The sequence below is a fragment of the Streptomyces durhamensis genome, assembly GCF_000725475.1.
GTDB classification, from domain to species: domain Bacteria; phylum Actinomycetota; class Actinomycetes; order Streptomycetales; family Streptomycetaceae; genus Streptomyces; species Streptomyces filipinensis.
Window position 1 is genome coordinate 395,109 of the sequence record NZ_JNXR01000015.1, and the last position, 57,047, is coordinate 452,155.

The 57,047-nt window shown below is 72.2% G+C and carries 48 protein-coding genes and 5 pseudogenes (1 of these 53 only partly in view); 15 read left to right on the forward strand and 38 right to left on the reverse strand.

The features are described 5' to 3' along the window. Positions 1-12: 12 nt before the first annotated feature. The 5 genes from IO33_RS0123650 to IO33_RS0123670 form a co-directional block, all read right to left on the reverse strand. Positions 13-1,605, reverse strand: a complete 1,593-nt coding sequence (locus IO33_RS0123650; RefSeq protein WP_063765775.1) for a serine/threonine-protein kinase — start codon at positions 1,603-1,605, stop codon at positions 13-15. After that, positions 1,602-3,359 carry an FHA domain-containing protein gene (locus IO33_RS46020; RefSeq protein ID WP_051926913.1) on the reverse strand — a complete coding sequence of 586 codons (1,758 nt, stop codon included), beginning with the start codon at positions 3,357-3,359 and terminating at the stop codon, positions 1,602-1,604. Before IO33_RS46020 ends, IO33_RS0123650 begins: the two co-directional genes overlap by 4 nt. A gap of 8 nt (positions 3,360-3,367) precedes the next feature. Continuing rightward, complete coding sequence (locus IO33_RS53575; RefSeq protein ID WP_051926914.1) at positions 3,368-3,661, reverse strand: hypothetical protein; 294 nt, start codon at positions 3,659-3,661, stop codon at positions 3,368-3,370. Positions 3,662-3,689: 28 nt separating this feature from the next. Further along, complete coding sequence (locus IO33_RS50500; protein ID WP_031168264.1) at positions 3,690-4,796, reverse strand: hypothetical protein; 1,107 nt, start codon at positions 4,794-4,796, stop codon at positions 3,690-3,692. 175 nt (positions 4,797-4,971) lie between these two features. Then, on the reverse strand, positions 4,972-5,868 hold the full coding sequence (locus IO33_RS0123670; RefSeq protein WP_051926915.1) for a methylenetetrahydrofolate reductase: 897 nt from the start codon (positions 5,866-5,868) through the stop codon (positions 4,972-4,974). A 132-nt stretch (positions 5,869-6,000) separates the two neighbouring features. On the opposite strand from IO33_RS0123670, the pseudogene IO33_RS0123675 reads away from it, so the two are divergent. The 4 genes and pseudogenes from IO33_RS0123675 to IO33_RS0123685 all read left to right on the forward strand — a co-directional run. Beyond that, positions 6,001-6,429: pseudogene (locus IO33_RS0123675) on the forward strand (respiratory nitrate reductase subunit gamma); the annotation flags it as partial. A 91-nt stretch (positions 6,430-6,520) separates the two neighbouring features. Beyond that, a complete protein-coding gene (locus tag IO33_RS0123680; RefSeq protein ID WP_031168268.1) occupies positions 6,521-7,222 on the forward strand; it encodes a B3/B4 domain-containing protein in 702 nt (233 codons plus the stop codon). Between the two features lie 36 nt (positions 7,223-7,258). Next, positions 7,259-7,534: pseudogene (locus IO33_RS47690) on the forward strand (GntR family transcriptional regulator); the annotation flags it as partial. Positions 7,535-8,134: 600 nt separating this feature from the next. Beyond that, positions 8,135-9,349, forward strand: a pseudogene (locus tag IO33_RS0123685) (aminotransferase-like domain-containing protein); the annotation flags it as partial. Between the two features lie 56 nt (positions 9,350-9,405). Here IO33_RS0123685 and IO33_RS0123690 read toward each other — a convergent pair. From IO33_RS0123690 to IO33_RS0123705, 4 genes are all read right to left on the reverse strand, one after another. Then, positions 9,406-9,915: an O-acetyl-ADP-ribose deacetylase gene (locus tag IO33_RS0123690; RefSeq protein ID WP_031168272.1), complete on the reverse strand. Its 510-nt coding sequence runs from the start codon at positions 9,913-9,915 to the stop codon at positions 9,406-9,408. Continuing rightward, on the reverse strand, positions 9,912-11,330 hold the full coding sequence (locus tag IO33_RS0123695) for a phytoene desaturase family protein (protein ID WP_209438901.1): 1,419 nt from the start codon (positions 11,328-11,330) through the stop codon (positions 9,912-9,914). The genes IO33_RS0123690 and IO33_RS0123695 overlap by 4 nt, the downstream gene beginning before the upstream one ends. A 286-nt stretch (positions 11,331-11,616) precedes the next feature. Then, a complete protein-coding gene (locus IO33_RS0123700; RefSeq protein ID WP_031168276.1) occupies positions 11,617-12,462 on the reverse strand; it encodes an inositol monophosphatase family protein in 846 nt (281 codons plus the stop codon). 93 nt (positions 12,463-12,555) lie between these two features. Beyond that, positions 12,556-14,370, reverse strand: a complete 1,815-nt coding sequence (locus IO33_RS0123705) for a gamma-glutamyltransferase family protein (RefSeq protein ID WP_031168278.1) — start codon at positions 14,368-14,370, stop codon at positions 12,556-12,558. A gap of 163 nt (positions 14,371-14,533) precedes the next feature. On the opposite strand from IO33_RS0123705, the gene lplAB reads away from it, so the two are divergent. Together lplAB and IO33_RS0123715 are read left to right on the forward strand one after the other, a co-directional pair. Then, on the forward strand, positions 14,534-15,598 hold the full coding sequence (gene lplAB / locus IO33_RS0123710) for a lipoate-protein ligase LplAB (protein ID WP_031168280.1): 1,065 nt from the start codon (positions 14,534-14,536) through the stop codon (positions 15,596-15,598). Positions 15,599-15,811: 213 nt separating this feature from the next. Next, positions 15,812-16,528 carry a hypothetical protein gene (locus tag IO33_RS0123715; RefSeq protein WP_031168282.1) on the forward strand — a complete coding sequence of 239 codons (717 nt, stop codon included), beginning with the start codon at positions 15,812-15,814 and terminating at the stop codon, positions 16,526-16,528. Between the two features lie 21 nt (positions 16,529-16,549). On the opposite strand, the gene IO33_RS0123720 is transcribed toward IO33_RS0123715, so the two are convergent. The 9 genes from IO33_RS0123720 to IO33_RS0123760 form a co-directional block, all read right to left on the reverse strand. Continuing rightward, positions 16,550-18,076: an NCS1 family nucleobase:cation symporter-1 gene (locus tag IO33_RS0123720; protein WP_031168284.1), complete on the reverse strand. Its 1,527-nt coding sequence runs from the start codon at positions 18,074-18,076 to the stop codon at positions 16,550-16,552. A gap of 115 nt (positions 18,077-18,191) precedes the next feature. Continuing rightward, positions 18,192-19,211, reverse strand: a complete 1,020-nt coding sequence (locus IO33_RS0123725; protein ID WP_031168286.1) for a TIGR03842 family LLM class F420-dependent oxidoreductase — start codon at positions 19,209-19,211, stop codon at positions 18,192-18,194. Between the two features lie 11 nt (positions 19,212-19,222). Then, positions 19,223-20,626, reverse strand: coding sequence for a dihydropyrimidinase (gene hydA, locus IO33_RS0123730; protein WP_031168288.1), 1,404 nt, complete (start codon positions 20,624-20,626; stop codon positions 19,223-19,225). 105 nt (positions 20,627-20,731) lie between these two features. Further along, positions 20,732-21,574, reverse strand: coding sequence for a nitrilase-related carbon-nitrogen hydrolase (locus tag IO33_RS0123735; protein ID WP_031168290.1), 843 nt, complete (start codon positions 21,572-21,574; stop codon positions 20,732-20,734). A gap of 155 nt (positions 21,575-21,729) precedes the next feature. Further along, entirely contained in the window at positions 21,730-23,301 is a 1,572-nt protein-coding gene (locus tag IO33_RS0123740; RefSeq protein WP_031168292.1) for a PucR family transcriptional regulator, read from the reverse strand. Positions 23,302-23,334: 33 nt separating this feature from the next. Further along, a complete protein-coding gene (locus IO33_RS0123745; RefSeq protein ID WP_031168294.1) occupies positions 23,335-24,618 on the reverse strand; it encodes an aspartate aminotransferase family protein in 1,284 nt (427 codons plus the stop codon). Further along, positions 24,615-25,457: a nitrilase-related carbon-nitrogen hydrolase gene (locus IO33_RS0123750; RefSeq protein ID WP_031168296.1), complete on the reverse strand. Its 843-nt coding sequence runs from the start codon at positions 25,455-25,457 to the stop codon at positions 24,615-24,617. The genes IO33_RS0123745 and IO33_RS0123750 overlap by 4 nt, the downstream gene beginning before the upstream one ends. Positions 25,458-25,664: 207 nt before the next feature. Then, positions 25,665-27,575 (reverse strand): hypothetical protein, encoded by a 1,911-nt coding sequence (locus IO33_RS0123755; RefSeq protein WP_031168298.1) that lies wholly within the window; start codon positions 27,573-27,575, stop codon positions 25,665-25,667. Positions 27,576-27,713: 138 nt separating this feature from the next. Continuing rightward, positions 27,714-27,965, reverse strand: a complete 252-nt coding sequence (locus tag IO33_RS0123760) for a helix-turn-helix domain-containing protein (RefSeq protein WP_031168300.1) — start codon at positions 27,963-27,965, stop codon at positions 27,714-27,716. Between the two features lie 62 nt (positions 27,966-28,027). Between IO33_RS0123760 and map the strand changes: the two genes are divergently transcribed. Then, on the forward strand, positions 28,028-28,831 hold the full coding sequence (gene map / locus IO33_RS0123765; protein ID WP_031168302.1) for a type I methionyl aminopeptidase: 804 nt from the start codon (positions 28,028-28,030) through the stop codon (positions 28,829-28,831). 101 nt (positions 28,832-28,932) lie between these two features. Further along, a complete protein-coding gene (locus tag IO33_RS0123770; RefSeq protein WP_031168304.1) occupies positions 28,933-31,473 on the forward strand; it encodes an ATP-dependent Clp protease ATP-binding subunit in 2,541 nt (846 codons plus the stop codon). A 17-nt stretch (positions 31,474-31,490) separates the two neighbouring features. On the opposite strand, the gene ggt is transcribed toward IO33_RS0123770, so the two are convergent. Continuing rightward, complete coding sequence (gene ggt, locus IO33_RS0123775; protein WP_031168306.1) at positions 31,491-33,293, reverse strand: gamma-glutamyltransferase; 1,803 nt, start codon at positions 33,291-33,293, stop codon at positions 31,491-31,493. Between the two features lie 142 nt (positions 33,294-33,435). On the opposite strand from ggt, the gene IO33_RS0123780 reads away from it, so the two are divergent. Beyond that, the gene (locus IO33_RS0123780; protein ID WP_031168308.1) at positions 33,436-34,182 is read left to right on the forward strand and encodes a hypothetical protein; all 747 of its coding nucleotides are present in this window, start codon (positions 33,436-33,438) and stop codon (positions 34,180-34,182) included. 109 nt (positions 34,183-34,291) lie between these two features. Beyond that, the gene (locus tag IO33_RS0123785; protein ID WP_031168310.1) at positions 34,292-35,860 is read left to right on the forward strand and encodes a CocE/NonD family hydrolase; all 1,569 of its coding nucleotides are present in this window, start codon (positions 34,292-34,294) and stop codon (positions 35,858-35,860) included. 46 nt (positions 35,861-35,906) lie between these two features. On the opposite strand, the gene IO33_RS0123790 is transcribed toward IO33_RS0123785, so the two are convergent. From IO33_RS0123790 to IO33_RS0123825, 8 genes are all read right to left on the reverse strand, one after another. After that, on the reverse strand, positions 35,907-36,785 hold the full coding sequence (locus IO33_RS0123790; protein ID WP_031168311.1) for an amino acid ABC transporter permease: 879 nt from the start codon (positions 36,783-36,785) through the stop codon (positions 35,907-35,909). Beyond that, positions 36,782-37,426, reverse strand: coding sequence for an amino acid ABC transporter permease (locus tag IO33_RS0123795; protein ID WP_031168313.1), 645 nt, complete (start codon positions 37,424-37,426; stop codon positions 36,782-36,784). Before IO33_RS0123795 ends, IO33_RS0123790 begins: the two co-directional genes overlap by 4 nt. A gap of 20 nt (positions 37,427-37,446) precedes the next feature. Continuing rightward, the gene (locus tag IO33_RS0123800) at positions 37,447-38,388 is read right to left on the reverse strand and encodes a glutamate ABC transporter substrate-binding protein (protein ID WP_031168315.1); all 942 of its coding nucleotides are present in this window, start codon (positions 38,386-38,388) and stop codon (positions 37,447-37,449) included. A 123-nt stretch (positions 38,389-38,511) separates the two neighbouring features. Then, positions 38,512-38,967, reverse strand: a complete 456-nt coding sequence (locus IO33_RS0123805) for a DUF6278 family protein (RefSeq protein WP_031168318.1) — start codon at positions 38,965-38,967, stop codon at positions 38,512-38,514. A gap of 15 nt (positions 38,968-38,982) precedes the next feature. Beyond that, the gene (locus IO33_RS0123810; RefSeq protein WP_031168320.1) at positions 38,983-39,762 is read right to left on the reverse strand and encodes an exodeoxyribonuclease III; all 780 of its coding nucleotides are present in this window, start codon (positions 39,760-39,762) and stop codon (positions 38,983-38,985) included. A gap of 35 nt (positions 39,763-39,797) precedes the next feature. Continuing rightward, positions 39,798-40,433, reverse strand: coding sequence for an MBL fold metallo-hydrolase (locus IO33_RS0123815; RefSeq protein WP_031168322.1), 636 nt, complete (start codon positions 40,431-40,433; stop codon positions 39,798-39,800). Positions 40,434-40,485: 52 nt separating this feature from the next. After that, complete coding sequence (gene pcaDC / locus IO33_RS0123820) at positions 40,486-41,775, reverse strand: bifunctional 3-oxoadipate enol-lactonase/4-carboxymuconolactone decarboxylase PcaDC (protein WP_031168324.1); 1,290 nt, start codon at positions 41,773-41,775, stop codon at positions 40,486-40,488. Between the two features lie 32 nt (positions 41,776-41,807). After that, positions 41,808-42,476: an IS110 family transposase gene (locus tag IO33_RS0123825; protein WP_037685861.1), complete on the reverse strand. Its 669-nt coding sequence runs from the start codon at positions 42,474-42,476 to the stop codon at positions 41,808-41,810. A gap of 42 nt (positions 42,477-42,518) precedes the next feature. Here IO33_RS0123825 and IO33_RS52625 point away from each other — a divergent pair, with 42 nt between their 5' ends. The 3 genes and pseudogenes from IO33_RS52625 to IO33_RS52635 all read left to right on the forward strand — a co-directional run. Next, positions 42,519-43,190: an IS110 family transposase gene (locus tag IO33_RS52625; RefSeq protein WP_245235856.1), complete on the forward strand. Its 672-nt coding sequence runs from the start codon at positions 42,519-42,521 to the stop codon at positions 43,188-43,190. Beyond that, positions 43,109-43,366 carry an IS110 family transposase gene (locus IO33_RS52630; RefSeq protein WP_245235869.1) on the forward strand — a complete coding sequence of 86 codons (258 nt, stop codon included), beginning with the start codon at positions 43,109-43,111 and terminating at the stop codon, positions 43,364-43,366. Before IO33_RS52625 ends, IO33_RS52630 begins: the two co-directional genes overlap by 82 nt. A 219-nt stretch (positions 43,367-43,585) precedes the next feature. Continuing rightward, positions 43,586-43,714: pseudogene (locus tag IO33_RS52635) on the forward strand (IS30 family transposase); the annotation flags it as partial. Between the two features lie 73 nt (positions 43,715-43,787). Here IO33_RS52635 and IO33_RS0123835 read toward each other — a convergent pair. The 8 genes and pseudogenes from IO33_RS0123835 to IO33_RS0123870 all read right to left on the reverse strand — a co-directional run bounded on the left by IO33_RS0123835 (position 43,788) and on the right by IO33_RS0123870 (position 52,770). Then, positions 43,788-44,114: an SCO5918 family protein gene (locus IO33_RS0123835; protein ID WP_031168329.1), complete on the reverse strand. Its 327-nt coding sequence runs from the start codon at positions 44,112-44,114 to the stop codon at positions 43,788-43,790. A 48-nt stretch (positions 44,115-44,162) separates the two neighbouring features. Continuing rightward, the gene (locus tag IO33_RS0123840) at positions 44,163-44,564 is read right to left on the reverse strand and encodes a CBS domain-containing protein (protein WP_031168331.1); all 402 of its coding nucleotides are present in this window, start codon (positions 44,562-44,564) and stop codon (positions 44,163-44,165) included. 45 nt (positions 44,565-44,609) lie between these two features. Beyond that, a complete protein-coding gene (locus tag IO33_RS0123845; RefSeq protein WP_031168333.1) occupies positions 44,610-46,106 on the reverse strand; it encodes a DEAD/DEAH box helicase in 1,497 nt (498 codons plus the stop codon). 346 nt (positions 46,107-46,452) lie between these two features. After that, positions 46,453-46,656: a cold-shock protein gene (locus IO33_RS0123850; RefSeq protein ID WP_014145516.1), complete on the reverse strand. Its 204-nt coding sequence runs from the start codon at positions 46,654-46,656 to the stop codon at positions 46,453-46,455. Between the two features lie 839 nt (positions 46,657-47,495). Continuing rightward, positions 47,496-47,684 carry a DUF5302 domain-containing protein gene (locus IO33_RS0123855; protein ID WP_051926926.1) on the reverse strand — a complete coding sequence of 63 codons (189 nt, stop codon included), beginning with the start codon at positions 47,682-47,684 and terminating at the stop codon, positions 47,496-47,498. Between the two features lie 170 nt (positions 47,685-47,854). After that, positions 47,855-48,184: pseudogene (locus tag IO33_RS52640) on the reverse strand (DEAD/DEAH box helicase); the annotation flags it as partial. A 766-nt stretch (positions 48,185-48,950) separates the two neighbouring features. Continuing rightward, positions 48,951-51,413: a SpoIIE family protein phosphatase gene (locus IO33_RS0123865; protein WP_037685818.1), complete on the reverse strand. Its 2,463-nt coding sequence runs from the start codon at positions 51,411-51,413 to the stop codon at positions 48,951-48,953. A 253-nt stretch (positions 51,414-51,666) separates the two neighbouring features. Next, complete coding sequence (locus IO33_RS0123870; protein WP_031168342.1) at positions 51,667-52,770, reverse strand: AI-2E family transporter; 1,104 nt, start codon at positions 52,768-52,770, stop codon at positions 51,667-51,669. A gap of 311 nt (positions 52,771-53,081) precedes the next feature. Here IO33_RS0123870 and IO33_RS53580 point away from each other — a divergent pair, with 311 nt between their 5' ends. Both IO33_RS53580 and IO33_RS0123875 read left to right on the forward strand, forming a co-directional pair. After that, the gene (locus tag IO33_RS53580; RefSeq protein WP_280921808.1) at positions 53,082-53,213 is read left to right on the forward strand and encodes a hypothetical protein; all 132 of its coding nucleotides are present in this window, start codon (positions 53,082-53,084) and stop codon (positions 53,211-53,213) included. Further along, on the forward strand, positions 53,210-54,202 hold the full coding sequence (locus IO33_RS0123875) for a diacylglycerol kinase family protein (RefSeq protein ID WP_078963861.1): 993 nt from the start codon (positions 53,210-53,212) through the stop codon (positions 54,200-54,202). The genes IO33_RS53580 and IO33_RS0123875 overlap by 4 nt, the downstream gene beginning before the upstream one ends. Positions 54,203-54,231: 29 nt before the next feature. On the opposite strand, the gene IO33_RS0123880 is transcribed toward IO33_RS0123875, so the two are convergent. The 3 genes from IO33_RS0123880 to IO33_RS0123890 all read right to left on the reverse strand — a co-directional run. Then, entirely contained in the window at positions 54,232-54,909 is a 678-nt protein-coding gene (locus IO33_RS0123880) for an HdeD family acid-resistance protein (RefSeq protein ID WP_031168346.1), read from the reverse strand. 119 nt (positions 54,910-55,028) lie between these two features. Further along, entirely contained in the window at positions 55,029-56,075 is a 1,047-nt protein-coding gene (locus IO33_RS0123885) for an NAD(P)-dependent alcohol dehydrogenase (protein WP_031168349.1), read from the reverse strand. 23 nt (positions 56,076-56,098) lie between these two features. Further along, positions 56,099-57,047: the 3' portion of a cytochrome P450 gene (locus tag IO33_RS0123890; protein ID WP_031168351.1), read on the reverse strand. The gene runs 320 nt beyond the window's last position; only the last 949 of its 1,269 coding nucleotides appear in the window; the start codon falls outside the window, past its right edge — the gene reads right to left on this strand; the stop codon is at positions 56,099-56,101.

The following is a 57,047-nucleotide window of genomic DNA, read 5'->3' on the forward strand; positions in this document are numbered from 1 at the left end:
TCCGTTCGGGGTTCAGCACGGCGGCGCGTCCAGGGACGCCGTCCGGGGGCCGTTCGCGGCCGGCGGGTCGCTGGTGAGGGTGACGTCCCAGGTGCCACGGCACGGGTGGTTCGAGAAGTCGGCCTCGAACGTCACGGCGTACCGCGTGCTGCCGGACAGGGGCTGCGTCTGCGAGCCGTAGGGGTCGGCGGGGGTGTCGACGTAGTAGTTCGCCGTGACGGTCAGCGGCCCGGTGCCCGTGGTCTCGACCGTCACCGCGGCGGTCAGCGTGCCCGGCCGCTGCCCGCGCTGCCAGGAGCCGATGGTGATCGTGACCGTGCCGGCGCCGTCCGGCCCGGGCGAGGTGGTGCTCGGTGCCACGGTCGGTGCGGTCGTGCCCGTGGACGGGGTGGGCGACGAGGACGAGGGTGCCGTCGAGGGCGAGGACGAGCCGTCCGAGGGTGCCGCGGTGGGCGTCGCGCCGGTCGTCGGCGGGGCGGAGGCCGGGGCGGAGGCCGGCGGGACGGAGGCCGAAGTGCCGGGTGTGGTCGGCGAGTCGAGGGCGGACGGGGTGGAGCCGGCCACGGTCGTCGCCGTCTCGTGCGGGCGGTCCTTCGCGTACGTCGCCCCGCCCGCGACGATCACGAGCGCGGCCGTCGCCCCGGTCGCCACCTTCCAGCCGCCGCGCCTGATCCGGCCCAGCAGGGTCAGGGCCTGGGCCGAGCCGTCGAGGGCCGCGGTCGTGGTCAGCGGGAACAACAGCGCGAGCAGCGCGGCCAGTTCGGCCAGCCGCCGTCGGCCCCGCTCCTCCCAGCCCGCGCCGTAGCCCTCGGTGGCGGAGCGTTCGAGGTCGGCGAGGAGGGCTTCGACGCCCGGCCGGTCCGCCGGGTCCTTCGCCAGGCCGGCGCGCAGCAGTGCGCGCACCGGCCCGGGTACGTCGTCCAGCGGGACGGGGGCGCGCAGGTGCTGCAGGCGCAGGGCGGTGAGGTCGCCGGCGGGGAAGGGCAGCCGGCCGGTCAGGCACTCGAAGAACACCACCGACGCCGCGTACACGTCGGCGGCCGGGCCGCCGGCCACGCCCTGCCACTGCTCGGGCGCCATGTAGGCGGGCGTGCCGGCGGATTCGGTCTCGCGTCCGCTGCGCACGGCGATGCCGAAGTCGGCGAGCGTGCTGCTGCCGTCGGCGCGGACCAGCACGTTCTCCGGCTTGTAGTCACGGTGCACGACTCCGGCGGCGTGCGCCGCGCCGAGCCCCAGCAGGGAGCCCTTGAGCAGGACGAGCGCGGCCTCGGGACCGGTCGTGCCGTGCCGGCGCAGCAGCCCGCGCAGACTGACCCCGTCCACCGCCTCCATGACGATGGCGGCACCGGCGCGTGCCTCGACGTACTCGTACAGCCGGACCACACAGGGGTGCCGCAGCTCGCCGAGCAGCCGGCCCTCGGCGCGGAAGCGGGCGAGGAACTCCCGGTCCGCGAACAGGCGCCCGCTGAGGTACTTGATGGCGACGGGCACGCCGGTCGCGAGGTGCCGGGCCAGGACGACCCGGCCGCCGGACCCCTCGCCGAGGGTGCGGATCGGCTCGTAGCCGGGTACGGTCCAGCCGGTCCCTTCCGGTGGCTGTGTCATGCCGTCCCCTCCACCGGGGCGCCGGGTGCCGTGCCGGGCACCGCCGCGCGCGCCGCCTCCCGGCGGCGGATCAGGCGGGCCAGGGCGCGTACGGGCGCGGACCACACCGGGAAGGCCACCAGGGCGACCACGGCGGTCTCGATCACGGTGGTCCACGGTGCGGGGAGCCTGTCGCCCAGGAGGTCGCCGATCCGGGAGCGCCAGGCCAGCACGGCCAGGGCGAGGAAGCCGTAGGTGCCGGCGACGACGGCCAGGCCGTAGGCGGCCATGCCCGCCTGGCGTGGGCCCGGCCGGTTGCCGGCGCGCAGGTCCCGCCACAGGCCGGTACGGAAGTACGCGCTCGCCTCCTCGCGCAGCCGGGGCACGCGCAGTGCGTCGGTCAGCGCCTGGTAGCCGTCCAGCGGCATCAGGGGGTTGAAGTTGTAGAGGGTGTTCAGGTAGAGGCCGAAGGCCAGGTGGTAGAGGACGGCGGAGGCCGGTCCGGCGGGCAGCAGGGCCGCGCCCGTGGCGCTCCAGCCGGCCAGGGCCGCCGTGGACAGCGGCCCGGACAGGGCCACCACGACCCGGGACCAGCGGGAGCCGAACCACATGTCGCTGGTGTCCACGAACGCGAACGGCATGCCCATCATCAGCAGGAACCCGCCGCGCCGGACCGTGCGGCCGTACGACTTCACGGCGAGCGCGTGGGTCAGTTCGTGGACGAGCAGCGCCGTCACGTATCCGGCGATGAGCAGCACGGGGCCCCACGCGCCCGCTCCGCCGAAGTCCAGCAGGCGGTGGTGTCCCTGCGCGGTGAAGAAGGCGACGAGGCCGCCCACGACGGACAGCCATGCCAGCGTCACCCCGGTGCGGGTGAACAGCCGCCAGCCGAAGGACTGGTAGAGACGGGTCACCAGCCGGTCGAGGCCGGGTACGGAGACCTCCAGTTTCAACAGCGCCCGGTGGACGGCGCGCGCCGCCCGGCGCCAGCCCCGGGGCCGTTCCGCCTCCGGCCGCCCGGGCAGGCCGCGCAGCAGCCCGGCGTCCGCGAACGCGGCGAGCGCGGACTCGATGCGGGGCAGGGCGAGTTCGCCGTAGCGTTCGGCGTACGCGAACAGCAGGTCCCGTACGGTGTTCTCGCCGTCGACCGCGTGCCACAGGAAGACCTGGCGTTCGTCCAGCTCCAGATAGCGCCCGGTGCGGGTGCTGCTGAGCACCCAGCGGGGCTCGGCGCGATCGCCGGGCACCTGCTTGAGGGCCCAGCCGGAGCGGCGGCGGGGGCGCGCGGTGAGCGGGCCGGCCGCCTCCGGGGCCTCCTCCTGGGCGGCGGTGGGGAGTTGGGTCAGCTGGGTGCCGACGACCATCGTGCGCGAGCCGATCCGCGCATCGCGCGGCTGCTCGAACACGAGGCGTACGTCGCCCACGGACAGCTCGGTGCCGTCGGCGAGTCCGGCCACGCCGCCGTGCAGTTCGACGCCCGCGACCGCCGTGCCGTTGAAGGAGTCCAGGTCCTCGATCCGGAAGCCCTCGTCCGTGCGGACGATGCGGCCGTGGCGGCGCGAGACGCTGCCGTCGGCGAGGACGACGTCGTTGTCCGCGCCCCGGCCCAGCGTGGTGATCGGGCCGGTCAGCGGGACCAGCAGGGCGGGGTCGTCGAGGCCGCGCAGCTGGGGTGCGGCGTAGGCCGTCGGTGCCGCGCCGCGCCGGAGGGTGCCGCAGCGCAGGCAGTAGGGGAAGTCGCGCCGCGTGCGGACGCGGCAGACATGGCAGAGCATGCGGTGGCTCAGCCCCCGCCGGAACCGCTGCGGAAGGTTCCGCCGTTGAAGCCGCCGTCCGCCTCGGGGGCGGAGGGCGACAGGCGGGTGGCCGCGTCGCCGGTACCGGGCAGGCCGATGCCGCCGCGCACGGTCGTCCCGGCCCGGCCGAGGGTGCCTTCGCGGCCCCCGCCACCGGGCTCACCACCGCCACCGCCGAAGCGCCGGCCGTTCTCCGAACCCCCTACGCCGTCGCCGGAACCGCCACCGCCTTCGCCGCCGCCGGGATCGCCACCGCCACTGGGACGACGGCCGTTCTCCATCGGGTCCGCGCCACCGCCGTCACCACCCTCACCGCCACCGCCACCGGGATCGCCACCACCGCTCGGACGCACCGCCACCGGGATCGCCACCACCGCTCGGACGACGGCCGTTCTCCGGGTCGCCGGCCCCCTCACCACCGCCGCCCTCGCCACCGCCGCCTTCTCCGCCGCCCCCGGCGCCGCCGCCTTCTCCACCGCCGTCGCCCTCGCCGCGGTCATCGATGCCGCCGTGACCGAAGTGGCCTGTGTCGCCAGCGCCTTCGCCGCCGGTCCCGCCGAAGCCACCATGGCCACCGAAGTCCCCGTGGCCACCGAAGTCCCCGGACCCCGCACCGTCGGGGCCACCGCCGAAGCCGCCGTCACCGAACCCGCCCTCACCGAAACCACCGTCGGCGCCGCCGAAACCGCCGTCGGCCCCGCCGGGTCCGACCTCGCCGAAGTCGCCGCCGGCTCCGCCGAAGCCCCCGTCACCGAACTCTCCGAAGCCCCCTTCGGCGCCCCCGGCATGGCCTCCGAGACCGCCGAGGTCCGCGCCGTCCGCCTCGCCCCCGAAACCGCCGAACTCACCGAACTCACCAGGCTGACCGGACGCACCGAACTGACCGGACTCACCGAATCCGCCGAACTCGCCCGCGCTGTGGCCCGCTACGCCCGGGGGCCCCTCGAACAGCTCACCGCCCAGCAGGCTGTGGGCGCCCGACGGGGAGGCGTCGGCGCCGCCGAGGCCCTCCTGCACGTCGGTGTGCACCAGAGCGTCGGTGTGTGCTGGAACGTCAGTGTCTGCCGGAACGTCGGTGTGCGCCGGAACGTCGTGGTGGGCCAGCGCGTGCGCCGCGCTTCCGAAGAACAGGGAGGACTTGGACAGGCGCGGATCCAGTGCGGCCGGTCCCCCGTCGGCGCCGGCGTCGACGCGCAGGGAGCGCAGTGCGGCGACCTGGGCGGGCGTCAGGCCGAGTCTTCGGGCCACCTCGGCGCTGTCGCCGTCCAGTTCGGCTCTGAAGGCGGGGTCGGCGGCCAGCCGGATCATGGCAGCGCGGTAGGCGTCGTCGGTCATGGCTGGGGTCTCCGTCGGTCTGCGGGCGATGATGCCGATCGCGGCGGAGCCGAGGATCCCCTGGTCGGCGGCAACTGCCATTTCCGGCCATCCCCGCCGATACCTGCTGGAGACGTTATAGAGGTCGTGGCATGAGCAGCGCAAGGGCTTCGACCTGGGCGTCCGAGCCGGTTCGACGCACGACCCGGTGGCGCGGTGGCTGCGAGACGGCTCGCGCCCACCGATCACATACGGCCATCGCGGACGGCCCTGGTGGTCAGCCGCCCCGGTGGTCGCCTGAGCCTCGTGCGTCCCCCTGCCGGAAGGCGGTGACCCACTCCGCCGTGGTCCGCAGTCCGCCGAAGGTGTAGAAGTGCACCTTCACCGTGCCGTGCCGCTCGGGGTCGTAGCGGCGGGCGAGCGCGTGCAGGAAGCGGTCCGGGCCGGTGGTGCCCATGAGGTTGGTCAGCGAGAAGCCGTACTTGCGGGCGACGGAGGTGCTGGTCGCCACGCCGAAGCGGGTGGCGTAGCCGAGCAGCCGGCGGACCCCCGCCGGTCCGGGCACGCCGATGCGCACGGGCAGGTGCACGCCTCGTGCGCGGGCGGCCTCCAGCCAGGTGAGCACCGGGTCGGCGTCGAAGCCGAACTGGGTGATGACGTCGCCGCCGAACCGGTGCTCGCCGATGGCCGCCGCCTTGTCGGTCAGCGCCGACCAGAGCGTGTGGTCGGCTATCGCGGGGTGGCCCTCCGGGTAGCCGCTGATGCCTACGTGACGGACGCCGTGGCTCTGCAGCAGTCCCGTGCGCAGGAGGGCGAGGGCGTCCTCGTACGGGCCCTCGGGGCGGGCGGGGTCGCCGCCGACGACGAAGACGTTCTCGGCGGTGCCGTCCTCCGCCAGCCCGGCCAGGAACTCCTCCAGGGCGGCGCGGGAGGGCAGGCGGCGCGCGGAGATGTGCGGCACGGGAACGAAACCGAGGCGCTTGACCGCGCGGGCGGCCTCGAGTCGCATCCCGAGGTCCTCGCCGGCGAGGAAGGTGATGTTGATCCGGGTTCCCCGCGGGATGCCGTCGCACGCCTCCTCCAGGCGGGACACGTCCTTGCCGGTCATCTCCAGGGAGAAGTCGTCCAGCAGAGCGGCACCGACGACCGGGGGGACGGTGAGAGCGGGGTTCATCGTGCTCCTCGTACGACGGCGGTCCTGGCCTCGGACGATGATGTCACGCACCCGACGGACACCGTGGCCCAGGGCACGCCGCCGGGCGCCGGCGCCTTTGGGGACATGCAGCGCTGCCCCACATGACGGGACGGGCGAACGGTAGCGGTGACGGCCGCCCCGGGGTTCGGCCCGCTGCTGTACCGCCGGCCGCGGGTGCCCGCCGTACGCCGGGCGAGCAGCCGCAGCGACCGCCTGACCCTGCCGCTGCCGGCGCTCGTCCTGCTCGCCGGTCCGACCGCCACCGCCTCCTCGGTGGCCGATCCCTACGACTACCGGCTCGGCGTGGCGGTCTGGTTCCGCGGTCTGTTCGCGCTCGACCCGGACGCCGGCGCGATGGCGCACGCGCCGCTCGTCCACCAGTGCCACGCCCTGCTCGCCCTGGCCCTGTTCGCGCTGTGGCCCTTCGGCCGTCTGGTGCACGCGTTCACCGTCCCGTCCGGCTACGTCGTCCGCCCGTACGTCGTCCACCGCTCCCGGGGCGGCGGCACGGGCGCCCGCGGCGCGGTTATGGACCGGTGAGCCGTACCCGCTTTGGCTCTGGTGACCGGACCACTGCCGCGGCAGGGTGGTGTTCCCGAACCCGCGGAGCGAACCCGAGGAGAGCCTGACCATGCGATTCCGGCACGCGGACACCATCTGGGCCACGTTCCCCGAACTGGCCTCCGGCGCGCTGTACGCCACCGGCATCGGCGCCGCCGCGGACACCGGCCCGCGCGCCGCCGCGTACACCGCCCGTGCCCTGGCCCGGCTGGCCGACACCACCGAGGGCGAGTTCCCCGAAGTGCTGGCCTGGCGGCGGGCGTTCAGCCGGATGGGCATGAAGCCGACGCAGTACCGGTGTGCCTCGGAGTCGCTGCTGCGGCGCCTGCGCAAGGAGGGGGCGCTGCCGCGCATCCATCCGCTGGTCGACCTGTGCAACGCGCTGTCGGTGGCGTACGCCGTCCCCGTGGCGGTCCTGGACGTCGACCGGATCGCCGGGCCGCTGCTGGAGGTGCGGCCGGCCGCCGGCGACGAGACGTACACGGCGTTCGGCGGGGGCGTCGAGCGGCCCGCGCCCGGCGAGGTCACCTTCGTCGACTCCGCGGGGCGGGCGCACGCCCGGCGCTGGACCCACCGGCAGAGCGGCCACTCCGCGGTCGGTGCGCACACCCACCGGGTGCTCGTGGTGGCGGAGGCCATGCACGACGGCGGCGCGGAGGTCGTGCCCGGCCTGCTCAAGACGGTGCAGGAGGAGGTGGCGGCGCACTGGGAGGCGGTCACGGAGTCGGCCGTGCTCACCGGGGCCGCACCGGACTTCGTCTTCGGCGACTGAGCCCGGCGGCATGACAGCATCAGCGGCATGTGCGGCATGAGCGAGGAGGCGGACGCGCCCGCCGTCGTCGAACTCCCGGGCCATGGCTCGGACTTCCTCCAGCTGGCGGCCGGTGAGGTGCCCGCGGGCGGGAAGGCGGAGTGGCTGGCGGGCCGGCTGCGGCAGGCGATAGCGGACGGCAGGCTGGCGGTCGGCAGCAGACTGCCGCCGACCCGGGTGCTGGCCGTCGAACTCGGCGTCTCCCGCGGGGTGATCACGGAGGCGTACCGCCGGCTCGCCGAGGACGGCCACCTGGAGGGCCGCCGCCGCGGAGGCACCGTGGTGGTCGCGGCTCCGTTCGCTCCGGCGCGCGGCGCGCCCGGGGGCGGGGCGCCGGTGCTTCCCCGCCGCGCCGCGCACGGCGGGCCTCTCTCCGGCGTACCCGCAGCGCCGGACACCCCCGCGCCCGGCGTCCCGGACAGGCCGGCCGCGCCCGACGCGCCGCGGACGCGGCCCGCCCGCCTCGCCGGCGAGCGCTTCTCCGCCCCACCCGGCCCGCCGACCCCTCACGCGCCGGGCCCGCAGACCCTTCCCGCCCCCGACCCCCAGGCCCGTCCCGCGCCCGGCGCACAGCCCCCGCACGTACCGGGCCCACAGCCCTCCCGCCCGGCCGGCTCACCACCCGGTCCCGCGCCCGGCGCGCAGCCCCCTCAGGCACCAGTCCCTCAACCTCCTCACCCCTCCGGCCCGACGACCCCCCACGCGCCGGGCCCGCAGACCCTTCCCGCCCCTGCCCCGCAGGCCTCTCACACACCCGGCCCGCCAACCCGTCCCGCACCTGGCGCACAGCCCCCTCACACACCCGGCCCACAGACCTCCCGCCCAACCGGCTCACCAACCCGGCCCGCGCCCGGCCCACAACCCCCTCGTCCAGCCGGCCCACAAGCCCCTCACCCGCCCGGCCCACGAACCCCCGCCCTGCCGGGGTCGCCGTCCCCCGCCCGGCCCGGCTCGCCGTTCTCCCGAGTGCCCGGCGTCGATGTCTTCGACGTGCTGCGGGACGCCCCGGCCGGCGTCGACTTCACGCCGGGCCGGCCGGACCTCAGCACCTTCCCCCGCACCGCCTGGCTGCGTGCCGAGCGTGCCGTCCTGGCGGAGCTGTCCGCCGAGCACCTCGGTTACGGCGACCCCCGGGGCGCCCCCGCGCTGCGGCGGGCCGTCGCCGACTGGCTCGCGCGGATGCGGGGTGTGCGGGTGGAGCCGGAGGAGGTGCTGATCGTCGCGGGTACCGCACAGGCGCTCACCCTGCTCCATCAGGTGCTGCGGGCGGACGGCGTCGACGCCGTCGCGGTGGAGGACCCCGGCTCGCTCGGGGGCCGCCAGCATCTGCGGAACGGGGGCCTGGACACCCCGCCGGTGCCGGTGGACGACCACGGGGTGCGGGTGGACGCGCTGCGCGCGACCGGTGCCCCGGCGGTGCTGCTCACGCCGGCCCACCAGTTCCCGACGGGGGTGGTGACCAGCGGCGAGCGCCGGCGTGAGCTGCTGGGCTGGGCGCGGGAGGGCGGGTTGATCCTGGAGGACGACTACGACGCGGAGCACCGCTACGACCGTCCGCCGGTCCCCGCGCTGCGGGCACTGCTCGCCGACCGGGTGTGCTACATGGGCAGCGTGTCCAAGCTGCTCGCCCCGGCGCTGCGCATCGGCTGGCTGGTGGCCCCGCCCCGCCACCGCGCGGCCCTGGTCGACGCGAAGCGGTACAACGACCTGGGCAACCCGGTGCTGCCGCAACTGGTGCTCGCCCGGCTGATGGAGTCCGGCGGGCTGGAGCGGCGGCTACGGCAGATGCGGCGCCGGCACCGCGACCGGCGCGACGCGATGATCGCCGCCCTCGCCGAGCATCTGCCCGGCGGTACCGTGCACGGCGCCGCGGCCGGTCTGCATCTGACGGTCACCTATCCGGCGGACGTGCCCGACACCGAGGTGGCCGCCGCCGCGCTGGCCCGGGGTGTGAAGTGCCAGCCGCTGTCCTGGCACCGGCAGTTGCCCGGGCCGCCCGGACTCGTCCTCGGCTACGCGGCCACCGCGCCGGGCGTGATCGCCGAGGGCGTGGCCCTGCTCGGCGGCATCCTGCGCGAACTGTCCTGACCGGACGGGCGAGGTGCGGCACCTGTTCCCGGATGCGCCGCGAACGGCGGTGCGGCTCAGCCCGCTTGGCGGGCGAACGCGTCGTAGGCGTGCTGGTCGAAGAGGACGAAGCGCACCTCCTGGACCGCCGTCGCCGTGTTCCGCACCGTCTCCACGGCGATCCGTGCCGCGTCGTCCATCGGCCACCGGTACACGCCGGTGGAGACGGCCGGGAACGCGACCGTGCGCGCGCCGAGTTCGTCGGCGACCTTCAGGGACTCGCGGTAGCAGGAGGCGAGCAGGTCGGAGCGGTCCTCGCTCGCGCTGTGCACCGGGCCGACCGTGTGGATGACCCAACGGGCGTCGAGTGCGCCCGCCGTCGTGGCGACCGCCTCGCCGGTGGGCAGGCCCTTGCCGTACCGGGAGGCGCGCAGGGCGCGGCACTCCTCCAGGATGGCGGGGCCGCCGCGCCGGTGGATCGCGCCGTCGACCCCTCCGCCGCCGAGGAGGGAGGAGTTGGCCGCGTTGACGATCGCGTCGGCGCTCTGCCGGGTGATGTCGCCCTGGACGAGGGTGATGGTGGTCATGTCTGCCTCAGTCTTCGCCATACGGCCTTGGCCGCGTTGTGCCCCGACATGCCGTGCACGCCGGGTCCCGGCGGGGTGGCCGAGGAGCAGATGAAGACGGCCGGATGCGGGGTGTGGTACGGGAACAGGGACAGTCTGGGACGCAGCAGCAGCTGGAGTCCGGAGGCCGCGCCGCAGGCGATGTCGCCGCCGACGTAGTTGGCGTTGTGGGCGGCCAGCTCGGCGGGGCCCGAGACGGCGCGGGCGAGCACGCGGTCGCGGAAGCCGGGGGCGAAGCGCTCCAGTTGGCGTTCCATGGCGTCGGTGAGGTCACCGGACCAGCCGTTCGGGACATGGCCGTACGCCCAGAAGACCTGCTTGCCCTCGGGGGCGCGGGTCGGGTCGACCACACCGGGCTGCACGGTGATCATGAACGGTCTGGTGGGAGCGCGGCCCTCGCGGGAGGCGGCGCGCAGGGCGGTGGAGATCTCGGCCTGGCTCGCGCCGACCTGCACGGTGGTGGCGGCGCGGGCCTCGGGCGCGGTCCAGGGCACCGGGCCGTCCAGCGCGTAGTCGATCTTGAAGACGCTCGGGCCGTAGCGGTAGCCGCGGTAGTGGTCGCCGAAGCCGGCGATACGGGCCAGCGCGGTGGGTGAGGTGTCGAAGACGTACGCCCGCGCGGGCGGCAGGTCGTCCAGACGCTTGACCTCGTAGTCGGTGTGGACGGCGCCGCCCAGGTCCTTGAGGTAGGCCGCGAGGGCGTCGGAGATGGCCTGGGACCCGCCGCGGGGCACCGGCCAGCCGCGGGCGTGGGCGGCCAGGGCGAAGACGAGTCCGATGGCGCCGGTGGCCAGGCCGTTCAGCGGCGCGATCACATGCGCGACCAGGCCCGCGAACAGGGCCTTGGCCCGCTCGTCCTTGAAGCGGCGCAGCAGCCAGGTGGACGGTGGCAGCCCGGCCAGGCCGAAGCGGGCCAGGGTGACGGGGTCGCGCGGGAGCGCGGTGAGCGGCAGGGACATGAAGTCCCGCACGAGGGTGTCCCAGTGGGGGAGGAAGGGCCCGACCAGTCTGCGGTAGGCGCCGGCGTCGCGCGGCCCGAAGGAGGCGGCGGTCTCGGCGACCGAGCGGGACAGCACGGCCGCGGTGCCGTCGGGGAAGGGATGCGCCATCGGCAGCCCGGCGTGCAGCCACTGCAGGCCGTAGCGCTCAAGGGGCAGGGCGCGGAACGCCGGGGAGTTGACGCCGAGGGGGTGGGCGGCCGAGCACGGGTCGTGCCGGAAGCCGGGCAGGGTCAGTTCCTCGGTGCGGGCGCCGCCGCCCACCGTGGACTTCGCCTCGAACAGCGCGACGGAGAAGCCGCGGCGGGCCAGCTCCACGGCAGCGGTCAGTCCGTTCGGTCCCGCACCCACCACGACCGCATCGAGCATCGACGGCACCTTCGGACCCCTTCGTCAGCCGATGGCCACTCGGGGCCAGGATATGCCGGAGGACCGACACCGCCCCGGCCCGGGGGCCGGGCGGCCCGGCGCCGGGTGACCGCGGGCGGTGCCGGGTGGGGGAACCGGGGCACCCGCATCGCGGCGGAGCCGCCCTTCGACGCGGCCCCGCGTCCCTGGCGGGTCGCGGTCGCCGCCCCGCCCGCAGGCCGTGTCCCGCGGGCCGTCGCGCCGCCGGTCCGGTCGCCGGCGGACGGGCGCCGGCCGAGCGGGGCCCGGTGTGGGCTCAGGCCGTCGTCCGCAGCAGTGCGGCCACCCGCTCGGCGGTCGCGGCGTCCCGGGCCGCGGTGAACGGCAGGACGTTGCCGCCGGTCACGCGGAACGGCTCGCCGGCGCGGGTGAGATGCGTGCCGCCCGCCTCCTCGACGAGGAGCAGGCCGGCCGCGTGGTCCCAGGCCGCCTCCCAGGAGAAGGCGACCGCGTCCAACTCGCCCCGGGCGACGGCGAGATACTCCAGGCCCGCCGAACCGCAGGGGCGGGGGGCGAGGCCGTCCGTCCACAGGGCGCACAGCGCGCGCTTCTGCTCGTCGGTCGTGTAGTCCGGGTGGGAGGTGGCGACGACGAGGTCGCGGCCGGGCGCGGGCGGGCCCGCGAACAGCCGCTCGCCGTCGAGGAAGGCGCCCTTGCCGCGGACCGCCGTGGCCAGCTGGTCGCGCGCCGCCGCGTAGGTCCAGGAGGCCAGGACGACGCCGCGGTGGGCGAGCGCGACCAGGGTGCAGAACCCGTCGTCGCCGTGCACGAACTGGCGGGTGCCGTCGACGGGGTCGACGATCCACACCGGTGCGTCGCCCTGCAGCGCCGCGTACGTCGCCGGGTCGGCGTGCACCGCCTCCTCGCCGACCACGACGGAGCCGGGCAGCAGGGCGCCGAGGTCTTCGGTGAGCCGCAGCTCGGCGAGCCGGTCGGCGTCCGTCACCAGGTCGTGGGGGCCGCTCTTCTGGTCCACCTCGTGGTCGGCGAGCCGGCGGAAGCGGGGCAGGATCTCGGCCTCGGCCGCCTTGCGGACCGCTTCCTCCACGTCGACCGAGCACCGGTCGAGAAACTCGTCGATGGTTTCCGTGTCTTCGATCATGCCTCCATGAGAGCACGCCCCGCTGACAAGCCCCCGGCCCGCCCGGTACACACCCGGTGGAATCGGGATGAAGAACAGGTGCCGGACGATCACTCAGCGGCCCACGGCGTACCCCTGCATCCCGCGCGGGTTCGCCGCCGCCGACAGCACGCCGGTCTCCGGATCCCGGGCCACCGCGCTCAGGCGTCCCTCGGACCAGGCCGGGGCGACGGTGACGTCGTGGCCGCGCCGCCGCAGCTCCTCGATCACGTCCGCGCCCAGACGGGACTCCACGGTGACGCTGCCGGGGCGGCGGCCGCGCGGGTAGAAGGAGCTGGGGAAGCTGTCGTTGTGCCAGTTCGGGGCGTCGATGGCGCCCTGGAGGTCGAGGCCGCCGCGCACCGGGGCGCCCAGGGCGACGGCGAGGAAGAAGTGCAGCTGCCACTGGTCCTGCTGGTCGCCGCCGGGCGTGCCGAACGCCATGACCGGCACGCCGTCGCGCAGCGCGAGGGACGGGGTGAGCGTGGTGCGGGGGCGGCGGCCCGGGGTGAGGGAGTTCGGCAGCCCCTCTTCCAGCCAGGTCATCTGCAGCCGGGAGCCGAGCGGGAAGCCCAGCTCGGGCACGACCGGGTTGGACTGCAGCCAGCCACCGCTGGGCGTGGCCGCGACCATGTTGCCCCAGCGGTCGACGACGTCCAGGTGGCAGGTGTCGCCGCGGGTCGTGCCGTCGGCCGCCACGTGCGGCTCGCCGGGGATGCGCGCGACCGTCGGCTCGCCCGCGCCCATCGGGTCGAACTCGGGGGCGCTGCTGTCCACGCGCGCGTACGCCTGCGCCGGCAGCCGCGGGGTGCGTCCGCCGGGGCTGCCGGGCCGCATCTCCCAGGAGGCCTTGGCGCCGACCAGGGTCCGCCGGCCGGCGTTGTAGTCGTCCGAGAGCAGCTCGGCGAGCGGCACCTCGGCCGCGTCCCCGTACCAGGCCTCCCGGTCGGCCATCGCGAGCTTGCAGCCCTCGACCAGCAGGTGGACGTAGTCGGCGGAGCCGGGGGCGGGCAGCTCCGGCGGGAGCAGGGCGAGCTGCTGCAGCAGGGCGGGGCCCTGGCTCCAGGGCCCCGCCTTGCACACGGTCCAGCCGTTCCAGTCGTAGCTCACCGGAGCCTCGTAGGTCGCCGACCACCCGGCGAGGTCGGCCTCGGTGAGGACGCCGGTGTGCCGGGTCCCGCTGGTGTCCATCGTGGGCCGCCGCGACTGCCGTATCAGGGCCTGGGCGATGAAGCCGGAGCGCCACACCTCCCGCGCGGCGTCGATCCGGGCCTCCCGGTCGCCGCTGCCCGCGGTCTCGGCCAGGAGCCGCTTCCAGGTGGCGGCGAGAGCGGGGTTGCGGAAGCGCTCACCGGGCCGGGGCGCCCGGCCGCCCGGGAGGTAGACCTCCGCGGACGAGGTCCACTCGGTCTCGAACAGCTCCCGGACGGTCTCCACGGTCGCGCCGACCTTCTCCACGGGCGCGTGCCCGTGCTCGGCGTATCCGATGGCGTACCGCAGGACGTCGTCCAGGGACTTCGTGCCGTGGTCGCGCAGGAGCAGCAGCCAGGCGTCGAAGGCGCCGGGCACGGCGGTGGCGAGCGGTCCGGTGCCGGGTACGAGATCCAGCCCGAGCCCCCGGAAGTGGGCGCCGCTCGCGCCGGCCGGGGCCACGCCCTGGCCGCACAGCACCTGGACCGCACCGCCCGCCGGAGCGAGCAGAATCGGTACCTCACCGGCCGGCCCGTTCAGATGCGGCTCCACCACGTGCAGCACGAACGCCCCCGCCACAGCGGCGTCGAAGGCGTTGCCGCCGCCCTCCAGCACCGCCATCGCCGACTGGGAGGCCAGCCAGTGGGTGGAGGACGCCATCCCGAAGGTGCCCTGCAGGGTGGGCCGGGTGGTGAACACGGGCATCGTCTCCTCGCTCGGTACGTCTGGCACGGGTACGTCTGGCTCGGCTGCCTCTTCCGGGTGATCGTACGAGCGTGATCGCCGTCCCGGGGAACACGAAGAGGACCCGTCGTGTTCTTCTCAAGCCGGTCTCAAGCGGTGGATGACGGAGGGCCGGGCGGTGCACGGTGAGTACAAGGTGCCGGGCGGCAAGCTCGTCGTCGTGGACGTGGACACCGACGGCGGCGTGCTGCGGCACGTGCGCGTGGCGGGCGACTTCTTCCTGGAACCCGACGAGGCGCTGGACGCGGTGAACGCCGCGCTGGAGGGCGCCCCCGCGGACACGGACGCGGCGGGCCTGGCCGCCCGGATCGAGGCGGCCCTGCCCGCCGGGACGGTGATGTACGGCCTGACCTGCGAAGGCATCGGCATCGCTATGCGCCGGGCCCTCGCGCGCGCCACGGACTGGACCGACTACGACTGGCAGCTGATCCACGAGGGGGCGCAGCCGCCCGCGCTGCACATGGCCCTGGACGAGGTGCTGACCGCCGAGGTCGCCGCGGGCCGGCGACCGCCGACGTTGCGGGTGTGGGAGTGGGGCGCCCCGGCCGTGGTCATCGGCAGCTTCCAGTCCCTGCGCAACGAGGTGGACCCCGAGGGTGCCGCGCGGCACGGCATCGAGGTGGTGCGGCGGATCTCCGGCGGCGGCGCGATGTTCGTGGAACCCGGCAACACGATCACCTACTCCCTGTCGGTGCCCGAGTCCCTGGTCCAGGGCCTGTCCTTCCAGGACAGCTACGCCTATCTGGACGACTGGGTGCTGGGCGCCCTCGGCGACATGGGCGTCCGGGCCTGGTACCAGCCGCTGAACGACATCGCGACCGACCAGGGCAAGATCGCCGGCGCCGCGCAGAAGCGGATCGCCGGGCCCGGCGGGGGCCCGGGTGCCGTGCTGCATCACGTGACGATGGCGTACGACATCGACGCCGGCAAGATGACCGAGGTGCTGCGCATCGGGCGGGAGAAGCTGTCTGACAAGGGGACGCGCAGCGCGAGGAAGCGGGTCGATCCCCTGCGCCGGCAGACGGGGCTGTCGCGTGCGGCGGTCATCGACCGGATGATCGAGTCGTTCCGCGGGCGGTACGGCCTGGCACCGGGCACGATCACGGACGAGGAGCGGGCGCGCGCGGCGGAACTGGCCCGCACGAAGTTCGCCTCCGCACGGTGGACGCAGCGGGTGCCCTAGCCACCCGGCGCCCCGGTGAACTCGGCGCCCGCCGACGACAGGAGCCGCATAACGGGCAGAGCGGGACGTCGTGAGCGTGCCGTCGTGACCGCGCGGGCACGCTGCGAGTTTTCGCTTCCGCCCCACAGGGACTCGTGTGACACTGTCGTCCCCGTCCACCCCCCGCGGACCCCTCCGTACCCCGCCCCGCCCCCTCCCCCCGAGAAGTGCGCCGTGCGTTCTCTTCCTCTGCCGCTCGCCCTCACCGCGCGGATCTCGCCGGTCGCCGTTCTCGCCTGTGCCGGCTGGGCGCTGACGTCCGGCCCGGCCGCGCCGCCGGCGGACGCCGGGCACCAGGCGGCCCAGAAGACGTCCGCCCAGTCCGCCTCCTCCGGCTCCTCCTCCGATTCATCTGGTTCATCCGGTTCGTCCGACTCGTCGGGCGGCGCGGGCGCGAAGGCGTACTCCGCCGCCCCCTCCCCCTGCACCAGCGTGCCGGCGGCGACCGTCAAGTCCCTGGTGCCCGGGGCGAAGACGACGGGCAAGGAGATCCCGTCGACGGACACCACGCTGCGCCGCACCTGCTCCTGGAACGCGCTGCAGGGCTACGACTACCGCTGGCTCGACGTGTCGTTCGAGATCAGCTCGTCGGAGCAGGAGGCGCAGCAGGAGTACCAGCAGCGGGTGAGCGAGAAGAGCGGCGGCGGGACGGTGCCGGGGCTCGGGGACGGCGCCTACTCCGTGGTGAACCTGACCACCGAGGACAAGCAGCAGACCCGGGAGGGTGTGGTGCTGGTCCGGGTGTCCAACGCCGTGGTGGTCGTCACCTACAACGGCAGTGACTTCGAGACGAAGAAGGCGCCCGGTGCGGACGAGATCAACAAGGGGGCCATCCAGGCGGCGCGGGCCGCGGTCGGCGCGCTCGGGGGCGGGCGGTCGCAGGCCGGCTGAGCACCCGCCCCCGCGGATCGGCTAGGGCGCGGTCCGCCCGCGGCCCGTCAGCAGGGTGAGGGTCAGGTACAGGACCAGGGACGTGCCCAGGCCCACCGCCCAGCCGTAGTCGGCGAGGGCGGACAGGGCGGGGATGGGACGGCCGTCGATCAGGGGCTTGAAGCTGGCACCGCCGACGGCGAGGACACCGCCCGCCAGGAAGGCGGCGACCGCCCGCCAGTTCCAGCCGGCCGCGTACCAGTACCGGCCGCCGGCGCGGTAGAGGTCGGCGAGGTCCAGGCGGGTGCGGCGCAGGAGCCAGTAGTCGGCGACGAGGATCCCGGCCACCGTGCCGAGCAGGCCGCCGACCAGGCCCAGCCAGGTGAAGATGTAGCCCTGCGGGTCGGAGTACAGCTTCCAGGGGAAGATGAGGACCGCGAGGACGGCGGTGATGAGCGCTCCGGTGCGGAAACTCACCTTTCTCGGCGCCACGTTGGAGAAGTCGAACGCCGGGGAGACCAGGTTGGCCGCGATGTTCACCGAGAGGGTGGCCACCAGCACCGTGACGAGGGCGTAGAGCAGGCCCACCACGTTGTCCGTCTTCGCCGCCAGCTGCACCGGGTCCCAGACCGGCTTGCCGTACACCGCCTGCGAGCCGGAGGTGACCAGGACGGACAGGAACGCGAACAGGGTCATCGTGGTCGGCAGGCCGAGGGCCTGACCCCAGGTCTGGGCCTTCTGGCTCCGCCCGTAGCGCGTGAAGTCCGGGATGTTCAGCGACAGGGTCGACCAGAAGCCGATCATGCCCATCAGGGACGGCCAGAACAGCTTCCAGAAGTCTCCGCCCCAGCCCAGCGTCGACGGCTGGTCGAACAGCGGGCCGACGCCACCGGCCTTGCTGCTCATCCACCACAGCATCACGAACGCGCCCACGAGCACGAAGGGCGCCGCCCAGTTCTCGAAGCGGCGGATGGTGTCCATGCCCCGGTGGATGATCGCGACCTGGATCGCCCAGAACAGCGCGAAGGACAGCCACATGGTCCAGGCGTAGCCGCCGACGTGCGCCGCGTTCGACCAGCTGCCGCCGATCAGCTTCCCGGCGAGGAAGTAGATCGCCTCGCCGCCGATCCAGGTCTGGATGCCGAACCAGCCGCACGCCACCAACGCCCGTACGACCGCGGGCAGGTTGGCGCCGCGCACACCGAAGGAGGCGCGCGCGAACACCGGGAAGGGGATGCCGTACTTGGGGCCGGCGTGCCCGGTCAGCAACATCGGCACCAGCACGACCAGGTTGGCCAGGGCGATGGTGAACACCGCCTGCTTCCAGTCCATGCCGACGGCGATCAGGCCGGAGGCCAGCGTCCAGGAGGCCGTGTTGTGGGCCATGCCGACCCAGAGCGCGGAGAAGTTGTACGTGGTCCAGGTGCGCTTCTCGGCCGGGACCGGCAGCAGGTCCGCGTTGGCGTAGGGGCCGCTGGGCTGGGGCGCACCGGGGGCGATCGTCACCCGGCCGTCGGGGAGGGTGACCTGGGCGGACGGCGGTATGGCGGTGGGAGCGGTGTCGGTCATGGGCAGGCCAATCGAACGAGGTGGGACGGGAGAGGCCGTGCGGGCACCAGCCCCTCCCCTTCGGCGGCGGGGAGGGGTGACCAGGAGGTGGGGGACTCGAACTCGGATGGAGCGGTCAGGAGTTGACGGCCGGGATCACCGTCGCGCCGTACGCGTCGATGGTGGCCTCCTGCGCGTCGTGCATGTCGTACACCGCGAACTGGTCGACGCCCAGCGCGCGGAGCGCGTTCAGCTTCTCGATGTGTGCCTCTGGCGGCCCGATGACACAGAACCGGTCGACGATCTCGTCCGGCACGAACTGGGTGTCAGGGTTGCCGCTGCGTCCGTGGTGGGCGTAGTCGTAGCCCTGCCGTGCCTTGATGTAATCGGTGAGCGCGTCGGGGACCTGGGCGGAGTGTTCGCCGTACTTGGCGACCAGGTCGGCGACGTGGTTGCCGACCATGCCGCCGAACCAGCGGCACTGTTCGCGGGCGTGGGCGAGGGCCTCGGGCGAGTCGTCCTCGGTGACGTACGCGGGCGCCGCCACGCAGATCGTCACCTTCGACGGGTCACGCCCGGCGGCGACCGCCGCGTCCTTGACCGCCTTCACCATGTACTCGGTCAGGTACAGGTCGGACAGCTGGAGAATGAACCCGTCGGCCTCCTCGCCGGTCATCTTCAGCGCCTTGGGGCCGTACGCGGCCATCCAGACCGGGAGTTCGGCGCCCGGCTTGATCCACGGGAACCTGATCACCGTGCCGCCGAGGTCGGCCTCCTCGCCCCGGCCGAGGGCGCGGATGACCTTCATGGCCTCGCTGATCCGGGCGAGGGTGTTCGGTTTGCGGCCCGCGACCCGCATCGCCGAGTCGCCGCGGCCGATGCCGCAGACGGTGCGGTTGCCGAACATGTCGTTGAGGGTGGCGAAGGTGGAGGCGGTGACCTCCCAGGTGCGGGTGCCCGGGTTGGTGACCATCGGGCCGACCGTCAGCTTCGTGGTGTTCGCGAGGATCTGGCTGTAGATCACGAACGGCTCCTGCCAGAGCACGGCGGAGTCGAACGTCCAGCCGTACGTGAACCCGTTGCGCTCGGCCCGCTTCATCAGGCTGACGACGCGGGAGGCGGGCGGGTCGGTCTGCAGGACGAGTCCGAAGTCCATGAGCGCCACTCCTAGTTGAGGTACTGACAGGTGGAGCGCGGGGTGAAGACGCCGTGGCCGGCGTGCCCGGTGTACTCGCGCTCGGTGATGACCGCCTCGCCGCGGGAGAGCACGGTCTCGACCCGGCCGGTGACGCGCTTGCCCTCATAGGCCGAGTAGTCGACGTTCATGTGGTGCGTCTCGGCCGACATGACCTGCTCGGCGTGCGGGTCGTAGATGACGATGTCGGCGTCGGCGCCCGGGGCGATGGTGCCCTTCTTCGGGTACAGGCCGAACATGCGGGCGGGGGTGGCGCAGGCGATCTCGATCCAGCGGCGGCGGGAGATGTGCCCGTCGAGGACGGCCTGGTGGAGCAGGTCCATGCGGTTCTCGACGCCGGGAAGGCCGTTGGGGATCTTCGAGAAGTCCCCGCGGCCGAGCTCCTTCTGGCCCACGAAGCAGAAGGGGCAGTGGTCGGTGGAGACGACCTGCAGGTCGTTCGTCCGCAGCCCCTGCCACAGCCTGGCCTGGTGCTCCTTCGGCCGCAGGGGCGTGCTGCACACGTACTTCGAACCCTCGAAGTCCGGCTCGGCGAGGTTGTCGGTCGACAGGAACAGGTACTGCGGACAGGTCTCGCCGAAGACGTTCAGCCCCTCGTCGCGTGCCCGCGCCAGCTCGGCCACCGCCTCCATGGCCGAGACGTGCACGACGTACAGCGGGGCGCCGGCGACCTGCGCGAGCCGGATGGCGCGGTGGGTGGCCTCGGCCTCCAGCAGCGCCTTGCGGACCTCGCCGTGGTAGCGGGGGTCGGTCTCGCCGCGCGCCAGCGCCTGCTCGACCAGGACGTCGATGGCGATGCCGTTCTCGGCGTGCATCATGATCAGACCGCCGTTCTCGGCGGAGCGCTGCATGGCGCGCAGGATCTGCCCGTCGTCCGAGTAGAAGACGCCCGGGTAGGCCATGAACTGCTTGAACGAGGTCACGCCTTCCTCCACGAGGAGATCCATCTCCTTGAGCGTCTCCTGGTTCACATCGGAGACGATCATGTGGAAGGCGTAGTCGATCGCGCAGTTGCCCTCGGCCTTGGCGTGCCAGGTGTCCAGGCCCTCGCGCAGGGTGTGGCCGACGCTCTGCACCGCGAAGTCGACGATCGTCGTCGTACCGCCCCAGGCGGCGGCCCGGGTGCCGGTCTCGAAGGTGTCGGAGGCGAAGGTGCCGCCGAACGGCAGCTCCATGTGGGTGTGGGCGTCGACACCGCCCGGGATCACGTACTTCCCGGTGGCGTCGATGGCCCGCTCGGCGGTGAACGCCCCGGCGGCGGGGGTGCCCGACGCGGCGAGGGCGGCGACGCGGCCGTCCTCGATCAGGACGTCGGCGTGGATCTCGTCGGATGCGGTGATGACCAGGCCTCCGCGGATGACGGTACGTCCAGTCATGGGGCCCACTCCTTCGTTGGTCGCGTGCGGTTGTCTGTGGCTGAGCGCGCCCACGCGGCGGTGGCCGCATGTCGAGCACGGTCCCGCCCCCTCACGGGGCGCTGGTCACGGCGCCGTCAAGGGCTCGTACGCCCCCGGCGCCCGGTCCCGGTAGAACTGCCAGCGGTCGCGGACCTCGCGGAGTTTCGCCAGGTCCAGGTCGCGGACCACCAGTTCGGTCTCCTTGTCGCTCGCCACCTCGCCGACGAACTGGGCCTCGGGGTCCACGAAGTAGGTCGTGCCGTAGAAGTCGTTGTCGCCCAGATCCTCCACCCCGACCCGGTTGATCGCACCGACGAAGTACTCGTTGGCCACGGCCGCCGCGGGCTGCTCCAGCTGCCACAGGTACCGGGACAGACCGCGCGAGGTGGCCGACGGGTTGAACACGATCTCGGCACCGGCGAGGCCCAGCGCCCGCCAGCCCTCCGGGAAGTGGCGGTCGTAGCAGATGTAGACGCCGATCCGGCCGACGGCCGTGTCGAAGACGGGCCAGCCGCTGTTGCCCGGACGGAAGTAGAACTTCTCCCAGAACCCCCGTACTTGGGGGATGTGGGTCTTGCGGTACTTGCCGAGGTAGGAGCCGTCCGCGTCGATCACGGCCGCGGTGTTGTAGAGGACTCCCGGCTGCTCCTCCTCGTACATCGGCAGGACCAGGACGATGCCCAGTTCGCGGGCGAGTGCCTGGAAGCGCTGGACGGTCGGACCCTCGGGGATCCGCTCGGCGTACTCGTAGAAGGCCTTGTCCTGGACCTGGCAGAAGTAGGGGCCGTAGAACAGCTCCTGGAAGCAGAGGACCTGGGCGCCCTGCGCGGCGGCGTCGCGGGCCGCCTGCTCGTGCACCTGGATCATGGATTCCTTGTCGCCGGTCCAGGCGGTCTGGAAGAGGGCGGCACGGATCACTCGGCTCATCGGGACCTCCGGTAGCTCGGTGTGCCGTGAGCCTAGGAAGCCCGCGGGGAGCGTTCGATGGGCAGCGTGTCACGTCTGCGGGCGTGCGGCGTGCCACCGTGTCACGTCTGCGCAGTCCCATGTTTCACCGCCGTTTTCGCAGGTCGTCGCATGTTTCACCCCTGTTGCGCATCATGCGCGAGGAGCGCGATGTGCACGGAGGCCGCCTGTTCGAAGTCGTCCAGGTCGACACCGAGGCGGCCCTGTATGGCCTCCAGGCGGCGGTAGAGGGCGGGCCGGGAGACATGGTGGAGCTGGGCGGTGCGGGACTTGTTGCGGCCGGTCGCCAGATAGGTCCGCAGGACGTTCAGCAACTCCGGCTCGGTGTCGCCGAGCAGCCCGTCCAGCTCCCGCTCGGCGAAGGACTGCACCTGCGGGTCGTCGCGCAGCAGGCGGATCAGGCCGCGCAGGTGTACGTCCTTGAGGCGTACGACGGCCGGCAGGGCGAGGGCGGCCGAGGAGTCGGCGACGGCGTCGGCGACATGCCGGGCCTCGCGCAGTCCGGCGGGCACGTCGTCCCAGGCGGTGCGGGGGCCGGCGGCGGCGACCACGGCCTGTGCCCCGGCGCTCAGCCGGGCCGCGAAGTGGGCGGTGAGGACCTCGGCGTCCTGGTCGCGGGCGAGACTGAGCAGCACGGCGGCCGCGCCGTCGGCGAGTTCGGCGACCAGCCCGGACAGGCCCAGCAGGCGCAGCACACGGTCCAGTTCGGCCGCCGTACGGTCCAGGACGACCAGCGGGACGAAGGTGCGCCGGTTGACGGGCAGCCCGGCCGCGCGTGCCCTGGGCAGCAGCCGGCAGGCCGGTACGACACCGGAGACCAGGTCGGTCAGCAGGCTCTGTGCGGACTCCTCCTCCCAGGAGGGAGCGGAGCCGCCGCCGAGCATGCGGTGCAGGACCAGTGCCTCGGCGGCGCGGTCGGCGAGCAGCCGCCCGGTGGCCGTCTCGCCCCGGTAGCCGCACAGCAGCAGCCGGCCCCAGCGCTCCCCTCGTCCGCCCAGTTCGGCGCTGATCCAGCCGCCGCCCGCGCCCGCGCCGGCCTGCCGGGCGACCCGCTCCCAGTCGCGCAGCACGTCGTCCACCGCGGACCGCTCCCCCGCCGTGGCGAGGACGCGGTGGGCGAGGTTGGTGACCACGACCGGGCAGCCGCTGTGCCGGGCGACCTCGTCGAGCAGGCGCTGCAGCGGAGCACCGGCCGTGATCAGGGCGGTGAGTTCGGTCCGTACGGCCTCCGAGAGGCTGACGGCGGCGAACTTGCGCCGCACCAGCCGGCACTGGACCTCCTCGGTCAGCTCGGCGAAGGGGAAGGGCCGGTGCAGGACGACCATCGGCAGTCCGCACCGCTCGGCGGCCCGGCGCATCACCTCGGGCGGCGCCGGGAAGGCCCGTCCGAGGCCGAGTACGACGGCGGCGGCCTCCGCCCGGTGCAGCGACTGGATGTACTCGGCCTGCTTGGCCTCGTCGCCGGCCAGGAGCACGCCGGTGGTGAGCACCATCTCGCCGCCGCTGAGCATCACGCCGACGTCGGCGGCCTCGGCGACGTGCACCCAGCGCACCGGCCGGTCGAGCTGCCCGGCCCCGGCCACCACCTCGGGCTCCCCGGCGAGCACCCGCTCCAGGGTGAGCACCTGGCGGACGGAGAGGGCGGGTTCCGGGGCAGGGACGTGCCGGGATTCCCAGGTGGTCGTCATGGCCGTACACCCGTTCTCTAGTACGTGCTCCCTCTAGTAGGCGCTCCTGAGCGCCCGTTCCAGGATCGCCGCGCCCTCCTCCGCCTCGGCGACGGTGAGCGACAGCGGTGGGGCGATGCGCAGGGCGCTGGTGTCGTGCCCGCCTCCCTTGCCGATGAGCAGCCCGCCCTCGCGGGCCGCCTCCAGTACGGCGGCGGCCGCCCGCGGGTCGGCCTCGTCGGTGCCGGGCCTGACCAGTTCGACGCCGATCATCAGGCCACGCCCGCGCACCTCGCGCACGCCGGGCAGTTGCGCGGCGACGGCACGCAGCCGCTCGATGAGCAGGCCGCCGACCCGGCGGGCGTTGCCCTGCAGGTCGTGCTCCAGCAGATACGCCAGGTTCGCCAGCCCGGCCGCCATGGTGAGCTGGGTGCCGCCGAAGGTGGAGATGCTGTTGGCGTCCAGGCAGTTCATGATCTCGGCGCGGGCGATCACCCCGCCGATCGAGCTTCCGTTGCCGATGCCCTTGGCGAAGGTGACGATGTCCGGCGGGCCGCTGCGGGCATGCGCCTGCCAGCCCCAGAAGTGCTCGCCGGTGCGGCCCCAGCCGGTCTGCACCTCGTCGGCGATCCACAGGACGCCCTGCTCGTCCAGGACCTCGCGGAAGGCGGCGTAGAGGCCGTCGGGCGGGGAGGTGAAGCCGCCGACGCCCTGGATGGGTTCGGCGATCAGCGCGGCGGGCGGCCGGGTGTGCCCCAGGATGTCCTTCAGGTCGGCGACGCACGCGTCGATGAACGCCCGGTCGTCCAGCGCGGCGTACGGTCCCCGGGTGCGGACGCCGCCGTGGACGTACAGGGTCTGCAGCGGCGACAGCGAGGTCGGCGACCAGCCGCGGTTGCCGGTGATGCCGACCGTGCTGAAGGAGCGGCCGTGGTAGCTGTTGCGCATCGCCAGGACCGTGTTGCTGCGCCGGTGGGTGGTGGCGAGCAGCAGCGCGGTGTCGTTGGCCTCGGTGCCTGAGGTGGTGAAGAAGACCCGGGCGTCCGGGATGCCGCTGAGGTGGGCGATGCGCTCGGCCAGGTCGACCATCGGCCGGTTCAGGTACAGCGTCGAGGAGTGGACGATCCGCCCGGCCTGCTCGCTGACCGCCTTGGTCACCTCGGGCAGCGCGTGTGCGGTCATCGTCGTCAGGATGCCGCCGAAGAAGTCCAGGTACTTGTTGCCGGCGGAGTCCCAGACGTGGCGGCCCTCGCCGTGGGTGATCTCGATCGGCTCGTCGTAGTAGAGGGCGAGCCAGTCGGGGAGGACCTGGCGGTGGCGGGAGTAGAGGTCGTTCACGGCTGCACCAGTCCTTCGTAGGCGTCGGGACGGCGGTCGCGGTAGAAGGCCCACTGCTGCCGCACTTCGTCGATGAGGCCGAAATCGAGGTCGCGGACGAGGAGTTCCTCGGCCTTGTCGCTCGCGGCCCCGCCGACGAACTGCCCGCGCGGATCGACGAAGTAACTGGTCCCGTAGAAGTCGTTGTCGCCGTACTCCTCCTGCCCCACCCGGTTGATGGCGGCGACGAAGTACTCGTTGGCGACGGCCGCCGCGGGCTGCTCCAGCTGCCACAGGTGGGCCGAGAGGCCGCGGTGGGTGGCCGAGGGGTTGTAGACCAACTGGGCGCCGTTCAGACCGAGTTGGCGCCAGCCCTCCGGGAAGTGCCGGTCGTAGCAGATGTAGACGCCGACCTTGCCCACAGCGGTGTCGAAGACGGGCCAGCCGAGGTTGCCCGGCTTGAAGTAGTACTTCTCCCAGAAGCCCTTGACCTGCGGGATGTGGTGCTTGCGGTACTTGCCGAGGTAGCTGCCGTCGGCGTCGATCACGGCGGCGGTGTTGTAGTAGAAGCCGGACCGCTCGACCTCGAAGACCGGTACGACGACGACCATGCCGGTCTCCCTGGCGAGGTCCCGCATCCGGCGGACGGTCGGCCCGTCGGGCACCGGCTCGGCCCAGCGGTAGTGCTCCGGTTCCTGGACCTGGCAGAAGTAGGGCGAGTTGAAGACTTCCTGGAACCCGATGATCCTCGCGCCGGCGCGGGCCGCCTCGCGGGCGTGCTCCTCGTGTTTGGCCACCATGGACTCGGTGTCGCCGGTCCAGGTGGCCTGGACCAGTGCGGCTCGTACGACGTTGGTCATGAGCTGCTCCTTCGACGCGACCGTCAGAGCCTCTACGCCCGTAGAGCAGGCCGTAGAGGGACGAAAGTAAGCCTCCTGGAGGCCCTTGCCAAGACCATCGTCGTCAACCCGCGGAGTCGATCACGTTTCACACTCCTGTGGGTGAGCACCACGACCGCCCGCAGGGGTGAAGCGGGGCAGACCAGGACATGTCTCCTGGGGCGCCGGTCACGTCGTGTGCCCGGCCACCCGCAGTGCGTGCACGAGGTCCCAGTACCGCTCGTCGGAGACGGCCCGCGCGGCACGCAGGAGCAGCGGGACGAGCCGGTGGGGAGCGGGGGCGGCGCTGCGGGCGGCTTCCCCGGCGGTACGGACCCGTACACACGCGTCCAGCAAGGCTTCCGTCTCCCGCCGGCGGCCCTCCTCCTCCAGCCGCAGCACGGCCGCGCCGATCTGCTCCGGTGGACGGGCCACGCCCTGCCGCAGCAGCTGCCGCCCGTCGGCGTCCCGGCCGACGGCGGTCAGCGCGTCGGCGACGGCGACCAGCCGCTCCGCGGGCAGCGAGGCGGCCTCCCACAGCAGCGTCGCCCAGTCGGCACCGAGCCCGGCGCGGTCCAGCGCGTCCGCGAGCGGCGGGAACCGGCCGGCGGGCCACTGCGCGGCCTCGGTCAGCAGTACGTGCGCCTCCCCGCTGCGACCCTCGGCCCGCAACCGCGCCAGCCGCTCCACGACCCCGGCGACGGCCGCTCCCGCCGCCGGGTCCACCGTCCCGCCACCGTCCGGCTCCGCCTCGGCGGCCTCCGCACCCCCGGCGAACCGCGCCCCACGCGCGGGCGCCTCCGGCATGACGGACGGCACCTGCTGCACGAGGTCCCCGTCCTCCGCCATCCCGGCGAACCGCGCACCGCCACGACGCCGTCTGCGCGGCTTGGCGGACACGGAAGACGCCCCTGCCCGTGGCCCGGCCTCCCCTGGGGCCACCACGGGCGGCACCGGTCCGTCCGCGAGCGCTTGTGCGGACGGACCGGGGGCGGCGGCGTCCATGGGCACCTGTACGGACGGGCCGGAAGGGGCGGCGCCCGTGGGCGGGAAGGGCCGCGCCGGGGCGGCGGCGCCCGCGGCGAAGCCGAGAAGGTCGGACTCCTCGCCAACGCCGGACGCGACCGGATACGAGGGCCGGCCCCCGGCAGCGGCATCGGCATCGGCATCGGCATCGGCATCGGCATCGGCATCGGCGAACGGGGACGGCTGGGCCGCAGCAGGAGGACTCGCCGTGAAGGCAGCCGATCGGAAGCCTTCGTCGAAGGCGGACGCGGCGGCACGACCAGCGGCGTCGGAGGCGGGGCCGGCCGGCCAGGACTCCGAGCCGGCCCCGGAGCGGACATGGGGTTCGGTACGCGGGGAGGCGGGGGCGGAAGCGGCCTGGGGCGGTCGCCGGCCGGCGTCCCGGACCGGCCCGGCCGCACCCCGCTCGGCCCCCTCAAGGCGCCCGGCGGCATCCCGGGCCGGCCCCTCAAGAGGCCCGGCGGCATCCCGGGCCACGCCCTGAAGACGCCCAGCCGCGTCCCACTCGTCCCTGTCGAGGGGCCTGTGGGGTGGTGTCTCCAGGGGCACGGCAGGGTGGCCCGCCTCCCGGCGGGCCAGCTCCGTCAGGCGGTCCCGCAGTTCCGCGCACCTCGCGGTGGCGCGGGCGTGGTCGTCCCGGGCCCAGGCGAGGTCGAGGCGCAGGGAGTCGGCCTCCTCGGCGGAGGCCGGGGCGGACAGCAGGCGGGTCAGCGCGGCCTGGCGTTCGACGGCGTAGCGCTGCTCGCGGAGCATGACGTCGAGGCGGTCGGCCAGGGTGTCCCGCGCGCCGGGCCGGGCGTCGTACGCCGTGAGCGCGGCCCGGTACAGGGCGCGGGCGCGCTCAAGCTCGGCCGCCGCGGCGGCGGGGCCGTACTCCGCGGCGAAGTCCGCCAGCAGCGCCTCCACGACGTCCCACGGCGGCACCTCGCTCCCGTCCAGGCAGGCCCGCATGCCGTCGGGGTCGCGCCGCCAGAAGACCCCGCTCCAGCCACCGCCCTGCTCCATGCGCGCCAGCAGGCCGTCCAGGTAGCTCGCGAACTCCCGCTCCCCACCGGGGAGTCGATCCACCGCCATCGCTCAGCTCCCGCCCGACCGCCGGCACTTCCATCGGGCAGGCAACACCAGTCGTGTTACGGCACTGCTACACAGAGTTTTCCGGCAGTGCGCGGGCGCCTCATCGCGGGCCGGGGGCCGTTGCGCGGAGCCGTCACCTCACACGGGCGCGAGCGCGCACCGCGCGACCAGCTCGTCCATCGACAGCCCGAGGACCTGGGCGAGCGCGGCCACGGTGAAGAACGCGGGCGTCGGCGCCCGGCCCGTCTCGATCTTGCGGAGCGTCTCGGCGGAGACGCCCGCCCGCGCGGCGACCTCGGCCATGCTCCGGCCGCCGCGCGCCTCGCGCAGCAACTGCCCGAGCCGCTCGCCGCGTTCACGCTCTTCGGGGGTGAGGGGGGTGCGCACCATGCACCCATTCTAATACCGCCCACCTCCGCCTTCCCCATTTAAATACCGGTATAGTAATTGGCATGGTGGAACTGAAGACGGACGCGTCGATCGACGCGATGCACGCGGCGGGCCAGGTCGTCGGGCGGGCCCTGACGGCGGTACGGCAGGCCGCGGAAGTCGGCGTCTCGCTGCTGGAGCTGGACGAGGTGGCACGGGAGGTGCTGCGCGAGGCCGGGGCCTCGTCGCCGTTCCTCGGCTACCGCCCCTCCTTCGCCCCGACCCCCTACCCGGCGGTGATCTGCGCCTCCGTGAACGACGCGATCGTGCACGGCATCCCCACCCGGTACCGGCTGCGCGACGGCGACCTGCTCTCCGTGGACTGCGGCGCGGAGCTGGACGGCTGGGCCGGCGACTCCGCGCTGAGCTTCACGGTGGGCCGCCCCCGTCCGGCGGACCTCCGGCTGATCGAGACGGCCGAGCGCGCCCTGGCGGCGGGCATCGAGGCGGCCGTCGCCGGCAACCGCGTCGGCGACATCGCCCACGCCGTCGGCCGGGTGTGCCGCGCGGCCGGCTACGGCATCCCGCAGGGCTTCGGCGGCCACGGCGTGGGCCGTCGTATGCACGAGGAGCCCGACGTCCCCAACGAGGGCCGTCCGGGGCGCGGACTGCCGCTGCGCCCCGGCATGGTCCTCGCGATCGAGCCGATGCTCATCGCCGGCGGCAAGGACGCCTACCACGAGGCCGGCGACGGCTGGACCCTGCGCACGAGCGACGGCTCCCGCGCGGCCCACGTCGAGCACACCGTCGCCGTCACGCACTCCGGTCCCCGGATCCTCACGGCGCGGCAGGCGCCCGCGGGCCGCGCACCAGCGCCTCGGCCGTAGGCGAACATGCCCACCCCCACGGATCGTGACAAGGTGGGCATGAGCAACCCACCCCCGGGTTACCCGGCCGCTCCGCATGCCGTCAGCGAAGGAACCATGCGATGACCAACGGCTACCCTCCTGACCCCTTCGGTGAATTCATGGCCCGCTTCTTCGGCGGCCCCCCGAGCGGGGCGCAAGGGCCCCGCCACATCGACATCGGCCGCCTGCTCAGCCAGCCGGCCCGTGAGCTGGTCAGAGGGGCCGCCGTGTACGCCGCCGAGCACGGCAGCCGGGATCTGGACACCCAGCACCTGCTGCGCGCGGCGGTCGCGGCCGAGCCCACCCGGAGCCTGCTGAGCCGGGCGGGCGCGGACCCGGACTCGCTCGCGACGGAGATCGACGACCGGGCCGGCCCGGTGCAGCACCCGCCCGGCGAGGTGCCCCCGCCGACCTCGCTGTCGCTCACCCCGGCCGTCAAGCGCGCCCTGCTGGACGCGCACGACATGGCGCGGGCGAGCGGCGCCGGGTACATCGGCCCCGAGCACGTGCTGAGCGCGCTGGCCGCCAACCCGGACTCGGCGGCCGGCCACATCCTGCACGCGGCCCGGTTCTCGGCCGGCTCGCTGCCGGCCGAGGCCCCGGAGACCACCCAGACGCGCCCGGAACGGCAGCGCGCCACCGGCACGCCCACGCTGGACAAGTACGGCCGTGACATGACCGAGCTGGCCCGGCAGGGCCGGATCGACCCGGTGATCGGCCGGGACGCCGAGATCGAGCAGACCATCGAGGTGCTGTCGCGGCGCGGCAAGAACAACCCGGTGCTGATCGGCGACGCCGGCGTGGGCAAGACGGCCATCGTCGAAGGCCTCGCGCAGCGCATCGCGGACGGGGACGTCCCGGACGTGCTCGCGGGCCGCCGGGTCGTCGCCCTGGACCTCACCGGGGTCGTGGCCGGCACCCGCTACCGGGGCGACTTCGAGGAGCGCCTGAACAACATCGTGGAGGAGATCCGCGCCAACTCCGACCGGCTGATCGTGTTCATCGACGAGCTGCACACCGTCGTCGGCGCGGGTTCCGGCGGCGAGGGCGGCGCGATGGACGCCGGCAACATCCTCAAGCCCGCCCTCGCCCGGGGCGAGCTGCACATCGTGGGCGCGACCACGCTGGAGGAGTTCCGCCGGATCGAGAAGGACGCGGCACTGGCCCGCCGCTTCCAGCCGGTCCTGGTGCCGGAGCCGACGGTCGAGGACACCACCGAGATCCTGCGCGGGCTGCGCGACCGGTACGAGGCCCACCACCAGGTCCGCTACACCGACGAGGCGCTGCTGGCCGCCGTGGAGCTGTCGGACCGCTACCTCACCGACCGGCGGCTGCCGGACAAGGCGATCGACCTGATCGACCAGGCCGGCGCCCGGGTACGGCTCGGCGCGCGGACCAAGGGCACGGACGTACGCGCGATGGAGCGGGAGGCCGAGCAGCTGGTCCGGGACAAGGACCAGGCCGTCGCCGACGAGGACTACGAGCAGGCCAAGCAGCTGCGCGACCGGATCGGCGAGCTGAAGCAGCGGATCGCCGAGGCGAGCGGCGACGACAAGGCCGACGAGGGGCTCGATCTGGAGGTGACGGCGGAGGCCGTCGCCGAGGTGGTGTCCCGGCGGACCGGCATCCCGGTCAGCCGCCTCACCCAGGAGGAGAAGGAACGGCTGCTCGGCCTGGAGGAGCATCTGCACCAGCGGGTCGTCGGCCAGGAGGAGGCCGTCGGCGTGGTCTCCGAGGCCGTGCTGCGCTCCCGCGCGGGGCTCGCGAGCCCGCACCGCCCGATCGGCAGCTTCCTCTTCCTCGGCCCGACCGGCGTCGGCAAGACCGAGCTGGCCCGGGCGCTCGCCGACGCGCTGTTCGGCAGCGAGGACCGCATGGTCCGCCTGGACATGAGCGAGTACCAGGAGCGGCACACCGTCTCCCGGCTGGTCGGCGCCCCGCCCGGATACGTCGGGCACGAGGAGGCCGGGCAGCTCACCGAGGTGGTGCGCCGGCACCCGTACTCGCTGCTCCTGCTCGACGAGGTGGAGAAGGCGCACCCGGACGTCTTCAACGTCCTGCTCCAGGTCCTGGACGACGGCCGGCTGACCGACTCGCAGGGCCGGACGGTGGACTTCACCCACACGGTCATCGTGATGACGAGCAACCTCGGCTCCGAGGCGATCACCCGGCGCGGTGCGGGGATCGGGTTCGGGCCGGGCGGTGCGCAGGCGGACGAGGAGGCGCGCCGCGAGCAGATCCTGCGCCCGCTGCGCGAGCACTTCCGGCCGGAGTTCCTCAACCGCATCGACGAGATCGTGGTCTTCCGCCAGCTGACCGGTGAGCAACTGCGGCAGATCACGGACCTGTTGCTGGAGGGCACCCGGCGGCTGCTGGACGGGCAGGGCGTCGCGGTCGAGTTCACGCCCGAGGCCGTCGACTGGCTCGCCGAGCGGGGCTACCAGCCGGAGTACGGTGCCCGGCCGCTGCGCCGCACCATCCAGCGGGAGGTGGACAACCAGCTGTCCCGGCTGCTGCTGAACGGCACGATCTCCGAGGGCAGCCGGGTGACGGTGGGCACCCGGGACGGGCGGCTGGACTTCCGTACGGAGGAAGCCCGGCCGCCCGCACCGGAGTTGTGAGGCGCCTTCGGCGGGCCCTACGGCGCCGGGTCCACCACCATCGCCGAGCCGCCGCCGCGCCGTACCTTCTCGGCGGCGGCCAGCCACTTCCCGTCCGGCAGCCGTTGCACGCCGGTGGCCGCGCCGATCTCCGGGTTGAGTGAGAAGGAGTGCCCGATGGCCTTCAGCTGCTTCCTCGTGTCGCTGTCGTAGAGGGCCGGTTCGAGTTCCGTCCTGGCCGCGTTGCGCTGGCTGGCGCGGGGTGCGGCGATGGCGTCGACCAGCGGCAGACGCCGGTCGAGGAACTCCGTCAGGGTCTGCAGCACGGTCGTGATGATGGACGCGCCCCCGGGTGAACCGAGCGCCACCACCGGCCTGTTGTGCCGGTCCAGGACGATCGTCGGGGACATCGACGAGCGGGGCCGCTTGCCCGGGCCGGGCAGGTTCGGGTCGTGCACCGCCGGGTTGGCCGGGACGAAGGAGAAGTCGGTGAGCTCGTTGTTGAGCAGGAAGCCCCGGCCGGGCACGGTCATGCCGCTGCCGCCGGTCTGCTCGATGGTGAGCGTGTAGGCGACGACGTTGCCCCACTTGTCGGCCACGGTCAGATGCGTGGTGTTCTCGCCCTCGTACGTCGTCGGGGCCGCCGTGCCGCCCGCTGCGCAGGCCGTGGGGTGGCGCGGGTCGCCGGGGGCCAGCGGGCTGGTGAGGACCGCGTCGTCCTTGATCAGGCAGGCGCGGGAGTCGGCGTACCGCTGCGACAGCAGCTCTCTCGTCGGTACGTCCTCGAAGGCGGGGTCGCCGACCCAGCGCCCGCGGTCGGCGAAGGCGATCCGGCTCGCCTCGATGTAGTGGTGCAGGTACTGCACCTCGCCGGCCTTCGACAGGTCGGTGTTCTCCAGGATGTTGAGCGCCTCGCCGACCGTCGTGCCGCCCGAGGAGGAGGGTGCGATGGAGTACACGTTCAGACCGCGGTACGACGTCCTGGTGGGCGCCTGGAGCTTGGCGCGGTAGACGGCGAGGTCCTTCTCGGCGAGCTTGCCGGGGCGGGCGTTCCAGCCGGAGGCGGGGTCCACGGGCGGGTGTTCGACCGTCTTGACGATGTCGTCGCCGATGTCCCCGCGGTAGATCGCGCCGACGCCCCTGCGGCCCAGTTCCTCGTAGGTACGGGCGAGTTCGGGGTTCTTCAGGGTGGAGCCGACGACGGGGAGCTTTCCGTCCGGCAGGAACAGCCTGGCGGTGTCGGGGAAGTAGCGGAACCGGGCCTCGTTGGACGCGGTCTGCGCGCGGAAGGTGTCGTCCACCGTGAAGCCGTCCCGGGCGATCCGCTCGGCCGGTCTGAGGACGGTGGCGAGCCTGTCGCTGCCCCACTCGTCCAGCGCCTGCTGCCAGGTGGCGGGGGTGCCCGGGGTACCGACGCTCAGGCCGCTGCTGACGGCGTCGGCGAACGCGAGCGGCTTGCCGTTCTCCGTGAACAGGTCGGAGTCGGCGCTCAGCGGCGCCGTCTCGCGGCCGTCGATGGTGTGCACGGTGCGCGTCTTGGCGTCGTAGTAGACGAAGTAGCCGCCTCCGCCGACGCCGGCGGAGTAGGGCTCGGTGACGCCGAGCGCCGCGGCGGTGGCGACGGCCGCGTCGACCGCGTTGCCGCCGTGTCTGAGCACCTCTATTCCGGCGGCGGAGGCGTCCGCGTCGACGCTGGCCACGGCACCGCCGTAGCCGACGGCTACGGGAACCTTGCCGCCCGTACGGGCCGTCGCCGGGGCGGGCGGCGCCGCCGCCCCCACCGACACCATTGCGGCCGAGACCGCCAGAACCGCCAGTTTCCGCGTAGCTGGGCGACCCATGCGTACCTCCCGTCGGGACAGTCCGCGCAGCGTAACCAGATCGGTCCAGTACCGACAGTACGCCTGCGCACCCTGCCGCACGAACGCCGCGCGTCGAACAGGGGTACGTGGCCGTCGCCCGGGCCCGCTACCATGCGCGGCCATGAACGACGACGTACGCAACATCGTCCTGGGGCTGGTGGCGACCGGGATCTCGGCCTCGCTCGGCTGGCTCGCCAGAACGTACCTGTGGCGGCGCAGACTGCGCCGCAAACAGGTGTTCTTCGGGATGCCGGACCACTCGGAGTCGCTGCTGGTGGTCAACCACACCGCGGGCGGGCCGGAGTTGTCGGTGAAGCGGTACGACGTGTTCGCCCTGCTGGAGCTCTCCGCGCTCATCAAGGACTGCAACGCGCACGTCCAGGTGGTGGCGCACGACGCCATCCAGCAGGGCTTCGGCGAGCGCACGGAGTTCTGCGTGGGCGGCCCCTACTCGAACCGCCGGATGGCGGCTCATCTCTCCTCGCTGCTGCCGGGCGCGCGCATGAACGTGGAGACCGACGCCGGTCCGGAGCTCGGCGCCCTGCGGATCGGCGGGGAGGACTACCGCATGGAGCGCGGGCGGTGCGAGTACGTGCTGCTCGCCCGGCTCACCGCGGACGTCCGGGCGGAGGCCCGCCCGGTTTTCCTCTTCTGCGGCCAGCGCGCCATCACCAACCAGGCCGCGACCCGGTATCTCGCCCGTCACCACGAGCGGCTGCACCGCAAGTACGGCACCGGTTCCTTCGTCCTGCTGCTGAAGGTGGTCAACTCCCAGGCGTACGGCCCCGATGTGGTCGAGCTGGTGGCGGACGTGACGCGGGCGGCGCGGACGCCCCTGCCGGAACCGGCTGCCGCCGTCGGCGAGTAATGTCTCAACAATCTTTACTGGCACGTAACTTACCGACGGGTTACTTACGGTAAGGGAACAAGGTTACCGTCGGGTCACTTTGCACTGTTGACTAGTGAAGGAGTGACCCATGGGACACGGTCGCACCACACTGCGCGGCGCCACCGCCGGAGCGGTCTCGGCGGCGCTGATCGCCGGCACCGTCGTCGGCCTGGCGCCCGCCGCCGAGGCCGCCGCCCCGTCCGTGCGCTTCGTGGACATCACGGGCGACGGCGGCACCGTACTGAAGGGGAACGTCGTCACGCCCGCCGGCGCCGACGGCTCACGCCGCTACCCGCTGCTCGTACTGCCCACGAGCTGGTCCTTCCCGCAGGTCGAGTACCTCGCCCAGGCACAGAGGCTCGCCGATTCCGGCTATGTGGTGCTCACCTACAACGTGCGCGGGTTCTGGCAGTCCGGCGGGCAGATAGAAGTGGCCGGTCCGCCGGACGTAGCGGACGCCTCCAAGGTCATCGACTGGGCTCTCGCGCACACGCCGGCCGACCCTCAGCACGTGGGCATGGCGGGGGTGTCGTACGGCGCCGGGATCAGTCTGCTCGCCGCCGCACACGACAAGCGCATCAGGGCCGTGGCCGCGCTCAGCGGCTGGGCGGACCTGATCGACTCCATCTACTCGGGCCGCACCCAGCACGTGCAGGCGGCCGCCGTCCTGGACGGCACGGCCACCCTCACCGGCCGCGAGAGCCCGGAACTGAGGGAGATCTTCGACAACCTGTACTCCTCGAACCTGTCGAAGGAACAGCAGATGATCGACTGGGGGCGGAAGCGTTCCGCCGCGACCTACGTCGACCAGCTGAACAGCAACGGCGCGGCCGTGATGCTCGCCAACGCCTGGGGCGACACGGTCTTCCCGGTGAACCAGTACGCCCGCTTCTACGAGAAGCTGACCGGGCCCAAGCGGCTCGAACTGCGGCCCGGCGACCACGCGACCGCCGAGCTGCCCGGCCTGTTCGGACTGCCCAACGACGTGTGGACGGACACCGGGCGCTGGTTCGACCACTACCTCAAGGGAGCCGACAACGGCATCGACCGTGAGCAGCCGGTCCGGCTGAAGTCCCGTAGCGCGGGGGGATACGAGGGCTACCCGGACTGGAAGTCGGTCGAGGCGACGCGGAGGAAGTTCGCGCTCACGGGCTCCAGCACCATCCACGCGAACGTCGACTCCGGCGCGGACGGCGGGATCGTCTTCCTCTCCAGCATCCTCGACCAGGTCGCCCAGCTGCCGCCGATGGCCGCGATCCCGCTGCTGCCGCGCCGCTGGGCGGCCGTGTGGCAGTCGGAGCGGTACGCCGGCGCCCAGCAGGTGCGCGGCACGGCCACCCTGCACACCACGCTCACCCCGACCGCGGAGAGCGGCACCCTCATCGCCTACCTGTACGACGTGGGGCCGCTGGGGGTCGGCAAGCTGGTCACGAACGCGCCGTACACCTGGCACGGACGGACGCCCGGCGAGCCGTTCGGCGTCGACCTGGACCTGTTCTCCACGGCCTACGACGTTCCCGCCGGGCACCGCCTCGCGCTGGTGGTCGACACGGTCGACCCGCTGTACATCGAGCACAACCCGTCCGGCGCGCAGCTGACCTTCTCCTCGCCCTCGGACGACCCGTCGTACGTGTCCGTCCCCGTGCGCGAGCAGTGATCTCCGGCTGCCGCCGGACGAGCCTGGCCCGTGAACTGCCGTCCCCCTAGGGTTTCGGGGCCATGGGGGGCTCCCCACCCGGCAGCGGCGCCCCAGGGCCGGCCGTGGCGACCGCCACGGCCTCGGTCCTGGGGCTGCGCTGCTCACGGCGGGACACCCGGCCGGCGCACCACGAGAGCAGCATGCACATCCCGAAGTAGATCGGCGAGATCACCATCACCACAGGGATGAACGGCAAATCGTAGTCGAGGTTGGAGGCGATGAGCTTCCCGGCATGGAGGAACTCCTCGTAGGTGATGAGATAGCCGAGCGAGGTGTCCTTCAGGGCGACCACCAACTGGCTGATGACGGCGGGCAGCATGGCGCGCACCGCCTGCGGGAGAAGGACATGCGCCATGACCTGGGTCTTGCGCATGCCGAGCGCGAACGCGGCCTCCCGCTGGCCGCGTTCGACGGCGTTCACACCGGAGCGGAGGACCTCGGCGAGCACCGAGCCGTTGTACAGGGTGAGTCCTGCGACCAGCGCGGGCAGCGGCTGGACCTTCAGCGCCACGAAGATGAAGAAGATCATCACGAGTACGGGCATGGCGCGGAAGAACTCCACGACGAGCGCGGCCGCCCACCGCACCGGCCGGTGGTCCGACAACCGCCCGACGGCCAGCAGCCCGCCGAGGGCGAGGGAGAGGACGGCGGCGATCGCGAAGGCCTTCAGGGTGTTGCCGAGGCCGCGCAGCAACAGCTCCTGGATGCCCTTGTACGCGAAGGGCGTCCACTTGGTGGTGGTGAACTGGCCGGTGTCGACGAGGAGATACAGGATCCAGGCGATCAAAACGAGGATGACGGCGGTGGCGAGGACGCCGTAGACGCGGTGCCGCTGCCGGGTGCGTGGTCCGGGGACGTCGTAGAGGGCGGTGGCACCGGTCACCGGGCGACTCCCCAGGTCCGCTCCAGCACATGGAACAGCGCGCTGATGGCGAGCGTGACGATCAGGTAGCCGACGGCGATCCAGACGAAGGTCCAGATGATGTTGTAGCCGAGCTCGTTGACGGTCTTGTAGGTGCCGAGCAGCTCGGTGACGCTGAAGGCGCCCGCGATCGCGGAGTTCTTGGCGAGCGCGATGAGCGTGGAGCCGATCGGCGGGATCACCGCCCGGAAGGCCTGCGGCAGCACGACCAGGCTCAGCGTCTGCCCGAACGTCATGCCGAGGCTGCGGGCCGCCTCCCCCTGCCCCTTGGGCACGGTGTTGATGCCGGAGCGCAGCGCCTCGCAGATGAACGCCGAGGTGTAGCAGCCGAGGGCGAGGACCGCGAACACGTCGAAGGGCAGCACGAGTCCGAACCGCGGCAGTCCGAGCAGCACCGCGAAGAAGAGCAGGGTGAGCGGGGTGTTGCGCAGGACCGTGACCCACACCGTGCCGAACGCGCGCAGCGCGCCGACGGGCGCGACCCGGAAGGACGCCGTCACGAAGCCCAGTGCGAGGGCCAGCAGGGAGGCGTAGACGGTGAGCCGGACCGTTCCGAGGAAACCGGCGCCGTAGGTCGAGAAGTTGTCTGTCAGTACGTTCATGCGGTCCTCGCGGTCCTCGCTCAGCTCGCCGGATAGCGGTCGATCGCGGGCGGACGGGGGGCGGGCACGCCGGACAGGCCGAGCGTGGCCTCGTACGCCTTCCTCCAGTCGCCGTCCTTCTCCCGCCCCTCCAGGGTGTTGTCGAGGGCGAGGCGCAACGCGGTGTCGGCGTGCGGGACGCCGATGCCGTACGGCTCCCTGGAGAAGGGCCTGCCGACGACCTTGAGCGCGTCCGGGGCCTTGGCCGCGTAGCCGATGAGGATGGCGTCGTCCGTGGTGACCGCGTCGACCTGGTAGGTGAGCAGGTTGTCGACGCAGACCGAGTAGGTGTCGTAGGCGACCAGGACCGCCTTCGGGTAGTCGGCCCTGATGCGCTGGTACGGCGTGGAGCCGGCCGCCGAGCAGACGCGTCTGCCGTCGAGGTCCTGGGGACCGTGGATGTCCTTCTCGTCCGAGCGGACCAGCAGGGACTGGCCGGCCAGGTAGTAGGGGCCGGCGAAGCCGACGAGTTTTCTGCGGCCCGGATTGATGGTGTAGGTGCCGACGTAGTAGTCGATCTGGCCGTTCTGCAGGGCCGTCTCGCGGTTGGCGGAGGCGATGGTCCGGAACCGGATGGTCCGCGGCGGGAAGCCGAGGGAGGCGGACATCATCCTGGCGATCTCGATGTCGAAGCCGGAGTAGGTGCCGGTCGCCGGGTCCCGCTCGCCGAGATAGGGCTGGTCCTCCTTGGCGCCGACGACGAGGTGGCCGCGCCTCCTGGCCCGCATCCAGGTGCCGGACGCGGGCAGACTGAAGCCCCGGGCCACCCGGTAGTGCGGCAGTGCGCCGGCCGCCGGGCCCTTGACCGGCGGGCTGCCCTCCTTGCCGCAGCCGGCGGCGAGCAGCACGAGGAGGGTGAACAGGGCGAGGGACGCACGAGCGGTGCGGACGTGGTGCGGTCCGGTCAACGGATCGACGGCCATACGCAGCCCTACTCGCTCTCAGCCGTGTCGTGGTCGCCGCAAACTATCCAGACGGCGGCGGAGTTGAGGGACGACACGCACTTTTCGGGCATAAGCCGTATTTACGGCCACTGAGGGGCGCGCTCAGGTCTCGGCGATCTCCGCGTACAGCTGGGACAGCTCGGGAACACCGCTCGCCGCCCACTCCTGTCCGGCGGCCCCGACCTCCACCTCACGGCCGGAGGCCAGCCGTACGACGGGCTCGCCGTCGGAGCGGATCCGCCAGGCGGCGCCGGGCACGGTGCGCACCACGACCGTGCCCAGGTACAGCCCCGCGTCGTGGCCCAGCCAGGGCAGCGTCTCGGCGTCGTCGCGCCAGCGCGGGACGAGCTGGTCCAGCGCCTCCAGCGAGGCCGGGGTGTCGTCGAGGAGGACGCCCGCCCGGGTCGCCTGCGAGCGCAGCAGCTCGCACTCGGAGAGCAGCGCGGCGACCGTCTCGGCGTCGGGCGGCGGCGCCCCCGCGCTCGAACGCGCTCGCGCGGGGGCGCCCCCGTCGTCACCGTTCTTCTTGTGCCGGTGGCCCAGGAACGGAAGGTTCATGGACCCAGCGTGGCATCAGACGTCGAGGTCGACCACCACCGGTGCGTGATCGGAGGCACCCTTGCCCTTGCGCTCCTCGCGGTCGACGTAGGCGTCCTTGACGGACTTGGCGAACGGTCCGTTGCCGTACACCAGGTCGATGCGCATGCCGCGGTTCTTCGGGAAGCACAGCTGGCGGTAGTCCCAGTACGTGAACGGGTGGTCGTACTTCAGCGGGCGGGGCACCACGTCGTCCAGGCCCGCCTCGCGCAGGGAGGCCAGGGCGGCGCGCTCGGCGGGGGTGACATGCGTCAAGCCCTCGAAGGCGGCCACGTCGTAGACGTCGTCGTCGGTCGGCGCCACGTTGTAGTCACCCATGACCGCGAAGGGGCGGCTGCCCTGCGCGTCGCCGTACACGGCCGCCTTGAGGGCCTCGAACCACTGGAGCTTGTACGCGTAGTGCGGGTGCTCCACCTCGCGGCCGTTGGGGACGTACACCGACCAGACGCGGACCGGGCCGCAGGTCGCCGAGATGGCGCGCGGCTCGGTGACGCCGTCGAAGCCGGGGTCGCCGGGCAGGCCCTTGACGACGTCCTCCAGGCCGACGCGGGAGAGCACGGCCACGCCGTTCCACCGGCCGGTCGCGTGGACCGCCGACTCGTAGCCCAGCTCGCGCAGCTGGTCGGACGGGAACTGGTCCTCGGCGACCTTGGCCTCCTGGAGGCAGAGCACATCGGTGCCGCTGCTCTCCAGCCAGGCCAGCAGCCTCGGAAGGCGGGCGGTGATCGAGTTCACGTTCCAGGTGGCGATGCGCATGTCTCACAACCTACCCGGAGCCTCTGACAACGGACTCAGATCTCGGTCGAGCCCCCCGGCGCCAGCCGCTGGTGGTCCGTGCCGCCCAGGGCGCCGATCTGGCGGTCGTAGATCGGCCGGGCCAGATCGGTGAGCAGGGCGTCGTGGACGTCGTAGGCGCGCCGCGGCCGTACCTCGCGGACGTAGTCGATGACCTCGGAGATCTTGTTCCACGGAGCCATCACCGGGAGCATCAGCGTCTCCACCTCCCGGTCGGGGACGGTGAGGGCGTCGCCGGGGTGGAAGACCTTGCCGCCGTCGAGCAGGTAGCCGACGTTGGTGATGCGCGGGATGTCCGGGTGGATCACCGCGTGCAGCTCGCCGTGGACCTGCACCTCGAAGCCGGCCGCGGTGAAGGAGTCACCGTGGCCGACCGTGTGCACCCGGCCCGGGAAGGCCGCCGAGATCTGGTCGGCGACGGACTTCAGCGTCCAGATCCGGGCGGCCGGGTTGTTCTCCATGGCGGCGCGCAGCCGGAACTCGTCGAAGTGGTCCGGGTGCTCGTGCGTGATCAGGATCGCGTCGGCGCCGAGCGCGGCGTCCTCCTCGCTGAAGCCGCCCGGGTCGATGACAAGCGTCTGCCCGTCCTTGTCGAGGCGGACGCAGGCGTGGGACTTCTTCGTGAGCTTCATGGCTCACCATCCTGCCGAACCCGGCGGCCGGCCCGTCCCGGCGGCGCGCGGCTCACTCGGCGGGCGTGGTCTCCTCCAGGATGACCTGCCGGGCCACCCGGAACGCGCTGCCCGCGGCCGGCACCCCGCAGTACACGGCCGTCTGCAGCAGCACCTCCTTGATCTCGTCCGGGGTGAGCCCGTTGCGCAGGGCCGCCCGGGTGTGGGAGGCCAGCTCCTCCAGATGACCGCCCCCGGCCAGCGCGGCCAGCGAGACGCAGCTGCGGGTACGGCGGTCCAGGCCGGGCCGGTCCCAGACCTCGCCCCAGGCGTAGCGGGTGACGAAGTCCTCGAAGTCCCCGGAGAAGCCGTCGGCCTGCGCCAGCGCCTGGTCCACGTGCGCGTCGCCCAGCACCTCCCGGCGGATCTTGAGCCCGGTCTCGTACCGGTCGGGCCGCGCGGCCGGCTGGGCCGGGGCGGCGGCCGGGGCTATCTCGGCCACCGGCACGGCCGGCGGCACGGCCACCGGGACCGGGACGGCCGACGCCGCCGGCAGGACCGTCTGGCCGGTGTCGAAGGGCTGCTGCCAGGCGGTGGAGAAGTGGTGCGCCAGCAGGTCGGTGACGGCCGCCGGCTGCTCGACCGGCACCAGGTGGGAGGCGCCGGGGACGACCGCGAGCCGGGCGTCCGGGATGCCGGCCACCAGGGTGCGGGCCTCGGCGGGCCCGGTGACCTGGTCGTCGGCGCCGACGAGCACGAGCGTCGGCACGCCGACCCGGGCCAGCTCGGGCCGTACGTCGAACGCGGCGAGCGCCTCACAGGCGGCGATGTAGCAGCCCGGGTCGGTGGTGCGGACCATCTGCACCGCCCACTCGGTGATCGCGGGCTGGGCCGCGGCGAACCCGCCGGTGAACCAGCGGTCGGGTGCGGTCCGGGCGATCGGGTCGAGTCCGTTCGTCCGCACGACCACCCCGCGCTGCCGGAACTCGTCGGCGGTCCCGAACCGGGGCGAGGCCGCCACCAGCGCCAGTGAGGCGAGCCGTTCGGGATGGCGCAGGGCCAGCTCGATGCCGATCGCACCGCCCAGCGCGCAGCCGGCGTAGCCGAACCGCTGCACACCGAGCGAGTCCAGCGTGGCCAGCAGCCGGGTGGTCAGCTCGGCGACGGAACCGGCCGGGTGGGCGGGGGCCCCGCCGTGGCCGGGCAGGTCGAACCGCAGGACCCGCCACTGTTTGGTCAGCTCCGGCACCTGGCGGTCCCACATGTGGTATGTGGTACCCAGTGAGGGACCCAGGATCAGGACCGGGGCGTCTTCTGGCCCGTCAAAGCGGTATTGCAGGGTGTTCGGTGGTGTCTCACTCACGCCCCAGACCCTCTCACGTCTCACGGACGCCCCTATAGCGCGGGATCGGTAGAGGCCGTCCTGACCAGGCCGAAGACCTCTCGGGCGGCATACCGCTTGAGGCAACGGATGATCTCGCGTCGGGTCTTGCCCTCCTGGGTGCGGCGTTCGTAGTACGCCTGGGTGCGGGGGTCGTGGCGCAGCCGGGTGAACACGGTGCGGTGCAGGGCCGCGTTCGCCCGGCGGTCGCCGCCGTGGTTGAGCCGGCGCGTGCTCCGACGGCCGGATGAGTACTCGATGGGGCTGACTCCGCAAAGGGCAGCAAAGGACGCTTCGGAGTTCAGCCGGTCGGGATTGTCTCCCATGGTGATCAGGAGCGTGACGGCGCTGTCCGGGCCAATGCCCACCGGTACGAGCAGTTGTGGAGCATGGTGTTCGACGAGCCGGGTCAGGCGCTGGTTCAGCTCGTCGATCTGCCCCGTGAGCTGCTCGATGCGCTCGGCGAGCATGCGCAACGTCAGGTGGGTGGCCTGAGTCACCGCGTCCCCGTCTTCCTCACCGTCGTGCGAGGCGAGGCGCGCGCAGGCGCGGAACAACTCGGCGTTGCCCAAGCTGGACAGCCGCTCCCGCAGAGCAGGGTCGACGATGACCAGGACGGCCTTGAGCTGATTGATCGCCTGGGTGCGGGCCTTGACCGCGGAGTCCTTGGCGAGCTTGAACAACCGGGCGCTGTGCACCGGACCATCGCCGGACTTGGCCGAGCCATGCTGGACTGGGCCCGCCAGTGGCCCCAGCGGCGATGGGCCGTCGAGAACGCCAGGGGCCTGGGGCACCACCTGACGTCATGGCTGCTCGCCCGGGGAGAAAAGGTCGTCGACGTCCCGCCCAGAGCCACGGCCCGTGTCCGCCAGCTCTCCCGCGGCGCAGGCCGCAAGAACGACCGCATTGATGCCGCCGCGGCGGCCTGCGTCGCCGCTGTCCAGGGCGACGCGCGACCGGTGCAGCCCGAGACCTCAACGGACGCACTGGCGCTGCTGGACGAACGACGCAGCAACCTCGCCCAGGCCAGAGTCCGCGCAGTCAACCAGCTCCACGCGCTGCTGCGAGCCCTCCTGCCCGGAGGGGCGCCACGCGATCTGTCCGCGGCCAAAGCCGAGCAGCTGCTGGAGGCGGTCGTCCCCGTCGGCCCCGCCGAAACCACCCGCCACGCCCTCGCCGCCGACCTGGTCACCGAGGTCCGCACATGGGACGTGAAGCTGAAAGACAACGCCAAAGCCATGGCCGCACTGGTCGCAGAGTCCGGAAGCCGACTGACCGACACTCCGGGCATCGCAGCCACAACCGCCGCCAGCTCCTGGGCCGGACTGGAAACCCCACCCGCTTCCCAACTGCCAGTGCCTTCGCCCAGTACGCCGGCACCGCCCCCATCGAGATAGCCAGCACCGGCCGCGCACGCCACCGCCTGTACAGGCGCGGCGACCGCCAGCTCAACGCGGCACTCCACACCGTGGCCATCACGCAGATCCGCATGCCCGGCACCCGGGGTCACGCCTACTTCCAGGCCAAGATCGCAGAAGGAAAGACACCCAGAGAAGCACAACGCTGCCTGTAGCGCCGTCTGGCTGATCATGTCTGGCGCACGATGGTCGGCGACGAACGCCGCCGCACCCGAACGACGGGCCCAGGAGGACAACCGGGGGCGACTACAGCATCCAGCGCGGTCGACCCAACCCCGACGGCCGACTCTTCGGACAAGTCACTTCCCGGACCCGCCGAAAGCGAGCCGACGCCACCCCACCAGACACCTTGACACACACAGAGGCACCCCTAGGGCACCGACCTGTCCCGCCACACCTGCGAAGACCTGGACGCCTCCGCCACCGAACTCAACAGCCGCCCACACAAAACGCTCGACGGGGAGACCCCAGCCGAGCGCCTGCACAATCTGCTCGCAGCTTGATCAACTCACCGCGGGTGTTGCTACGACCCCTGGAATTCGCCAACGCCGGTGGGGCCTCACTGCTCTGTTCGGCTCACACCTGTCCGTAAGTCAGGCGGACAGGGGGAGTGCCGAGCGTTGCGGAAGCCGGCTCGTACGGGTCGGCCAGGGGCGCAGATGCGGCGGTAGGGCGGGGGCGGCAGGTGAAACCGAGTTGGGTCATGGCCCTGAGGACCTCGCCGGTGCTGAAATCACGGCGGTCCTGGCGGGTGATGACCTGGCCGACCTGCTTGGCGGGGTAGTGGCGTCGTCCGATGATGACGAACTCTCCGGTGACCAGCTCGGGTGTGACGCCCTTCATCGATTCCACCACGCCGCTCTTGGTCAGGTCGAACGGGAAGCGGGCGATGACACAGCGCATGATGCCTCCAGGGGGAAGAGAAGACGGGGCGGGTAGAGGGAGGGCAGTTCAGCGAGAGAGGGCGAGGACGCCCAGAGCGTTGCCGTGTTCGTCGGCCACGGGCGGGGCCCCGAGCCGGCGGCAGCGCATCGCACGCTCGGCTTCGGCCCTCGTGGCCAGCGGCGACGCGAATGGCCCGATGACGTCGGCGATGTCACGCAGGCGGATCCGGTCCGTGTATCCGGAGCCGTCACGAACGGCCGTGAGCCGGTCCCGGGTGACCAGGCCGGTGCACATACCGTCCTCGTCGCAGACGACCAGGTGACCTGTACGAGCGGCGGCCATCACGGACAGTGCCACCTCCACGGTCATGTCCTCCCAGACCTGCGGTCCGGCCGCGTCCGCGGGATCGGCCGCCGTCTGCACGGCGTTGGTACGTGTTGAGCGGAACTGCGTCGGGTCCAGCGTCAAAGGGTGCCTCCTGCGAAGTTGGGCGGGCTTCCTGACACGAAGGTTCTATGCCGCCGCACCGGCGGTGGACTGCCGTACGGGCGCACGGCGGGCCGCCGAGACGGGACGGCGCCGACCGCGTGAGGTGGCGCCGCGCTTCTTGGGGCGTTCGACCACCGGTGCGGTGATGACGACCGGGATGCCGGAGGGGGCCTGGGCACCGGTGATGCGGTGCAGGGCCTCTTCGCCGACGCGGACCTGGGTGGTCTGCGGGACGATGCCGGCCGCTGCCATGAGGCGGGTCATACTACGGCGCTGGTTGGGGGTGACCAGGGTGACGACGCTGCCGGACTCTCCTGCGCGGGCGGTACGGCCGCCGCGGTGGAGGTAGTCCTTGTGGTCGGTCGGCGGGTCGACATTGACGACGAGGTCGAGGTTGTCGACGTGGATGCCGCGCGCCGCGACGTTGGTCGCGACCAGCACGTTGACGTGTCCGGTCTTGAACTGTGCCAACGTGCGGGTGCGCTGTGGCTGTGACTTCCCGCCGTGCAGGGCGGCGGCCCGTACCCCGCTGTTCAGGAGGTGCTCGGTGAGGCCGTCGACGGCGTGCTTGGTGTCGAGGAACATGATCACGCGGCCGTCGCGTGCGGCGATCTGGGTGGTTGCCGCGTGCTTGTCGGCGCCGTGAACGTGGAGCACGTGGTGCTCCATCGTCGTGACCGCGCCGGCCGAGGGGTCGACGGAGTGCACGACGGGGTCACTGAGGTAGCGGCGCACGAGCAGGTCGACGTTGCGGTCGAGAGTGGCGGAGAACAGCATGCGCTGGCCTTCGGGGCGGACCTGGTCGAGAAGGGCGGTGACCTGCGGCATGAAGCCCATGTCGGCCATCTGGTCGGCCTCGTCGAGGACGGTGATGGAAACCTGGTCCAGCCGGCAGTCGCCGCGGTCGATGACGTCTTTGAGGCGTCCCGGCGTGGCGACGACGACCTCGGCGCCACCGCGCAGCGCGCTCACCTGCCGGCCGATCGGCATTCCGCCCACCACCGTGGCCAGCCGCAGCCTCACGGAGCGGGCGTACGGGGCGAGCGCGTCGGTGACCTGCTGCGCCAGCTCACGCGTGGGTACGAGGATCAGCCCCAGCGGCTGCCTCGCCTCGGCGCGCTGCCCGGCCGTACGGGCCAGCAACGCCAGCCCGAAAGCGAGGGTCTTGCCGGAGCCCGTGCGGCCACGGCCCAGTACGTCGCGGCCGGCGAGGGAATTCGGCAGGGTCGCGGCCTGGATCGGGAAGGGTACGGTCACGCCTTGCGAGCTGAGCGCGCCCAGCAGCGCCCCGGGCATGTCGAGATCGGCGAAGCCCTCCACGGCGGGGAGCGCGGGAGTGATCGTCCTGGGCAGCGCGAACTCCCCCTGGACCGCGGCGGGCCGGCGGCCGTAACCACCGGAACGGCCCGGCCCGCCGGAGCGGCTCCTGGCCGACGAACCGAATCGGCTGCCACCCCTGCCGGAGTCGGTACTGCCGTTACGGGTGCGGGTGAAGCGGTCGTTCGTGCGTGTGCGGTTCATGCGGAACCTTCCTCGATGCGGCACATATCAAGGAATTCCCGCAGCGATCAGCAGCACAGAGAATTGCAAGAATGGACCGATGGAATACGAAAGCGAATCTGACCGACGAAAAATCCGTGCGGCACAGGAGCTGGAATGAGTGGCGCGAAGCGGACGCAATGTTCGGGCGTCCGCCACGATGAAGCCATGAAGGGATGCGTGCACCCCTGAAGGATGCTCCGTATGCGGCGAGCCTACGGGTTTCCTGGTTGTCGTCCGCAGGCGAAACCACTGCGGAAAATGCGAATAGCTGGGGCCCGCACCCCGAAGGACGCGGGCCTCAGCTACAACTACGCGACAGTCGGCGTCAGGCGAGAACGATGTTCTCGGCCGTCGGGCCCTTCTGGCCCTGCGCGATGTCGAAGGTCACCTTCTGGCCCTCCAGCAGCTCGCGGAAGCCCTGGGCGGCAATGTTCGAGTAGTGGGCGAACACATCAGCGCCGCCACCGTCCTGCTCGATGAAGCCGAAGCCCTTTTCCGCGTTGAACCACTTCACAGTACCAGCAGCCATGTCATTTCTCCTTTGGGGCAGTGCATCGGGATCCGCACTGCGCGGACCCCGTGTCGCCGCGATGATCACCCCGCCCGGAAAAAGACCGGATAACAAAAGTGCTTCCAGTGGCGCAGGCGCCGCCCGGAGGGCACTTGAAGTTTGGGAACCACAACTGCAACTGACATCGACAGTAGCACGCCGCAGCGGCCTGTGTACGGTGAAGAATCCCACCCCACTTAATGCGATAGAGAATCTGTCTGCCTGCCCCGTTGAAACCTCAGCTCGCGGGCACAGATTTTGACCGAGCCGAAGCGCAACGTTTCGGGAAGTTTTGGGGGCGCGCCCTGCATAAGGGCTGCTCCCCCAAAAGATGGTGCGGGCGGGCGTGGACATCAGGGTGGTTCCGGACACGAGGAAACGGCGGCTGACGGGTCAGTACCTGACCCTCGACGACCTTCACCAGCGGGAACGCGTTCTGAAGCAGGCGGTGCAGCTGGTCTTCAGCCATGCCTTCGTGGAAGAGACGGTGCTGTGGCCCCGCCGTACGAGCCTGAGGCCCGGACGGCGAGGAACTGACGACAGCCGCAGTCGTTTTGACAGCGGTACAGGGGCACGCAAGGTGCGCAACACCGGCCGCGTACCCTCGGACAAGGCAGTGCCCTCATCCCGGAATTCCAGTTCGGCGGCGCCACCGACCCGAGCCAACCGCATCTGGGCCATTCCCCCAGACGAGTCCCCCGGCTATGCCCCGCCCGCGACGCGCGCACGGGCATGCGCACGTCGCGGGCCACTGCACGGTACGCGCGACTGGATAGCGCGAGTGCCGGTGAAGCGGTTAGATCGCGGGACTCATCGACTCAGCCGCCGCTCTTGCGCCTGAACGACCGCTGGCTCGCAGCCGGGCCGTGCGCCGAACGCACCTTTGATGCGTCGGACTTGGCGGCCACATCAGCGGCATCCGCCTGCACACCGCGCTTGCGCGCCAGGGCTTCGCGGAACTTGCGCTTGAGGTCGTAGTTGCCGTCGCTGTCCGGCGGCAAGCACAGCTTGTCATGCCGGGCGCAGTGCGAGGCGCCGGCAACATCATCCTGCTCCGTTTCGGCGGGCACCCCTCTCGCGGCCAAAGGCGTTGACTTCGTAGGTGAGGCACACAGGACGGCTTCGGGTCGGGCCGAGGGTTGTCGATCCCGTGGCCAGGCTGCCAGGGCAACGGCTCTCAGCCGTTGCGATGCACGAGGGCGGTCCTGCGGGCCTCGGCGAGCTTGCGGGCCTCGCCCGCCTTTCGGGACCTGCCGCCGGCGCCGCGGGAGGGCCCTTGCTGGTGCCGAGGCCGCGGAAGGGAGCATTGCTGTTCTTGGGCCGGGGGACGGCGGGCCCGCCGTCGAGCGGGATCCCGGAGGGAGCCTTGGCGCCGGTGATCCGGCTCGATGCCGACCCCGGCCATCATGCGGCTCGTCTCGCGGCGCTGGCCCGCCAGCACGAGCGTGACCACGCTGCCGGACTCACCGGCGCGGGCGGTGCGGCCCGCCCGGTGCACATAGTCCTGTCGCAGCTTCCGCGACCATGAACAGCCTGCGGACGAGAAGCCCGTGCGCCCCTCGGCGGGGGCAGGCATCGCCTCAGACGCCTCCCGGAGCGTTCGACTTTGCAGGGGCGAAGGTTATGACTGTTGGTCGCCAAGGGCCCGGGCCGGATTTGCCGAGCACTCGACGCGGAGGGCGCAGGGAGGAGAACCCGGGGGCAGCGGTGCCGACGCCGGAGCTGCAGCACACCCGCCCGGAAGCCCCCGCCGACGGCGCCTGTAGGAGCTTGCCGTCGAAAGCTCTCACCGGCGCTCTCACACGTCTGTCACCAACTACGTCGACTCCCCCGGACCGCAGTGCCTGACCTGCTGTTACGCACCCGCCCTGGACTGACGTGGACACCCGAAGACGATTTCTACAACCTGTGGTATGTGGTACCCAGTGAGGGACCCAGGATCAGGACCGGGGCGTCTTCTGGCCCGTCAAAGCGGTATTGCAGGGTGTTCGGTGGTGTCCCACTCACGCCCCAGACCCTCTCACGTCTCACGGTCCACCCCACCACCACGCCTCGATCGTCGAGCACCGCGGCTGCCAGGCCGTCCAAGGCGGAGATGGTTCCGCCGGGACGGGCACCGGAGTCGCTCATCGCCGCTGGGGAGGCGCCTGCAGAGTCGGCGTTCTCACCGTTCGCCGCGTGGTCCCTGTCTCCGGCTTGCTTGTGAGAGTCCGCGGCTACCGGAGACCGGCATGCGCGGACGTTTGCTGTCGGCCGCCCGGCTCGCCGAGGGGTCACCGGGCGCCGGCCGTGGAGGGCAGGTCCTGTTCGGCCCAGACGACCTTGCCTTCCGTTGCGGAGCGGGAGCCCCATCGGCGCGAGAGCTGCGCGACCAGGTGGAGGCCGCGGCCGTGCTCGTCGAGCGCGTGGGGATGGCGGGGGCGTGGCCGGCCGGTGTTGCTGTCGGAGACCTCGCACGTCAGCACCCGGTGCTGGATGAGCCGTAGGCGGATGGGGCCGTCGCCGTGGCGGATGGCATTGGTGACCAGTTCGCTGACGATCGACTCCACGGGCGTCACGAGCGGCTCCAGACCCCAGTCCCTGAGCTGACGGGCGGCCAGGCGCCGGGCTGCCGGGACGGTGACCGGTTCGTTCGGCAGGTCCCAGGAGGCGACCTGAGCGGGCTCGAGCGCGCGAGTCCGGGCAAGGAGCAAGGTGACGTCGTCGGCCGGTGCGTGGCCCCGCAGGCCCTGCATCACCCGCGAGCACATGTCCTCCAGCGAGCCACCCGACCGGGCCAGGGCGGTGCACAGGCGGCGCAGGCCGACGTCGATGTCCTCGTCGCGGGACTCGACCAGCCCGTCGGAGTAGAGGGCGAGCACACTTCCCTCGGGCAGTTCCAGTTCCACGGGCTGGAAGGGCACCAGCCCGAGGCCGAGGCCGAGCGGGGCTCCGGCGGGCAGGTCGGGGACGGTGACCTCGCCCTGTGCACCGACGATCAGGGCCGGTGGATGCCCGGCCCGCGCCATGGTGCACCGCCGGGTGACCGGGTCGTAGACGGCGTACAGACAGGTGGCGCCCACCACCCCCGGGGCCTGGCCGGAGTCATCGGCGTCCTCGTCGTTCAGCCGCCGGACCGTGTCGTCGAGGTGTGCCAGCAGTTCGTCGGGGGGCAGGTCCAGGTCCGCGAGCGTGCGCACGGCGGTGCGCAGCCTGCCCATGGTCGCCGCGGCGTTGATGCCGTGTCCGACCACGTCGCCGACGACGAGGGCCACCCGGGCCCCGGACAGCTCGATCACGTCGAACCAGTCACCCCCCACGCCGTGGTCCATGTCGGCCGGCACATAGCGCGAGGCGACCTCGACGGCGGCACCGCCCTGCACCCGGTGGGGCAGCAGGTCGCGTTGCAGCGTGAGGGCGGCGGTGCGTTCACGGGCGTACTGGAGCGCATTGTCCAGGGAGAGTGCCGCCCGGGTGACCAGCTCCTCGGCGAGGAGCAGGTCGTCCTCCTGGAAGGGCGTCTGCTCCGCGGAGCGGCCGAAGAGCGCCAGTCCCAGCACGCAGCGCCGCGCACGGATGGGTACGACCATCAAGGAGTGGACGCCGCTGTCGCGTACCCTCTGCGCCCGTACCGGGTCGTGGTCGACCCAGGGGCCGGAACGGGTGTCCAGCACGGGCTCCAGGTAGGACCGGCCCGTGCGTACGGCGGCGGTGAACGGTGAGTCCGGGTGGGCGTGGACCACCTCTTCACGCACCCACGGCAACTCCAGGACACCCAGGTCGACGGAGGCCACACCGGCGCGGCGCATCAGCGGCGGGCGGCCGCGCTTCGTGTCGATCCGAGCCGACGGCTCGACGCCGAACGGGAGGGACTCCACGAGGTCGACGAGGGCGTGGTCGGCCAGGAGGGGTACGGCGAGTTCGGCCAGTTCCTGACCGGTCTGCATCACGTCGAGGGTGCTGCCGATGTGCGTGCTGGCCTCGCTGAGGATGGCGAGGCGCTCGCGTGCCCGCCGGTTGCCGGTGACGTCCACGGTCATGGAGCACACGCCCAGGGGCGTGCCGTCCGCGCCCTGGAGGCAGAAGAACGAGGCCGAGAACGCATGTTCACGGCGCCGGTCTGCCGGCGGCCAGGCCCGGTACTCGTGCACCCTCGTGGTCCCGCTCTCCAGCACCTGCCGCATCACCACCCCGAGCGCTTCGGCCTCGACGGCGGGCAGCGAGTCCTTCAGGCCACGCCCGAAGCGCCGGTGCCGAGGCACGCCGTCGTGACGCTCCATGGCGTCGTTCGCATAGACGCAGCGCAGCCGCGGGTCATAGACGACGATGCCGATCGGAGCGCGGGTGAGGAGCGACTCGCGCACCGGTCCTCCGGCCGTTCCCGAGGACAGGGAACCTATGTCCGTGACGGACACCAGCCACCGGGTGTCGGCGTCCTGCCCGCACAACGACGAGACTCGCAGCGTCATGCTGAGCGTCTGGCCGTCGCGGTGGCGTATCGCTGCGGTCCCCGACCAGCCGCCCTGCGCCCGGCACTCCTCGGCGAAGGTTGACGTCCTCCGTGCCTCCTCGGGTGGCGGCAGCACGTGTGCGGCGTACCGGCCCACCACCTCCCCGGCCGCGTAGCCGACAAGCTGCTGCGCGGCCTGCGTCCACCCCACCACGATTCCCTCCGCATCGAGCATCGCGATCGCGGCGTCGGGCTTCTCAGGCGGGCTCACCGGCTCGGCGAGGAGGGTGTGCTCGGTGTAGGTCATCGCGGTTCATCCCATCGTTGCGGAGGTGAAGAGAGCGTCGGCGCGGGGCGCGGCGGCTCTGTGTGCAGCGGTGGGGAACGGCGTTGTCCGGTTGAGCGGCACACGTGGGGGGCATGGCGCCATATCCGGCATTCTGCCCATTTATGATGAAATCATCAGATAAAGCAGCGCCATCGTCAAGCGTCTCAAGACTGATTGAATGATCACTTGGAACCAGGGATGTCGCTTCCGGCGGCCGAGTGTCACGGAGCGGTCATTCAGGGTCGCCGGCCCTGTCGGCGTTCTCGGGGTCGTCGTCTGCGCTCATCGGCAACCGAAGCGGCCGGCCCTTGCGGTGGGCCCAGAGGTCACCGAGGACGACCTGGATGACGCCGGTGACCGGAATGGCCAGCAAGGCACCGAGGATCCCGGCGACCTCGGCGGCGATCAGGATGGCCAGCAGCACGGTGAGGGGATTGAGTTTCACCGTCCGGGACAGGATGAGCGGTTGCAGCAGGTGGTTCTCTGCCTGCTGGTAGACGATGAAGAAGACGATGGCTCCGATGCCGGCCGGCAAGGAGTGGACGAACGCCACCGCCGAGGCGACGACAGCCCCGATGGTGGCTCCCACCAGGGGAATGAGGTCGGTCACGGCGACGAAGAGGGCCAGCAGGCCGGCGAACGGCACTCCGGAAACGAGCAGCATGACGTAGGTCAGGAGCCCGCAGATCAAGCTGATCAGCAAGTTTCCGGTCAGGTAGCCGTTGACGGTACGGGCGCACGCGGCTCCGACGCGTCGTATGCGGGCCGCGGACGCCGTGTCCACGAGAGCCAGGGACCGCTCTATGGCCTTGGGGCCCTCCAGGACCATCAGATAGGCCAGGACGAAGATGGTGAGAGCGCCTGTCACTGTGGTCGCGGCACCGCGGATGAACTTCAGGGCGGGCGTACTCAGTCCGGTGGCGTACGCGCGGATCTGTGCCTGATGCCGCTGGACGTACCGCAGAGCGTGCGTCCGCTGAAGCAGGTTACCGACCGGCCCGCGACCGGCCTGGGCGTCACTGATCATGGCGGGCAGACGACCGGCGAGCCGGCTTCCCTCCTGAGCCAGGGGGATGACGAACAGGGCGACCACCGCGCCGACGGCCACGGCAGCAGCCAGGAAGACCAGCAAGGTCGCCCCCGACCGTCGGCATCGCGGCACCCGTCGCTGCAGCGCCTCGACCGCCGGATGAAGGGAGACGGCCAACAGCAACGCGATGACCGCCCAGATCAAGACCCGACGAGCATGCACCACCAGCTCGAGTACGACGTAGGTGGCGAGCACCAGGCCGATGGTGGCGAGGATGGTTCGCACCGGAACCGGACGCGACGCCATGGGCACTGGGTGCCCGGCCCCAGTCACCGGAAACGGGTGAGCTCCTCGTCCGTGAGCCCTGGTGTCCTGCGCTCTCGCCACTGCCCCCTATGGCGGCTGGCGACGGTCACGTCCTGGGCATCGCCCCCTCCGACCACGGCGCACGCAGGTTGCGGGAACGGTGTCGGCGGCGGTGATGGAGGCGCTGCGTAGACCGGTCCGCAGGGCGGTGGGCGTTCACGGCGATGACGGGGCCACGCCCGTCCCGGGTGCGGATGCCCAGACTGAGCTGCAGGCTGGTGCCACAAGCCGTAACTGCCGAAGGAAGCGTCATGGCTCTGGCCGCAGGACCGTCGGCCCGGTGGGAGACGGCGCCGTCAGCCGCAGGCGTGATCGCTACCGTCCTGCTGCCGCCGGTGATGTGCGCCGAGCTGATGCATGCGGCCTGGCGGTACGTGCCATGAGCGAGAGCGCGTCACGGCCGGCGACGGGCGCGCGGCGGCCCTACCTGATCGTGAATCCGCGTTCGGGGGGAGGGAAAGCCGGCCGCTTCCGTATCGTGGAACGAGCCCGGGCGTTCGGGGCTCAGGTTTTCCTGATCGATCCTTCCCTGCGCCAGGACCTGGCGGCTGTCGCCCGACGCGCGGTGGATGACGGTGCGGATCTGCTGGGGGTGGCCGGCGGAGACGGCACGCAGGCGCTTGTCGCCGCGGTGGCCGCGGAGAGCGGCCTGCCCTTCGTCGTCGTTCCGGCGGGTACCCGCAACCACTTCGCGATGGATCTCGGCCTGGACCGTGAGGACCCTCCGGCCGCGCTGGAGGCCCTCACGGACGGCGTCGAGCTGCGCGTGGACCTCGGGTACGCGGGCGACCGGGCGTTCGTCGACAACGTGTCGTTCGGAGCGTACGCCGCCCTGGTGCAGGACCCGGCCTACCGGGAGGACAAGATCGGCACCGTGGTGAGGATCCTCCCGGGGTTCCTGGCCCGCCACGAGGGTCCGGAGCTGGTGGTACGCGCAGGACTGCTCACGGTGGACCGGCCGGATGCCGTGCTGGTGAGCAACAACCCCTATCAGGTCGACGACCTGGCCGGACTCGGCAGGCGGGCGCAGCTCGACTCCGGGCTCCTGGGAGTACTGGCCGCCAGGGCGGAGACGCCCGCAGAGACGGCCGCCAGGCTGCGAAGCGGGCAGACGCACGGCCTGACCCGTCTCGCGACACCCGACGACGTCGTCATCCGCACCGACGCCCCGGTCGTCCCCGTCGGGCTCGACGGCGAAGCCGTCACCCTGCCCACTCCCGTACGGTGCCGGATCAGTCCCCGGACGCTACGGGTATGGGTTCCCCGCCATCGACCGGGCGCCGTGCCCACCGGTTGGCGGCCGCCGGGATGGGCCGTCGTCCGGCGGGCCGCCTCACTCGTCGGACGGTCTCATGGCCGTCACACCGGCTGACCCGAACGCCGCTCACCGCTTCCAGCCGGTCAGTGCTGAGGGTGCGGACGCGCGTGGAACAGAGGACGCCGCTGGGTGGCCGTGCCCGAAGCGAGATGACCGATCTCGACGCGCGTCCTGATGGCGCGGACCACCTCGGTCAGGCCCACGATGATGGCCATGACGCCCACCACCAGGGTGAGTGTCGCGATCGAGGCGAACGGCATGACGATCATCACGATGCCGGCCAGAGCTCCGACGATCCCGAAGGCGACGTGCCAGCCGCGCCCCGGCATGGCCGGGACCGAGGCCGCCGCGGCCGTCTCCGTGGTGCCGCGCAGCAGCCAGCTGAAGCCGATCCACAGGGCGAGCAGCAGGACCGACTCAAGGGTGCCCCGGAAGCAGATCAGTCCCAGCAGGATGGAGGCCGCGCCGGTGATGAAGTGCAGCACGCGAAGGTGCCGTGGGACGTGGGTGCCGAAGGCGGCGGCGAGTTGGAAGACACCGGTGACCAGTAGGTAGACACCGAAGAGAATGCCGACGACGCGCAGCGTCGCGCCCGGCCAGACCAGGGCGATGACGCCCAGGGCGATGGTGGCGAGGCCCATCGTGAGCAGGATCTGCCAGCCCATGTTCGCCAGCGCGGCCATGCCTTCTGCCACGGGCCTCTCTTCTGGCTCGGTGCCGCGCGGTGGAACGGGGCCCGGGGAATCGGTGGGGGATGTCATGGCGCCTGCCTCCTTCTTGGAGCAGCGTTGTCTTCTTGGAGCAGCGTTGTCGCGTCGGTGCATGTCCGTCGTCACCCGACCACGCCGCATGTGCGTGTCGGTCGCGTCGGCGTCGGTACTCATGCGTGGGGGGTGATGACGGCGCGTCCTTGGATCTTGCCGTCGTGCAGGAGCTGGTACGCCTCGGCGGCGCGTTCCAATGGGAAGTGCTCGAGCACCATCCTGATCCTTCCCTGCTGGGCGAGGGTGATCACTTCCATCAGTTCGGGGAGGGTGCCCCAGTAGGGCGAGGCGACCGAGCACTCGTGCGGCGGGCTGGTGAAGTTGACGGGCAGGGCTCCGCCGCCGAGGCCGACGATGGTCAGGTGGCCGAGCACCCTGGCCACCTGAGCAGCCATCCGCAGAGTCGGGTCTATCCCGACCATGTCCACCACGAGCTCGGCGCCCAGCTGTCCCGTCAGGTCCTTGATGCGCGTGATCGCCTCGTCGCCCGAGAGAAGCGCCTCGTCGGCTCCCATGTGCTTGGCGGTTTCCAGCTTGCCCGTGTCGGTGTCCACGGCGACTACGGTCGTTGCCGTGGTGAGCGATCGCAGGATCTGGATGGTCATCTGACCCAGACCGCCCGCCCCGATCACGACCGCGGTCGCCCCCGCTCCCAGCAGGTGCAACGACCGTTTGACGGCGTGATAGCTGGTCAGTCCGGCGTCGCTGAGCGGGGCGGCCTGGCGGGGGTCGAGGGTGCCGAGCGGAATCAGGTACCGCGGCGCCGGGACGAGCAGGTACTCGGCCATGCCGCCGTCGTGACCGCCTCCCAGGCCGGGGCCCTGACCGCTGAGGTTCTGGCAGTAGTTCTCGAGGCCCTGGCGGCAGTTGGCACACACCCCGCAGCCCCAGCAGCCGTAGACGATCACAGGGTCCCCGGGCGTGAACCCGGTGACGCCCGCTCCCAGCCGTTCCACCCATCCCGCGTTCTCGTGGCCGAGGGTGAAGGGCAGTTCGGTGACGAGCCCGGGTGGTGGCCCGGGTGCCTCCATCATGTGCAGATCGGAGTGGCACGCACCGGCACCCGCGACCTTCACCAGCACCTGCCCCGGTCCGGGCTCGGGAACCGACACCTCGCGCAGCTCCGGCGGATGCCGCCACCCGACCAGTTGAAAAGCCCGCATTGCGATCCCTCACACACACGCGCTCAGTCGCGGATGCCGTCGATGTCGACCAGGACGTGCCGCGGTCCGCGGAAGATCTGGTTGTGCCGGTACGGCGGCGGGTCCTCGACGAGCCGGGGGTTCTCCACCCGGCGGACGAACTCGCCGACCGCGACCTGGACCTCCAGCCGGGCGAGCGGGGCGCCGAAGCAGAAGTGGATGCCCTGGCTGAAGCCGAGGTGCTGGTTGTCGCGGCGTTCGAAGTCGAGTGCGTCGGGGTCGGTGAACCGTTCCGGGTCGCGGTTCGCCGAGCCGTACGCCAGGAAGATCGGCGCCCCCTTCGGGATGGTGGTGCCGGCGATGTCGATGTCCTCCACAGCGGAACGGGTGTGCCAGAACTGGACCGACGACTCGAAGCGCAGCAGTTCCTCCACCGCGGGCACGATCAGCTCGGGCCGGTGGCGCAGCTTTTCCAGCGCGTCGGGGTGCCGCAGCAGGGTGAGCACGCTGTGGGCGATGAGATTGACCGTGGTTTCGTGTCCCGCGAAGATCAGGAGCAGGGCGTTGCTCGCGAGCACGCCCTTGGACATCGGTCCTTCCGGGCTGTCGTCGTGCACCATGGCCGAGAGCATGCCGGGGCCGGGTTCCCGGGCGTACCGGTCGAGCAGATCGGCTGCGAACTGCCCGAATTCCTGCACGGCCCGCTGCCCCCCGGCCTGTCGGCTCTGGATCTCCTCAGAGCCGGCCTCGGGGCCGAAGTCCAGGGCGTCCAGGGCCGTTTCGACCCAGTGGTGGAAGCGTGGCTCGTCCTCCAGTGGCACGCCCAGCACCTTGCAGATCACCGTTACCGGCAGGGGGTAGGCGAAGTCGTCGACGGCGTCGATCCGGTTCTTGCCCTTCATGTCGTCCAGGAGTCCGCTGACGATGCGGCGGATCTCGGGCTCCCAGCCGGAGATCAGATGAGGCGCGTGGGGCGGGCCGACGAAGTGCGGC

Coding starts and splice junctions, on each gene's coding strand:
- IO33_RS0123650 (WP_063765775.1), bottom strand. CDS start 1,605: ATGACACAGCCACCGGAAGGGACCGGCTGGACCGTACCCGGCTACGAG.
- IO33_RS46020 (WP_051926913.1), bottom strand. CDS start 3,359: ATGCTCTGCCATGTCTGCCGCGTCCGCACGCGGCGCGACTTCCCCTAC.
- IO33_RS53575 (WP_051926914.1), bottom strand. CDS start 3,661: ATGGAGAACGGCCGTCGTCCCAGTGGCGGTGGCGATCCCGGCGGCGGC.
- IO33_RS50500 (WP_031168264.1), bottom strand. CDS start 4,796: ATGGCAGTTGCCGCCGACCAGGGGATCCTCGGCTCCGCCGCGATCGGC.
- IO33_RS0123670 (WP_051926915.1), bottom strand. CDS start 5,868: ATGAACCCCGCTCTCACCGTCCCCCCGGTCGTCGGTGCCGCTCTGCTG.
- IO33_RS0123680 (WP_031168268.1), top strand. CDS start 6,521: ATGCGATTCCGGCACGCGGACACCATCTGGGCCACGTTCCCCGAACTG.
- IO33_RS0123690 (WP_031168272.1), bottom strand. CDS start 9,915: ATGACCACCATCACCCTCGTCCAGGGCGACATCACCCGGCAGAGCGCC.
- IO33_RS0123700 (WP_031168276.1), bottom strand. CDS start 12,462: ATGATCGAAGACACGGAAACCATCGACGAGTTTCTCGACCGGTGCTCG.
- IO33_RS0123720 (WP_031168284.1), bottom strand. CDS start 18,076: ATGACCGACACCGCTCCCACCGCCATACCGCCGTCCGCCCAGGTCACC.
- IO33_RS0123725 (WP_031168286.1), bottom strand. CDS start 19,211: ATGGACTTCGGACTCGTCCTGCAGACCGACCCGCCCGCCTCCCGCGTC.
- hydA (WP_031168288.1), bottom strand. CDS start 20,626: ATGACTGGACGTACCGTCATCCGCGGAGGCCTGGTCATCACCGCATCC.
- IO33_RS0123735 (WP_031168290.1), bottom strand. CDS start 21,574: ATGAGCCGAGTGATCCGTGCCGCCCTCTTCCAGACCGCCTGGACCGGC.
- IO33_RS0123740 (WP_031168292.1), bottom strand. CDS start 23,301: ATGACGACCACCTGGGAATCCCGGCACGTCCCTGCCCCGGAACCCGCC.
- IO33_RS0123750 (WP_031168296.1), bottom strand. CDS start 25,457: ATGACCAACGTCGTACGAGCCGCACTGGTCCAGGCCACCTGGACCGGC.
- IO33_RS0123755 (WP_031168298.1), bottom strand. CDS start 27,575: ATGGCGGTGGATCGACTCCCCGGTGGGGAGCGGGAGTTCGCGAGCTAC.
- IO33_RS0123760 (WP_031168300.1), bottom strand. CDS start 27,965: ATGGTGCGCACCCCCCTCACCCCCGAAGAGCGTGAACGCGGCGAGCGG.
- map (WP_031168302.1), top strand. CDS start 28,028: ATGGTGGAACTGAAGACGGACGCGTCGATCGACGCGATGCACGCGGCG.
- IO33_RS0123770 (WP_031168304.1), top strand. CDS start 28,933: ATGACCAACGGCTACCCTCCTGACCCCTTCGGTGAATTCATGGCCCGC.
- ggt (WP_031168306.1), bottom strand. CDS start 33,293: ATGGGTCGCCCAGCTACGCGGAAACTGGCGGTTCTGGCGGTCTCGGCC.
- IO33_RS0123780 (WP_031168308.1), top strand. CDS start 33,436: ATGAACGACGACGTACGCAACATCGTCCTGGGGCTGGTGGCGACCGGG.
- IO33_RS0123785 (WP_031168310.1), top strand. CDS start 34,292: ATGGGACACGGTCGCACCACACTGCGCGGCGCCACCGCCGGAGCGGTC.
- IO33_RS0123795 (WP_031168313.1), bottom strand. CDS start 37,426: ATGAACGTACTGACAGACAACTTCTCGACCTACGGCGCCGGTTTCCTC.
- IO33_RS0123800 (WP_031168315.1), bottom strand. CDS start 38,388: ATGGCCGTCGATCCGTTGACCGGACCGCACCACGTCCGCACCGCTCGT.
- IO33_RS0123805 (WP_031168318.1), bottom strand. CDS start 38,967: ATGAACCTTCCGTTCCTGGGCCACCGGCACAAGAAGAACGGTGACGAC.
- IO33_RS0123810 (WP_031168320.1), bottom strand. CDS start 39,762: ATGCGCATCGCCACCTGGAACGTGAACTCGATCACCGCCCGCCTTCCG.
- IO33_RS0123815 (WP_031168322.1), bottom strand. CDS start 40,433: ATGAAGCTCACGAAGAAGTCCCACGCCTGCGTCCGCCTCGACAAGGAC.
- IO33_RS52625 (WP_245235856.1), top strand. CDS start 42,519: ATGCTGGACTGGGCCCGCCAGTGGCCCCAGCGGCGATGGGCCGTCGAG.
- IO33_RS0123835 (WP_031168329.1), bottom strand. CDS start 44,114: ATGCGCTGTGTCATCGCCCGCTTCCCGTTCGACCTGACCAAGAGCGGC.
- IO33_RS0123845 (WP_031168333.1), bottom strand. CDS start 46,106: ATGAACCGCACACGCACGAACGACCGCTTCACCCGCACCCGTAACGGC.
- IO33_RS0123850 (WP_014145516.1), bottom strand. CDS start 46,656: ATGGCTGCTGGTACTGTGAAGTGGTTCAACGCGGAAAAGGGCTTCGGC.
- IO33_RS0123865 (WP_037685818.1), bottom strand. CDS start 51,413: ATGACCTACACCGAGCACACCCTCCTCGCCGAGCCGGTGAGCCCGCCT.
- IO33_RS0123870 (WP_031168342.1), bottom strand. CDS start 52,770: ATGGCGTCGCGTCCGGTTCCGGTGCGAACCATCCTCGCCACCATCGGC.
- IO33_RS53580 (WP_280921808.1), top strand. CDS start 53,082: ATGGCTCTGGCCGCAGGACCGTCGGCCCGGTGGGAGACGGCGCCGTCA.
- IO33_RS0123875 (WP_078963861.1), top strand. CDS start 53,210: ATGAGCGAGAGCGCGTCACGGCCGGCGACGGGCGCGCGGCGGCCCTAC.
- IO33_RS0123880 (WP_031168346.1), bottom strand. CDS start 54,909: ATGACATCCCCCACCGATTCCCCGGGCCCCGTTCCACCGCGCGGCACC.
- IO33_RS0123885 (WP_031168349.1), bottom strand. CDS start 56,075: ATGCGGGCTTTTCAACTGGTCGGGTGGCGGCATCCGCCGGAGCTGCGC.